Below are 53,054 nucleotides of genomic sequence, written 5' to 3'. Positions count from 1 at the left end.
GCACCTTCGGTGCTCACGCTCCTGCCGGGACGGCAGTCGCGCTCCGAACCGTCGCACTCCCCGTCAGCCCCTCAAAGAACTTCGTTCTTCTCATGCTCCTGCCCTTCGGCCAGTCGCACTCCCCAATTGCGATATCCGATGGAAAGCCGTGGAAGGGCAAGTGATAGACAGAATATTCCAGGTTCTAGACAGTTGAAGGAGTTCGAAGCGTGATAGAGGGAAGTCTTCAGCAGCCTACACCGTCAACAGCACGAGCAAACACCCAGCAACCCGAGCGACCGCACCACAAAAAAAAGAGATTTACAGGTAGTCCGCCAGGACGTCCTTCAGGTCGAACTTGAACGGCCCGAGGCTGCCGCCGAAGTTCCCGGCGCTGATGAACTTCACGCCCGGCACCTTGGTCGCCGCCCGGATGCCCTCGGCCATCGCGGTCTTGATCGAGTCCTCGTCGACGCCGTCGATGACGATCTCGTAGACCGCCTTGACGCCCTCGGGAACCTTGCTGCCCTCGACCTTCTCGCGGAGGGTCGGGCAGTAGGCCTCGTTCGTGCTTGCACCCATGAACTTGTACTTCTTGCTCCCGACCTTCGAACCGCTCGCGACGATGCCGCCGGGGAAGGGCGTGATGACGCCGCAGACGCCGCTGATGGCGTCGACCGCCGCCTGGGCGGCCGTCAGAGCGGCCATCTGGTTCTCGCCCATGATGAAGAAGTTACCGCCTGCAACACCCTTGACGGCGCCGAACTCCTCCTCGCCGATGTACTCGCCCTCCATGATCGGGATTGCCCAGACCGTCCTGCCGCCGACCTTGCGCTCCTCCTCGTAGCCGTCGCCGAAGAAGTGCAGCTTGACCGGGAGTTTCTCCGGAACCTCGGCGACGACGTCTGAGAGGCCGTCGAAGACCGCCGTCGTCGGGGCGGTGAGGATGCACTCGGCGAGACGCTCCACGACCTGCTCTTTCAGTTTCTTCTTGCTCGCGCAGATCATGATCGCGTAGCCGGGGCGGCCGTCCGGGGTCTCGTCGGGGGAGACGAAGCAGTCGATACCCGCCTCCGCAGGACACCCGATGGTCGAGGTGGCAAACCCTACGGCCTCCACTGCTGCCTTGTATGCCCACTCCTCGGTGACGGCGGTGATAATCGGCCGTGCCACCCAGGTCGGGAACGCCTCTGCATAGGTATCATCGATAGTAACGCCATTCAGTTCCATGGATAGAATACACCTCGTTTGCTACAATGTTATGATATGGACAGAATAAGGTTTCTTTTTTTCCCGGGCGGGCGCACCCGGCCGGCACCGGGCTTCATGCGGAGAGACGTGCGCGACACCCGCCGCCCCGGCAGCGCCCGCAGGGCTATCCCGGATACGGCGCGAAGACTGCGGGCACAGAACCGGAACCGATTTTCGGATGCGAGCGTAGGGTTCAGGACGAAGAGTGAAGAGTCGCCGGATACAGAAATGGTTACCGCTCAAACCGCGCAACGTGCCTCGGGTCCTCTCGATCAAACGGATGACCGGCCCCACCGTTCCGGAGAGCGATCCTGCTCACACTCAACGCTGCCGGGCCGCATCGACCACCGATTTTCACCAGAACCCCGGATTTCAGATTTAAGTCTTTTGATTTGCCCTCACCCCCTGAACTCCACATAGCAATGAGATTTCAGGCATCGAGTTAACATAACAACCGTTTTAATTTATAAAATTTGACGGATAATCATAGTTCTGAAATATAAGGCTGCCGGATTTCAGAAAGTTTATGTATATTCTTTGACAATTCTTTTTATATCGATTTTTAATCGATCAGATCTGGTGCGTGATACCATGGCATTTGCATTGCACATCAATATGGAACGATGTACAGGCTGCAACAACTGCGTGGTGGCATGTCCGGTCGACGCTCTCGAGCTCTACACTGAAGATCCAGCAACCAAGGAGAAGATCTACAAGGTCCGGGACGGTAAAGCCGTCATCCTTGATTTCAACTCCGAGCTCTGCGCCGGCTGCGGCGTATGCGTCCAGGCATGCCCCTATGGAGTCATCAAACTTGCAGGACCGTGGGAGAGCCGGGCTAAGGCCCGAAAAGCGGAAGCCTAGGAGTGATACTAGAATATGGCACTGTTTCCAAAGTATTCAAAAACGCGGGAAGGCCAGAACGTCATCATGGAGCAGAGGCTCCTGAAGGCGGTCAACAACCTGGTCCTGAACGCCGAGACCTGTACGGGCTGCGGCATCTGTGTCGACGCCTGCCCGGAAGAGGCGATCGTGCTCGGACCCGTCGGCGCGACACGCCGCGGGGCCATCGACTACGCTGAACCTGTCGACGTCAACCCCGAGAAGTGTTCGTACTGTGGCGTCTGTGTCGTCATGTGCCCCTTCAACGCGATGACACTCAAGATCGACGGCGAGGAGCGCCTCCCGATCCTTGAGCAGGAGGGATTCCCCACCTACGACATGGTCACCGTAATCGACGAGGAAAAATGCGACCGATGCACCATCTGTGAGGAAGTCTGCCCGAGGGACGCCATCAACCGCGACGTCCCCGCATTCGAGGGCGGCGACGAGGCCGGCAAGCCGCGCCAGTCTGCACTGCAGACCAAGACGACGTTCACCGTCGATACCGAGAAGTGCGACGTCTGCGGCATCTGCGGCGAACTCTGTCCGAGCATCACCGTCGTTCGCAAGCCCGCGAACCCCGAGACCGGCAAGGTCGAAGGGGATGTCCAGTGGGAAGAGACCACCTGCGACGGCTGCACGATCTGTGTCGAGGCCTGCCCACAGGATGCAATCACCCTCGAACGCGAGATCGTCAGCAGCAAGCTGCCCGGCAAGGTCGACATCGAGCAGGACAACTGCTGCACCTGCACATGGTGCGTCCAGTCCTGCCCACAGGAGGCAATCACCGTCGAGAAGATCTTCGAGGGAGATATCGAGATCCACCCCGAGAAATGCCCCGGCGGCTGCTCGACCTGTGTCGAGGTCTGCCCCTGCAACGCGCTCTACCTGCCCACCCCCGTCCCTGCAAAGGAGATGAAGGGAGAGATTGAGGCCAACATCGCCATCAACAAGGACTTCTGTATCCTCTGCGGTGCCTGCGTCAACGCCTGCCCGAGCGAGGATGCGATCGTTCTCCGGCGGACGGGTATCCGGATGCAGGATAAAGAAACAGATCTCTTCAAGCAGATCAAGGCGAAACTCCTCGCTCCGAGGACATCGCGGGTCAAGGAGACCGCTCCCGGAGAGGTCGAGGTCAAAGTTCTGAGAGAAGCAGAAGAGGCATGAGGGATAGCCAATGGCAGTGAAGAAAGACTATAAGGATCAGAAACTCGCCGAGAAACTTCGGGACAGGAAGTTCTACGCTCCTGACAGTAACCCCGAGTTCCTCAAAGAAGTTGAGAAGATCGGGCAGACGGCCGCCCATATGTGCTACCAGTGCGGCACCTGCACCGGTTCGTGCCCCTCGGCACCGCGGAGCTCGTACCGTATCCGGCTGTTCATGAGGAAGGCCGTCCTCGGTCTCGAGGAAGAAGCCCTCACCGACCCGGACCTCTGGCTCTGCACGACCTGTTACAGCTGCACCGACCGGTGCCCCCGTGACCTCGCGCCGACCGACGCGATCATGGCGATGCGGAACCTCGCATTCAAGCGCGACATCATTCCGCGCAACTTCCTCCAGACCGTCCAGCTCATCTACAAGAGCGGCCACGGCGTCCCGAACAACGACGCAAACCGTGCCGCCCGGAAGAAGCTCGGACTCGAGGAGGAGCCTGAAACGACGCACAAGTACCCCGAGTACCTGCCCGGGATTCGGAAGATCCTCGACCACTACAGACTGAAAGAGAACGCGGACAGGATTCTCGCGGAGGGAGAGTGAAACCATGAGCGCAAACAATCACCAGTATGCATTCTTCCTCGGGTGCATCGCCCCGAACCGGTACCCCGGCATCGAGGCTGCGGCCATCCAGACCAGCAAGAACGTCGGCATCGACCTTCTGCCCCTGAAGGGCGCGAGCTGCTGCCCGGCACCGGGTGCGTTCGGTTCGATCGACTTAAACGTCTGGTACGCGATGGCGGCCCGGAACGTCGTGCTCGCCGAGCAGATGAAGATGGATATCGCTCTGGTCTGCAACGGCTGCTACAAGTCCATCTGGGAAGTCAACCACAAGTTGAAGCACAACGACGAACTCCGCGACGGAGTCAACGAGGTGCTCAAAGAGATCGACATGGAGTTCAAGGGGACCGTCGACGTCTGGCACCTCGCCGAACTCTACTACGACCCCAAGATCGTAGGCGTCAAGAAGATTGCAGAGAGCGTCAAGCGCCCCCTGTCCGGCGCGAAGGTCGCCGTCCACTACGGCTGCCACCTGATGAAGCCCGGCAAGGAGCGGCACTTCGGCGACACCGAGAACCCGATGTGGATCGAAGAACTCGTCGCCGCACTCGGAGCCGAGCCCGTCCAGTACCGCAATAAGATGCAGTGCTGCGGTGCCGGCGGCGGTGTCCGTGGATACGACCTGACACACGCTCTCGACATCACGAACGAAAAACTGATCAACCTGCAGGAAGTGGGCGCGGATGCGCTGACCGAGGTCTGTCCGTTCTGCCAGCTCCAGTATGACAGAGGACAGGTCGAGATCCAGGACAAGTTCGGCATCAGCTGGGGACTCCCGGTCCTGCACTACAACGAACTCCTGGGACTGGCTCAGGGCATGAGCCCGGACGAGCTTGCACTCGACCTGCATGCCGTCGATGTTGAGCCGTTCCTGAAGAAGATCCTGTGAGGTGCAAATACATGGCAGAAGTCAAGAATAAAGAGGCAAGGATTGGCGTTTTTCTGTGCCACTGTGGTACCAATATCGCAGGTACCATTGACATCGAGGCAGTAAAGGAATACGCCAAGACAATCCCGAACGTCGTCGTTGCCGACAACTACGCGTATATGTGCTCGACCCCCGGTCAGAACAAGATCGCGGATGCTATCAAGGAGCACGACCTGACCGGAGTCGTCGTCGCGGCCTGTACGCCCCGTCTGCACGAACCCACGTTCCGTAACGCAACCGCAGCAGGCGGCCTGAACCCCTTCCGGTTCGAGATGGCGAACATCCGCGACCAGAACTCGTGGGTGCACATGCACCAGCCCGAAGAGGCTACCGACAAGGCAAAGGACGCAGTCCGGATCGCCGTAGCAAAGGCGTCCCTGCTCGAAGACCTCGTCCCGAAGAGCGTCCCCGTCGAGAAGACCGCAATGGTCGTCGGCGGCGGTGTCGGCGGTATGCAGGCAGCGCTCGACCTTGCGAACGCAGGCATCAAGACCTACCTCATCGAGAAGAGCCCGACCATCGGCGGCAGGATGTCCCAGCTCGACAAGACCTTCCCGACGCTGGACTGCTCGCAGTGTATCCTTACCCCGAAGATGGTGGATGTCTACCGGAACGAGAACATCGAACTCCTCACCTACACCGAGGTCGAGGCGGTCGAGGGATACATCGGCAACTTCGACGTGACCCTCCGGAAGAAGGCACGCGGTATCCTCACCCCCGCAGAGGCGGAAGCCCGCGGCATCGTCGGCGGCGGCTGTACCGGTTGCGGCGACTGTGCAACGGTCTGCCCGGTCATCAAGCCGAACCCGTTCGAGCTCGGCATGGCGCCGAGGAAGGCAGTCTACATCTACCACCCGCAGGTCTCCCCGCTGATCTACACCATCGACTTCGACGCCTGCGTCAAGTGCGGTCTCTGTGTCGAGGCGTGCGGTGAGAAGAAGGCGGTCGACCTTGAATCCAAGGACGAGTTCATGACCGTCAAGATCGGTACCGTCATCCTCGCCCTGGGATACGACATCTACCCCATCGAGAAGAAGTTCGAGTGGGGTTACAAGAACTACGACAACGTCATCACGTCGCTCGAGTTCGAGCGGCTGATCTGTGCGTCCGGCCCGACCGGCGGTCACCTCATTCGCCCGAGCGACGGCGAGACCCCGAAGAAGATCGCGTTCGTGCTCTGTGCAGGCTCCCGTGACAACACCAGTACCGGCAAGCCGTACTGCTCGCGGTTCTGCTGCATGTACTCTTTGAAGCACGCCCACCAGATCATCGAGAAGATCCCCGGTGCGGTGCCCTACATCTTCTACATGGACATCCGGTCCTTCGGAAAGATGTACGAGGAGTTCTACTACCGGATCCAGAACGAGGGTGCGAAGTTCATCCGCGGCAGGGTAGCGAACATCACCGAAGACCCGGTTACGAAGAACCTCCACGTCAACGCAGAGGACACGCTCCTCGGCCGGCCGGTCGACATGGAAGTCGACATGGTCGTGCTCGCGGCAGCCACCCAGCCCTCCGCCGAGACCGAGAAGACCCGCAGACTCTTCGGTGTCTCCTGCTCGCAGGACGGCTGGCTCCTTGAGGCCCACCCGAAGCTGAACCCGTGCGGCACTACCACTGCCGGCGTCTACCTCGCCGGTGTCTGCCAGGGACCAAAGGATATCCCGGACACGGTCGCTCAGGCAGAGGGTGCGGCATCCGCGGCATCCATCCCGATCCACAGGGGAGAGGTGGAGCTCGAGCCCTACTTCGCCCAGTGTATCGAAGAGAAGTGCGCCGGATGCGGACTGTGTGTCAACCAGTGCCCCTACAGCGCTCTCTCGCTCGTCGAGAAGGACGGACGCAAGGTCATGCAGGTCACCGAAGCCAAGTGTAAGGGCTGCGGCACCTGCGGCGGGTTCTGCCCCGGCGGCGCAATCTGGATGCAGCACTTCGCGACCCCGCAGATCGTCGCACAGATCGATGCATTCCTCCTCGGAGGTGAACAGTAAATGGCAGACGAGAACTGGAAACCCAAGATCATCGCCATCATCTGCAACTGGTGTTCCTACGCCGGTGCAGACCTTGCCGGCGGCGCCCGCATTCAGTATCCGCCCGACATCCGTGCAATCCGCGTGATGTGCACGGGCCGGATCGATCCTCTCTTCATCCTGAAGGCATTCCAGGATGGAGCGGACGGCGTGCTCGTCTCCGGCTGTCACTTCGGCGACTGCCACTACCTTGAGGGCAACTACAAGGCGGCCAAGAGGATGTTCCTCTTGAAGAGTGTCCTCAAGAACATCGGCCTTGACGATAAGCGTCTCAGAATGACGTTCGTCTCTGCATCCGAGGGTGCGAAGTGGGGAACGGTCATGACGGACGTCGTCAAGACCATCAACGAGCTCGGCCCGAGCCCGCTCAAAGAGTTTGCCAGATAATACACAATAGACAGGGGATGAATAAGAATGGCAATCAGAGTGAATTTAATCTCGGGTCGCACGATCCAGCAGGGGGTGGCGATGGAGGCGGGGAAGGAAAAACCCGCCTACACCACCGCCTGCGGGATCATCGAACTTGACCCGGCGGACTTTAAAAAGCTCGGAGCTTTCCGCAACACGAATGTACGCGTCACCAGCAGTTACGGCAGTGTCGTTGTCAAGGCGGTCGAGGCAACTCAGGGTCCTCACCCGGGTGTAGCATACATCCCGATGGGCCCCTGGGCAAACATGGTGGTCAATCCGAACACCTACTCGACCGGCATGCCGACGTTTAAAGGCACACCTGTTGAGGTGGAGACCGCCAAGAACGAACCCGTCCTCAGCTCACTGGAACTGGTGCGCAAGGGGTGCAGGGGTGAGCTGGCATGACCCGGACTGTAACCGACGTTATCTGCCCGTTCTGCGGAACCCTCTGCGACGACCTCGAGGTCGTCGTCAGCGATGACGGGAAAGAACTTCACGAAGTCTACAACGCGTGCGCCATCGGCGCCGAGAAGTTCCTCCATTCCCAGGCAAAGGACAGAATCACCCGCCCCCGCATGCGGCAGGAGGACGGATCCTGGAAGGAGATCTCGTACGACGAGGCGATTGAGTACACGGCAACGATGCTCGCCGAAGCAAAGAAGCCGCTGATGTACGGCTGGAGTTCCACGAACTGTGAAGCCCAGGCCGTCGGCTCGGAGATCGGTGAGGCCGTGGGAGCGGTCATGGACAACACGGCGACCGTCTGCCACGGAACATCCCTTATCGCGGTTCAGGATATCGGCATTCCGAGCTGCACGCTCGGCGAGGTCAAGAACCGTGCCGACCGGATCCTCTTCTGGGGCTGCAACCCGGCACACGCCCACCCGCGGCACATGTCCCGTTACTCGATCTTCCCCCGCGGATTCTTCACCGGCAAGGGCCACACCGGCCGCAAGATGATCGTCGTCGACCCGCGCCCCACCGATACCGCGAGCATGGCGGATATCCACCTGCAGATCGAGCAGGGACGCGACTACGAGCTCCTGAACGCGCTCCGTGTGGCGTTCAAGGGTGAGAAACTCCCCGACGTCGTTGCCGGCATCCCGAAGGAGAAGATCTACGAGGCCGCCGAGACGCTCAAGAGCGGTCGGTTCGCGATCATCTTCTTCGGCATGGGCGTGACCCAGTCGCTCGGGAAGAACCACAACATCGACGAGGCCATCGCGGTCACCCGTGACTTAAACGAGTACACGAAGGCAGCCATCATGCCGATGCGCGGGCACTACAACGTCACCGGCTCCGGCCAGGTCTGGGGCTGGCAGTTTGGGTTCCCCTATGCGGTGGACCTCTCCCGCGGATTTGCCCGCTACAACCCCGGCGAGACGACCTCCAACGACCTGCTCCGCAGGGACGAGGTGGACGCCGTCTTCGTCCTCGGCAGCGATCCAGGTGCGCACTTCCCGTTCAGCTCGGTCAAGAAGATCTACAACCTCCCGTCAGTCGTTATCGACCCCCATGAGACCCCGACCTCTGAGGTCTGCAAGGTCCATGTCCCGGTCGCCTTCGTCGGCGTCGAGGTGGGCGGGTGCGCCTACCGGATGGACAACGTACCGATTGAGACGAGAAAAGTCGTTGATGCCCCCGAGGGCATGATGACCGACGAAGAGTTCCTGAAACGCGTTCTTGGACGCGTCAAGGAGATCAAGGGGGTATAACCGATGGCAGAGTATCTTATCAAGAACGGACTCGTCTTCGACCCGGTTCTCGGGATCAAGGGCGATAAGGCCGACATCGCCATCAAGGACGGCAAGATCGTCGAGACGACGGCTCTCAGCAACCCGAAGGTCATCGATGCGACCGGCAAGACCGTCATGGCCGGCGGTGTCGATATCCACGCCCATGTTGCCGGCCCGAAGGTGAATGTAGGCAGGAACTTCCGCCCCGAAGACAAACTCTTCAACTGCACGGCCGGACACGGCATCGAGCGGATGCAGGGCGGGTTCTCAGTCCCGACGACGATCCGGACCGGCTACAACTACGCCCACATGGGCTACACGACCGTGATGGAAGCGGCCATGCCGCCGCTCTACGCCCGGCACACCCACGAGGAGATGCGTGACACGCCGATCCTCGACCAGGGTGCCTACCCGGTCTTCGGGAACAACTGGTTCGTCCTCGAGTACCTGAAGAACCACGAGATCGAGAACACCGCCGCTTACATCGCCTGGCTGCTTCGCGCCACGAAGGGCTACGCAGTCAAGGTCGTCAACCCCGGCGGCACGGAAGCCTGGGCCTGGGGCCTGAACTGCGAGAATGTTCACGACCCGGTTCCCTACTTCGACATCACCCCGGCCCAGATCATCAAGGGCCTCATCGAGGCGAACGAGTACCTCGGTCTCCCGCACTCGATGCACATGCACGCGAACAACCTCGGGAACCCCGGCAACTACACGACGACGCTCGACTCGTTCAAACTCTCCGAGGGTATCAAGCCGAACAGCAAGTTCGGCCGCGACCAGGTGATGCACCACACCCACGTCCAGTTCCATTCCTACGGAGGCGACTCCTGGGCGAACGTGGAGTCGAAGGCGACGGAGATCATGGACTACGTGAACTCGCACGACAACATCACCATCGACATGGGTCAGGTGACGCTCGACGAGACCACGACCATGACCGCCGACGGGCCGTTCGAGCACCACCTCACCGAGCTGAACCACCTGAAGTGGGCGAACGCCGATGTGGAACTCGAGACCGGCTCGGGTGTCGTGCCCTATGTCTACAGCCCGAACATCAAGGTCTGCGCCATCCAGTGGGCTATCGGCCTCGAACTCGGACTGCTTGCGAAGGACCCCATGCGGATCTTCATCACCACCGACCACCCGAACGCCGGACCGTTCATCCGCTACCCGCGGGTCATGAAGTGGCTGATGAGCCAGGAAGCACGGGAGCAGCAGTTCGACGCTTTCAAGCATAAGGACAAGGTCATCGACGCGACCAACCTCGCCGGCATCGACCGCGAACTCGACCTCTACGAGATCGCGCAGATGACCCGGGCAGGACCCGCGAAGTCGCTCGGTCTCTCACACATGTACGGCGGGCTTGCCCCCGGCCTCGAAGCAGATGTTGCGGTCTTCGACTTCAACCCGAACGAGCCTTACGCGCCCGACGATATCGAGAAGGCATTCCTGAACGCAGAGCACCTCTTCAAGGCCGGTGTCCAGGTCGTCCGCGACCACGAGATCGCCAGCAACGGCAACAAGCGGACGCTCTGGGTGAACGCAAAGGTCAACGAGAACCCGCAGGTGATGCGTGACGTCAAGGAGAAGTTCCTCCGCTACTACACCGTCACCCTGAACAACTACGAGGTTTCCGGGCACTACCTCCCGAACCCGTATGTCATCGAGGTTGATGCTACCGAGTGAGGAGAGATAAGGATGGAAACCGTTACAGTCACCATAAAGAACCAGCCCGATCTCTACCTCGAGGCCGACAGCATTGTCCCCGACGCGTTTGCCGGGAAGAAGGCCGAAGAGATCGCCGACCTCCCCGTCTACGTCGGCAGGGACGAGCACCGGCTCGGGGACTTCTTCGAGGTCTCCGGCAACGCCGGAGCAACGCCCGAGGAGACGAAGATCGTCGTCAACGGCGACCTGTCCCGGGTCAAGTACATCGGCATGAAGATGAACGGCGGCGAGATCGTCGTCAACAGCAACGCCGATATGTACGTCGGGGCATGGATGCAGGGCGGCAAGATCACGGTGAACGGGAACGTCGATGCCTTTGCCGGAACCGGCATGAAGGGCGGCGAGCTTGTCATCAACGGCAACGCCGGCAACTACCTCGGCGCCGCATACCGCGGCGACTGGCGTGGCATGCAGGGCGGCAAGATCACCGTCACCGGCAATGCCGGGAGCGACCTTGCCACCTTCATGAACGGCGGCGAGATCGTCATCGGCGGCGACGTCGACGTCCATGTCGCCACCCATGCCGAGGGTGGAAAGATCATCATCAAGGGCAATGCAAAGAGCCGTCTCGGCGGCCAGATGGTGGAAGGCGAGATCTATGTCCTCGGCAAGATCGATGTCATGATGCCCGGGTTTGCATACCGCGAGGATGTCGACGTCGATATGGACGGCATCAAAGGACGGTTCGCTCTCTACGAGGGCGATCTCGGAGAGCGCCACCGAAAGAGAAAGGGCCAGACAATTTACGCTAAACTCTACCAGCGGATCGAGGCCTGAAACCCTCTTTTTTTGCGACCACATATACGGTGTATCGATCGTCGGAGAGCGGATGCGATCGGTATGAAAAGCGTAGCACGAAATAACAACTTTTTACCATTTTCATGCTACGGCAGGCGAGGCGAGATACGTTTACAATTCCCCGCAATCGACAATTTTCCAGCAGATATTTAATATCGGACTCGCGATATATATTTGTTCATAGACATAAATAGCAATGCTTATATCATCAGAGAAGGTTACTATCATTTTGTCCCACGAGGACGTGCAGTAGTCACCATCAGCCACAGTCAGCGATGCTTTTAGCGTTCATTTCACACTCACGGATTGTATGCACTTAAAGAGGGTAATGGAGGAAAATTATGGCAAAATACAAGGAAACTATTGACCTGTACGATGATGCAGGCAAGCAGTTGAAGAGTGGTGTACCGCTCGAGAAGATCAGCCCGCTGGTCAACCCGGCGACCAGGAAACTCATCGACCTCACCAAGAGGACGATTGCAGTCAACCTGGGCGGAATTCAGGAAGGCCTGAAGACCGGAAAGGTAGCCAAGGGATATGTTCTCGGGCGTGAGATGAACCTCGACATCATCGGCAACAAGGATGCCATCATCGCCAAGATCAAGGAGATGGTCCAGGTCGAGGAGGGTGACGACACCAACATCCGCGAGTTCGGCGGTGGCAAGCTCATCCTCGTCGAGGCTCCCAAGGCCCGTCTCGAGGCTGCATCCACCTACGACGCCGCGATCACCGCGGTGGCATCCGCGACCACCTTCTCGCTCGTCGAGCAGTTCGACATCGGGGCGTTCGACGCAGCGATGGTCAAGGCGGCAGTCTGGGGTTCCTACCCGCACACGATGGACCTTACCGGTGCCAACGTCACGTCCATTCTGTCGATCCCCCAGAACAACGAAGGCCTCGGCTACGCGCTGCGGAACATCCCGGTCAACCACGCCGTGATGATCACCGGCAAGAACGCGATGCAGGGTGCCGCACTCTCGTCCACCTTCGAGCAGGCAGGAATGTTTGAGATGGGTAACGCTATCGGACCGTTCGAGCGTGCCCAGTTGCTCACTTACGCTTACCAGGGCTTGAACGCGAACAACCTGGTCTATGACCTCGTCAAGAAGAACGGTGCTTCCGGCACCATCGGTACGGTCGTCCAGAGCCTGGTCGAGCGCGCCATCGAGGACAAGGTCATCACGCCGGGCAAGAAGGGCGGGTACTTCCAGTTCTACGACACGAAGGACCCGATGCTCTGGAACGCCTACGCCGCTGCGGGAACCATGGCAGCCACCATGGTCAACTGCGGTGCCGGACGGTTCGCCCAGGCAGTCTCCTCGACGCTCCTGTACTTCAACGACCTGCTCGAGCACGAGACCGGCCTCCCCGGCTGTGACTACGGCCGTGTCATGGGTACCGCCGTCGGGTTCTCGTTCTTCAGCCACTCGATCTATGGTGGCGGCGGCCCCGGTATCTTCAACGGCAACCACGTCGTGACCAGGCACGCCGCAGGCGTGGCTATCCCGTGCGTGGTCGCTGCGGCGGCACTCGATGCCGGAACGCAGATGTTCTCGCCGGAGAGCACATCCAAGGTCTACGGCGACACCTTCGGCCAGGTTGACGTCTTCAACAAGCCGATACAGCAGATCGCAAAGGGTGTGTAATAACACAAGGATACCAATGACCGAAGCCATATACCCTCAGGTTCGAATCGTTTCTGCGCGATTCCTCAGACCCGATACGGTGGAACAACTTCTGAACAGACTTGTTCAGATCGGCGGGATTCTCCGGATGTCTCTTACCGGGCAGAATCTTCCCGCCACCGTTCCCTACGGCCCGGCACGGGGGAAACCCAACCCCCACCCGGACCGCAAGGTCATCCGTGTCGGAGACCAGGACGTCCAGCTCGAGGTACAGGTAGGAACTGTTATCCTGGAACTCGAGGACGAGTCGTACATCCCGGCCATCGAGGAAGCGGTCGACGAGGTCTTTGCCAACAAGGACTTCTCCTGCGCCGTCCAGAAGGGGCGGTTCATGAAGACCACACCGACGGTGTCCGACTACGCGAAATACGGACCTGACGCCGACAGAGAAATTCTCGGGCTCGTCGATCCAAGGAAGAAAGGCGGTCCCGTTATCATTCAGGGAAACAAGTGAGATGCCAATCGGAAGAGTAACTCAGGTTGTCGATTGCCGCGAGAGCATGGGAATGGGTAAAGGAGGCGGTCTTGCCCAGCGGGGCACCATCTCCGAGACCAGGTCTCCCGATGTGATCGTGATTGGAATGTCCCCCGGCCGCAGACACGTAACAAAACCGGTCTGCGACATCACCTCCGGTCTCCGGAGGGAGGGGGCGGAGTTCTCCGTGACCACGCTCGTCCTCAACGCAGGAAGCGGGGTTCCGGCGGATTCGCCCGTCGCGGGTCACGTGCTCGGAGCCTATTTCGGGCTGACGGAGAAAGAGATCGCCCAGATCGAGCAGCACAAGGTAGCCATCCTGCATCATGGGAACGTCCGCTCCCATGTCGTGCAGAAAGTCCGGTTCATCCTTGAGCACGCAGGCATCAAGGCCATCGTCGTATCCCAGGTACCGATCGACTTCGAGGATCTCGCAAAAGAGGGGATCAGGACCGCAGTGGTTATGCCGCCGCCCGACCGGACGAAGACGAAAGGCATCGTGATGGATATCGTCAGCGGCGTGACACGGGGTCAGACACCGGGCAGGGAAAAATTGGCAGAGGTCATTCGTGCCGTTATGAAAGTGCTAAAAAGCCCAACATGAATGAGGTGAAAGAAAACATGGCATACAAGCCCCAATACGGACCGGGTACATCCAATGTCGCCGCAAACCGGCGCAAGCAGATGGACCCCAACCAGAAGCTTGAGAAGATGCGTGACGTAACTGATGAGGACATCGTGCTGGTCCTCGGCCACAGGGCCCCGGGAGCCGCCTATCCGACGGCCCACCCGCCGCTCGCCGAGCAGCAGGAGCCCGACTGCCCCATCAGGAAGATCGTAACCCCGACGGAGGGTGCGAAGGCAGGCGACCGTGTCCGCTACATCCAGTTTGCGGACTCTATGTTCTTTGCCCCCTGCCACCCCTACCAGCGGACCTACACCGAGTGCTACCGCTTCCGCGGTATCGACCCCGGTACGCTCTCCGGCCGTCAGATCGTCGAGTGCCGCGAGCGCGACCTCGAGAAGTATTCCAAGGAACTCGTCGAGACCGAACTCCTCGACCCGGCCCGCACCGGCATCCGCGGCGCGACCGTGCACGGCCACTCGCTCCGTCTTGCCGAGAACGGCATGATGTTCGATATGCTCCAGAGGAGCGTCCTTGGCGAAGACGGCATCGTCCGCTACGTCAAGAACCAGATCGGCGAGCCTCTCGACCGTGCGGTTGCCATCGGCAAGCCGCTCGACGAGAAGTGGCTCAAGGCGCACACGACGATCTTCCACTCGCTCGGCGGCACTGCCTACCGTGACGACAAGGAGTACATCGAGTACGTCCAGCGGATCCACACGCTGAGAACAAAATACGGGTTCCTACCCAAGGAGGCCTGATTCCAATGGCAAAGATTGAGAGAACCCAGAAGCTCTTCCTGAAATCCCTCAAGGAGAAGTTCCAGGGCCAGGACGTCCAGTCCGAGACGACTGAATTCTACAAGTTCAACGGCTACCACCAGTCTCCCCGCAAGGAGGAGTTCGTCAAGGCCAGCCGTGCCGTCGAGATGGACCGCGGCATCTCCATGTACGACCCCGTACGCTGCCACCTGGGCGGTATCCCGCTCGGCCAGCGCCAGCTGATGACCTACGAGGTCTCCGGCACCGGCGTCTTCGTGGAGGGTGACGACCTGCACTTCGTCAACAACGCTGCGATGCAGCAGATGTGGGACGATATCAGGAGGACTGTCATCGTCAACATGGACCTCGCCCACCAGACGCTGCAGAAGCGTCTCGGCAAGGAAGTCACCCCCGAGACGATCAACGAGTACCTCCACGTGCTGAACCACGCGATGCCCGGTGCGGCCGTCGTTCAGGAGCACATGGTCGAGACTCACCCCGGCCTCGTCGACGACTGTTACGTCAAGGTCTTCACCGGCGACCAGGAACTCGCCGACGACCTCGAGCCGCAGTTCGTCCTCGATGTCGAGAAGCTCTTCCCCGGAAAGCAGGCCGAAGCGCTCTCCGCAGCCGTAGGGAAGTCCCTCTGGCAGGCGATCCACATCCCGACCACGGTCTCCCGGACCTGCGACGGTGGAACGACCTCCCGGTGGTCTGCGATGCAGATCGGTATGTCCTTCATCGGTGCCTACCGTATGTGCGCCGGTGAAGCGGCCGTCGCCGACCTCTCCTACGCCGCGAAGCACGCAGGCGTCATCCAGATGGCGTCCCACCTGCCCGCCCGGCGTGCCCGTGGCCCGAACGAGCCCGGTGGTATCGGATTCGGTCTCTTCTCGGATATCGTCCAGGCGAACCGGAAGTACCCGAACGACCCCGCGAAGGCCTCCCTTGAGGTCGTCGGCGCCGGAACCATGCTGTTCGACCAGATCTGGCTCGGCTCCTACATGTCCGGCGGTGTCGGATTCACCCAGTACGCAACCGCGGCCTACACCGACAACATCCTCGATGAGTTCACCTACTACGGTATGGACTACATCAAGGACAAGTACAAGGTCGACTGGAAGAACCCGAGCGCAGACGACAAGGTCAAGCCGACCTACGACATCGTCAACGACATCTCGACCGAGGTCGCCCTGAACGGCATGGAGCAGTACGAGCAGTACCCGACCATGATGGAGGACCACTTCGGCGGTTCCCAGCGTGCCGGTGTCCTTGCCGCTGCGTCCGGTCTCTCCGCCTCGATCGCAACCGGAAACTCCAACGCCGGCCTGAACGCCTGGTACCTCTGCATGCTCCTGCACAAGGACGGATGGTCGCGTCTCGGCTTCTTCGGCTACGACCTCCAGGACCAGTGCGGTTCCGCGAACTCCCTCTCCATCCGTGGAGACGAGGGCGCGATCGGCGAGGTCCGTGGCCCGAACTACCCGAACTACGCGATGAACGTCGGCCACCAGGGCGAGTACGCCGCGATCACCGGCGGTGCCCACTACGGCCGCGGCGACGCGTGGTGCTTCGACCCGCGGGTGAAGATCTGCTTCGCCGACCCCGCGCTGAAGTTCGACTTCGCCGAGCCCCGTCGCGAGTTCGCGAAGGGTGCCATCCGCGAATTCATGCCCGCCGGCGAGCGTTCGCTCATCATTCCGGCCCGGTAAACCCAAATCAACTTTTTTTTTCCTAGCGTAACTCCACATGCCTAAAAAAGACATTCCGGGCGATTTTTTACGTTTCGTTGCGATATCGGCGCAACTTTTCGAAACCTTTAATTAAGTCATAAACAACTGTTAAATGAACCAAAAAGGTTTTGAACTCATACTCTGGTGCCATGAGCACTGGAGGAGGATGCTGAATGGAAGAGATCGTATTTGGCATCGGCATTACCGCATTGGCAGGTGCTCTTGCAACCGTCGCCGGCGCTGCGGAAGACACTGAATCTGATATCGGATCACAGGGTGACCCGAACTCGCAGGTTCAGCTGGCTCCGCAGATGGGATATATTCACCGCATCTTTAACAAAGCAGTTGCTGGTGAACCCCCCGCGTACGGCTTATGGGTTGCTCTGGGTGCAGGCCTTGCCTGGGCATTCATGGCGATGCAGATAAACCCGATACTTGCAATCGTGCTTGGGAGCGCTCTCGCGGTCTTCGTGCAGGGCGTGTATGCGACAACCGCATACCTCGGCCGTACTGCAAGTCTCGCCAAGTTTGGACAGCCGGTCTACATCGATATTCTGAAATCGATGACGACCGTGACCATGGCACACGCGTTTGTAGCGATCTTCACCACCGTCGCGATGTGTCACCTGATCATCAGCGCACTCGGCCACCCCTTCCCGCTCCCGCTTCTCGGGCTCGTCTGGGGTATCGCACTCGGTGCGGCTGGGTCTGCAACCGGTAACCCGTTCTACGGAAAGGAGCGGCAGTACCAGGAACAGAAGTTCGGAGCAGGCGTTCCGATCTCTGCGTCCGGTAACATTGTCCGCTACGCCGAGGCCGGCCAGCGGAACTCGCTCGACAACGGTTTCTTCAGCGCCAAACTCGGCGGCCCCGCGTCGGGTATTTGCTTTGGCCTGATCGTCTTCTTCGAACTCTGGCGTACCGTGGTCTTCGAAGAACTCAACATCTGGGGACCGATCATCGTCGGTATCGTCGTTATCCTGATCTTTGCCATCATCGACCGCTACATCGAGGTCTGGGCAAGGAAGAACTTCGGCCCCTACACGGCTCCTGAGGAGGCATCATCATGAGCGCACTCGGCGGACCTAAACAGACGGGAGGCGTCCAGTCCCCGACGGCAATGGGTATCGTCCTCAGCATCGTTCTTATCATCGTCGCGCTCGGACTCGCCTACTACCTCGTACAGATGGCCGGAGTGCTTGCCCTCGTCGGCATCATCATCGGCGGCGTCCTGGTCGCATTCGGCGTCCACTTCGTCCCGGTCGGCGGTGCCCCCGCTGCAATGGGACAGTCGCCCGGTATCGCGACCGGTGTCGCGATGCTCGCGGCCGGTGCCGGCCTTGCCGGACTCTTCGGCGGCGCATGGGCCGCTCCGTTCGGACTCGCAGTCGCCCTCGCGGGCGGTGCGGTCGGCGGCGGTCTCCTGATGGCGATCACCTGTACGATGGTCAACGTCATCTACATCTTCGGCATGGGTATCCCGGCAGCGTCCGGTAAGGTCGCAAAAGACCCGATCACGGGCGACACCTTCCCCGAGTACAAGAGCCAGGGTACCGAGGGGCACGGCCTCCCGTTCATCTCCTGGATCGGCGGCGTCATCGGCGGCGCACTCGGTGGTCTTGGGGGAACGCTCATCTACCTCGAGCTCCTCGACGTCTACCAGGCACAGCTGCCCGTACTGCTGAACGCCACGGTCGAGCAGATCGCGCCCGTCGCAATCTCGCTTGCCGGCATCTTCGCGGTCGCTATGTTCCTCGTGAACGCCGTGCTTGCGGCATACAACATCACCGGTACGATCGAAGGGCCGCACGACCCCAAGTTCAAGCGGTTCCCGAGAGCGATCATCGCAGCCGCCGTGGCATCCGCCGTTACCGGCATCTTCGCGATTGCGCTGCTCGAACTGGTGGGGGTATTCTAAATGTCAGTGAAAATTGAAGTCGGAGCAGGCGGCATCCCGCACAACCAGGTCCTGATCTACGGACTTGTGGGATCGCTCGTCCTGATTTACCTGACATACCTGAACACGTACTTCCAGACCCAGTACTTCGCGTTCTTCGGCGGGCTTGCCGCCGTCGCCGCGCTCATCTGGGGTACCGACACGATCAAGCACCTCTGCAGTTACGGTCTCGGTACCGGTGTCCCGTCCGCGGGTATGATCGCCCTCGGGTCCGGTGTCGTCGCCGCGCTCTTCGGAGCCACGACCGGCATACTCGCGCCCATCGTGACGGTCATCATCGCCGCAATCATCGGCGCGGTCGCCGGACTGATGGCAAACCACGTTGTCCGGATGGACATCCCCGTCATGGTCGTCTCGCTCATCGAGCTCGCCATCGTCGGCGCAATGACCGTTCTCGGCCTCGCGGCCATGGCCTGCGGAACATTCGAGTTCCTCGGCATGATCACCGGCACGGTGTCCATTCTCGGGTTCACTATGCTGAGCTACGAGACCTCGGTCATCGGCGGCAGCATCATCGCCGTGATCTTCATGCTCGGCGCCATTGCCATCCAGCACTCCTTCAACGCCTGTCTCGGGCCGGGAGAGCAGCAGGACCGGACGCTCATGCTCGCCGCAGAGTGTGGATTCCTCTCGATGATCACCGTCGCGATCATCTCGTTCGCGTTCATCGGACTCCTTCCGGCTCTCGTTGCACTGCTGGTCTCGATCGTCGGGTGGCTCTACACCTACACGAAGTACATCGCGCTCTCGAAGCGTGACGCCTACGCATGGCTCGACGCCAAGCCCATTCTGGAGCCCAAGGGAGGTGCCTAAATGGCGTACGTTCAGGTACTGCCCGAGTTCGGCCTGGTCGTCGACCCGATGGTCGGCATTGTCACCACCTCCGGTGTCTCGTACACCCCCGTGCTCGAGCAGGTGACGGAACTTGAGAAGATTACCGACGACCTGGTCGGTATGCTCTCCGGAGAGGGCAACTTCCTGGCATCGTTCCCGAACAGGGAAGGTGTTCTCAATGTCGCCGGAGGCGTGACCGCATTCTGGTACGGCATGGCAATCGGCCTTCTGGTTGCCGGTGTCGTCGTATTAGGACTGCTGTGAGGTGAAGAAGAACATGGTTGAAAAGAAATCACCGGCCAGTGGATGGCCGATCGTTCAGGGCGACTTCCACACAGGAGATGCACAGAGCTGCGTCGGCGTCGTCACCATGGGATCCCACCTCGACGAGCAGGGCATCTGCGATGCCGGAGCGGCAATCGCCGGGTCCTGCAAGACCGAGAATCTCGGCCTTGAGAAGATCATCGCGAACGTCATCTCCAACCCCAACATCAGGTTCATCCTCTGCTGTGGTACGGAGGTCAAGGGACACCTGTCCGGGCAGAGCTTCATGGCCCTGCACGAAGGCGGAGTCTCCGGCGGAAAGATCGTCGGCGCTCAGGGAGCCATCCCGTTCATCGAGAACCTCACCGACGATGCGATCAAGCGCTTCCAGGAACAGGTCGAGATCGTCAACATCATGGAAAGCGAGGACATGGGTGCTATCAAGGCCAAGATGGACGAACTCAAGGCCAAAGACCCAGGTGCGTTCGGCGCGGAACCCATGATCGTCGAGGTCAAGGAAGCGGGCGGTGCGGCAGAGGAAGCGACCGGTGAAGTACAGCCGCTCTCCGGCGAACTGGCACTGGTACACGCACGGATGAAAGTCATCGAGCGGATGGTCACCGACATAGGCTATCGCAACAAGTTTGCCGCCGGTGTCTACTCGGGCAAGATCGAAGGTCTCATGATCGGCCTGATCGTCTCGTTCGTGATTCTGGGGTTCATCTTGCTGGGGTGAGATAAATGGCAGAAGAAGTTACACAGGCAGGCCCCATCCGGATGACCTCGATCAACAGAATGATGGATTCCATCCGGTACAAGGCACAGATCCTTGCCCGCACGACCAAACTTGAGTCGGGCATCATGGGCATGGGGATCCTCGGATTCGCAATCGGGCTCTTAGTAGCCGTACTTCTGATTGTGATTCCGGCACTGATGCTGGGGGCGATCTAACATGGTTGAGAAGAAATCACCGGCCAGTGGATGGCCGATCGTTCAGGGCGACTTCCACACAGGAGATGCACAGAGCTGCGTCGGCGTCGTCACCATGGGATCCCACCTCGACGAGCAGGGCATCTGCGATGCCGGAGCGGCAATCGCCGGGTCCTGCAAGACCGAGAATCTCGGCCTCGAGAAGATCATCGCGAACGTCATCTCCAACCCCAACATCAGGTTCATCCTCTGCTGTGGTACGGAGGTCAAGGGACACCTGTCCGGGCAGAGCTTCATGGCCCTGCACGAAGGCGGAGTCTCCGGCGGAAAGATCGTCGGCGCTCAGGGAGCCATCCCGTTCATCGAGAACCTCTCCGACGAAGCGATCAAGCGCTTCCAGGAACAGGTCGAGATCGTCAACATCATGGAAAGCGAAGACATGGGTGCTATCAAGGCCAAGATGGACGAACTCAAGGCCAGAGACCCCGGTGCCTTCGGCGCGGAACCCATGATCGTCGAGGTCAAGGAAGCAGGCGGTGCGGCGGAAGTTGCCGTTGCAGGTGCAAACCCGCAGTTCCTTGAGATCGAGGAGAGGCTTAACGCCATCGAGGGAAGGATCGAGTTCGTCGATGCCGAGATCGCCCAGCGCGTCGGAAGGAAGATCGGGCGCGATATCGGCATCCTGTACGGACTGGTCGCAGGTTTGATTGTATTCATGATGTTGTTGGTATTACTGCCCAAATTGATTGGGTACCTGTAAAGGAGGATTGGCGAATATGTTCAAGTTCGAAAAAGAGCAGACGGTACACGACTTCAACGGTACCAAGATCGGCGGGCAGCCTGGAGAGTACCCGACCGTGCTCGGTGCATCCATCTTCTACAACAAGCACGAAGTTGTACTGGATGACCACACTGGAAAGATTGACAAACCAAAGGCAGAGGCGCTCTGGAACCGCTGTCAGGAACTCTCGGATATCACCGGCATTCCCCACTTCATCCAGATCATCGGGGAGTTCGGCGAGGCCTTCGAGAGTTACATCGACTGGTTCTGCAGCATCGATGACAAGACCGCGTTCCTGATGGACTCGTCCGTCCCGGCGGCGCTCGCCCACGCGTGCGAGTACGTCACCCAGGCCGGCATTGCGGACCGTGCGATCTACAACTCGATCAACGGTTCGATCCTGCCCGAGAACATCGAAGCGCTCGCTAAGAGCGATGTAAACGCAGCAATCGTCCTTGCCTTCAACCCCGGCGACCCGTCGGTTGCCGGCCGCGAGAAGGTCCTGACCGAGGGCGGCGTCGCGGGACAGGAGATGGGTATGCTCGAGATCGCGGAGAAGTGCGGCATCACCCGCCCGATCCTCGACACCGCGGCAACCCCGCTCGGTCTCGGCTCCGGCGGTTCGTACCGTGAGATTCTCGCCTGCAAGGCGATCCACGGCCTCCCCACCGGTGGCGCTTACCACAACATGACCGTCTCCTGGACCTGGCTGAAACGCTGGAAGGGAACGAAGAAGACTCCCTCGCAGCAGCTTGCCGGACTCGAGGGCAAAGAAGGACTCATCGAGCAGCTCACGCACCACTACCTCGGTGGTACGGACGGCATGCGCCAGGCGGCCTGGTCTGCGCCCGATATCGGCTGCAACATGGTTGCAAGCACCCTCGGTGCCGACCTCATCATGTACGGCCCGATCGAGAACGTCGAGGCGATGATCACCGCGCAGGCCTACGTCGACATCGTCGTGCTGGAAGCGGCACGCGACTTCGGCATCGAGCCCCAGGTGGACACCCACCCGTTCTTCAGGCTCATCTAAACCTACTTTTTTTTTACGCCGTCCTTACATCCGGTCTCTCCCGGAACGTCGCATCCTTTCAGCGGAGACCGCAGATCTCCTGGCTCGCGAACCCGGGAGCGGCGTCGGAGATGTTTACCGAAAACGCCCAAAAAAAGAGTGTGCCTGCCGGAAGGCGAAGGGTTCCCCGCACCGGCCGCTCACGCGAGTTCGATATGCCCGGCGATCCGGAGTTTCCCGCCCTCGAGGTAGTGGAGCACCGCCGCATCCCCCGGGAGGTAGACGAGATCTCGTTCGAGCACGAGCGTGAGCGTCGGCCGCCGCCAGTCGCCGTCGTCCTGCACCGCCTCCACCCGCGCCGGGATGAACTGCATCCAGTGGCCGAGGTGGAGCACCGTTCCTGCCGTGAGCGGCGCCGGCCAGTACTTCACCAGGGTCGCCCGTGCCTCGATCTTCGCACCCAGCCGGATTGCGGGGTCGTCGGAGAGGGCGAACCCGCGATCGAGGTCGTCCGACTCGATGTTCTTGAGCGCAAGCCCCACGCGGTCGCCTTCGGCGGCCCAGTCGAAGTCGTCGTCGTGCTTCTGGATCGACCGCACCGTGATCGCCCGCCCCCCGGGGTAGACCTTCAGGGCGCTGTGCTTCCGGATACCGCCCCGCACCACGCCGCCAAGGATGACCGTCCCGATGCCGCGGACGTTGAAGTGGTGATCGATGGGGATGGTTCCCACCGCACCGGCAGCAGGCGGGAGAGAGGTGCGGGCATGCGCCTCGCCAAGCAGGAGATCGCGCAGCGCGATCGGGTCGACGTCTACGAACTCGTAGCGCTCGAGCACCGTCCCCCGGAAGAGCGGCGCGACGTCTTCCGGCGTCAGGTAATTCTGGAGGACGATGTAGCCTCGCTCCACCCGCGCTTCGTCAAGCATCAACACCCACTCCCCGAGCGTCGGCGTGATCTCGCCGACAACGACGAGAGCCGCATCCGCCATCGACGCGGCGTAGAAGAGCGGAGCCAGCCGTTCGGGATACCGGGTAGGCTCGATGATGGTGACGGTGTCCTCGCCCTTCTTCAGGTTATAAAAGGTGATATCGGATTCCGTGCCTTTCTTCCCGAGGTCTTTTGCGTAACCGGCGGGCCCCAGCACGGCAACATTCAGATTGCCCATATGCCTGATCTCTTGGTTATCCAGGGCAATGAGGTTTGCTCCATGCAGTTAGAAGAAACCAACTCGTGCATGCACCGGGCCAGGAGCGGGAACCCCCGCGGGCAATCCAAATAGATTTTAACAAAGTAAACTTAATTTTATGACACACGTATGCGGAGAACGGCACCGATCATCATCGCAACACTCATCTGCGCGCTTCTCATCAGCATGGCCTCCGCGGTCGCTCTCGGACCGAGCGGGTTTGCCCTGGGGTCGCTCTTCACCTCGGATAATGCATGGTTGATTCTCTGGGAGATCCGGGCGCCGAGGGTGATCGCCGCGGCGCTGGTCGGGTGCGGGCTGGCTGTCGCAGGCACGGCCATGCAGGGGCTCTTCCGAAACCCCATGGCCGACCCCTACATCATCGGCACGTCGTCGGGCGGAGCGCTCGGGGCTACCCTCGCAATCGTCCTCTTTGCCGGTACGGGACGCACTGTGCTTGCATTCGCCGGGGCGATGATCGCAACGTTTACCGTCTACTTCATCGCCCGGAGAGGAGGCAAGATCCCGGTCGAGACGCTCCTGCTCTCCGGTGTCGCCCTCGCAACGTTCCTATCGGCACTCCTCTCCTTCCTGATGTATACCGCAGGCCGGAGCCTGCACCAGATCATGTTCTGGCTGATGGGAGGGTTCTGGAACATATCGTGGAACGACGTCGCCGTCGCTCTTCTCATCCTGATCGGAGCCGCAGGGATCTATCTCTTCGCACGCGACCTCAATATTCTCGCCCTGAACGAAGAGGACGCGACCCACCTCGGGGTGAACGTCGAGCGGGCGAAACAGATCCTCCTCGCACTGAGCGCGTTCGTGACGGGAATAGCCGTTGCGGTAGCCGGCTCAATCGGGTTCATCGGCCTCATTACCCCGCACGTGATGCGGCTGATCGTCGGGCCCGACCACCGTTTCCTCTTTCCCGCGGCCGCACTTGCCGGCGCCATCCTCCTCGTATGGGCGGACGCGCTCACGCGAACCTTCACGAGCGACATGCCGGTCGGCATCCTGACCGCCTGTTTCGGCGCACCGTTCTTCATATACCTCCTCCGGAGCCGGATGAAAGCATGAAACCGATTGAGATCATCGATATCGACGTCTCCTACGGCGCAAAGAAGATCCTCGAAGCAATCACGTTCCACGCAGAAGCAGGCGAGATCCTCGGTATCGTCGGGCCGAACGGATCGGGGAAGACGACGCTCTTGAAAGCGATGAGCAGGGTCGTCGCCCGGGATAACGGGGAGATCCGGCTCGACGACCGGGATCTGGACTCGCTCGGACACCGCGAACTTGCTCGCCGGGTTGCGGTCGTCCCGCAGGAGATCTCCATCGGCTTCGAGTATTCGGTGCGCGACGTCGTCATGATGGGGAGGCACCCCTACATCGGAAGGTTTGCCTCCGAGACGGCCCGGGACGTGGAGATCTGCGAGCATGCCATGCATCTTGCAAACGTCGCAGATCTCGCCGGGATGTCGGTGCACGAGATCAGCGGCGGGGAACGCCAGCGCGTGCTCATAGCACGGGCGCTCGCACAGGAACCGACGATCCTGCTGCTCGACGAAGCAACCTCGAACCTCGACGTCAGCCACCAGGTCGAGATCCTCAACATCATCAAGGATCTCGCGGGTGGGATCACGGTCGTGAGCGTCTTTCACGACCTGAACCTGGCCGCATACTACTGTGACCGGCTCCTGCTCCTCAAAGACCGGAAGGTCTACGCCCTGGGAGCGCCGGGGGAGGTTCTGACCCGTGAGAAGATCCGCGAGATCTTCGGGATGGAGATGCTCGTCAGACCGCACCCCCTGACGGGGAGACCATACGTCCTGCCGGTCTATATGCACCAGTCGAGTGCGGGAGCGAACCGGCGGGTGCACGTCGTCTGCGGCGGGGGAACGGGCTCCGATATCCTCCACCTCCTCCACGCCGCGGGCTTCACGGTCACCTGCGGCGTCTTGAACCTCCTCGACACGGACTACGGGACGGCGATGCACCTCGGCCTCCCCTGCATCGCAGAGCCCCCGTTCCACGGCATCACCCCTGATTCGCTCTCGCGCCTCAGGGAGTGCCTTGAGAGCGCAGATGCCGTCGTCGTCACAGCAATGCCAATCGGCAGGGGGAACCTCGACAACCTCAGGGCGCTGCTCGACTACCCGGCAAAACCCGTCCTCCTCCACGCAAGAGACAGCACCGCCCGGATGGAAGACTACACCGGCGGCGAGGCCGAGGAGGTGCTCGCGAACCTGGAGGCGCGCGGGGCGCTCCGGGTCGAGGGGGCGGAGGAACTCCTTGCCCGCCTCTCGCGGGGCGATCCTGATCGCGACTGAGCCCCGGCCCGCATCCGGCGGCCGTCAAACCCGCCGGTATCCGCCGGATCGTTCCGGGCAGGAAGAACGGGAATCCTGCGGGACGGTAAGCGTCGTTGTGCCGCACCGCGATCCCGATTTGTAAATAATTATTACCTCAACGCAAGTGTACCTATAGTAATGCGAACCACGCGCCTGATACTCTCTGTTGCATCACTTTTCATGCTACTCCTGCTCGCCGGGACGGCCGGTGCGGCACCCATGGACGGGAGCGAACGATCCGTGACGGTGACCGACGACTCCAAAAAGACCGTCCTCATCCGGGGAGAACCGCAGAGAATCGTCTCGCTCGCGCCCTCGAACACCGAGATCCTCTATGCCCTCGGGCTTGACGACCGCATCGTCGCCGTCACCGAACGCTGCGACTACCCGCCGGCAACAGCCGATAAACCGAAGGTAGGCGGTTTCAGCACCGTCAATATCGAGAAGGTGATCGCTATGGAGCCCGACCTGATCTTCGCCGCACCCGCCAACACCGATGAGGTCATCGACCGCCTGCGATCGCTCGGGATGACCGTCGTCATCCTCGACCCGCAGACGATCGACGGTGTCCTGCACGACATCGAACTTACCGGAAGGGCGACCGGGCAGGAGGAACAGGCGTCAACGCTCATCGAAGAACTCCGGACGCGCATCGGAACTGTTGCCGAAACGGCGGCCGGGAGCCCGGCCGATCGCCCGTCCGTCGCGCACATCATCTGGCACGACCCGCTCTGGGTCTGCGGGCAGGGGACGTTCCAGAACGAGGTGATCACGATTGCCGGCGGAACCAATGCGTTCGGCCCGGTCGACGGCTGGAGCATCGTCAGCCTCGAGGAGTTCATCACCACGAATCCCGACTACATCCTGGTCAGTTCAGGCAGCGGCATGGACCGGGACGGATACGACGCCATCTACAACTACATCATAACCGAGCCTCGCCTGCAGAGGCTCGACGCAGTCAGGAACGAACGCGTATACGTCATCGACGCAGATATCGTCAGCCGCGGGAGCCCGCGGATCGTGGATGCGCTGGAAGAAGTGGCTGGCTACCTCCATCCGGGCACCTCCGGCACGGTTACGCCGGAGGCCGCCGGGACGGTTCAGTCGCCGGGATTCGGTGCGATCACGCTCATCTTCGCACTATCCGCAGCCGTCCTGCTCCTGCAAAAGAGGTAGGGCGGAACGTGAACGATATCGGCTGCTCCACCTGCTGCCTGATGGACAGGACGCTTGAAGAGGCGCTCGGCCTTATCTCCTGCTGTACAGGCCGTGCAGAGATCCTCTCCGACGGCCCCCACTGTCTCTTCCGGTTCGAGGAGGTCTGTCGTTCGTTCGATCTTCGCTATACGGTACACGCACCGGTCGCCGATATCAACATCGCGTCCGAGAATGAGTGTCTCCGGAGCGCGGCCGTCAGGGTTCTTTGCGATCTCGCGGAGGTCTGCGACCGGATCGGCGCCGAACGGCTGGTCGTCCACCCGGGGTATGTCTGGGGAGAAGAGATGCGGGTGGTTGCGCAGACCGCTCTCGACCGGTCGCTCGACGACCTCGCCGCGGTCCAGCAGGAGGTGAACGTCCGGTTCGCCGTCGAGAACATGGGCGCGTGGGATATCTGTTTCTTCAGGTCGCCGGAGTTCCTCGACCGCCTTGCCGACCGGAACCTCGGCTTCGCCCTCGACGTGGGGCATGCCCACACAAACGGCAACCTGGCATCTTTTCTGAAACCGGGAGGGGCGATCCACGTCCACCTGCACGACAACCGCGGCAGCCGCGACGACCACCTGGCCTGCGGCGACGGGGATATCGACTTTCGCCGCCTGATGGCGGCCCTCCCGCCGGGCGTCATGAAGGTCGTCGAGCCGAACTCATTTCAGGACTACGAACGAAGCCTCGATCACCTGAGAGGACTTCTCTGAGCGATCACGGCTCGCGGCCGATCAGGCGCTTCACCGCCGCGAGGAACTCCCGGAACCGCTTCGAGACCTCCGGGCCATCCGAACCCGGGTAGGCGTTTGCGCCCCGGACGACGGTGCTCCACCCGTCCATCTCCATCCGCAGGTGCCAGTAGGTGACGTCGCAGCAGGAGTGGGCGGAGACGTACTCCGGCTCCCACTCGCGGACGCCGAGCCGGTCGACGGCTTGCCGGAACCGCGCCCACTCCCCCGGAGCCGGCGACGCCTCCGTCACCACCCCGGAGTAACCGCCGGCACTCGCCCACTCGTAGAGGAGCCGGCCGTCCGCGAGCCTGACATAGAGGGACGGCCCGACACTCCCGCCGATGTAGAACTCGAACGCCGCCGGAAGGGTATCGTCGCGCATACCAGGCTATACGAGCAGCGCGGCCAAATACCCTGCGACCACAACGCCCATGCAGCAGATCCCGGCGACGTCCGCCCGGCCCGGGGAGAGGTCGCGCATCGGCGTCCGCCTGCCGGAACGGTATCCGCGGAGATCGATCGTCAGCCCGAGGATCGTGGCCTTCCCGAGCGAGTTCGAGACCAGGGGGATGATGATGGGAAAGAGCCCCCGTATCTTCCCGGCAAGACCGTTCCCGGGATTGTAGGCACGGGCAAGCTGTGCTTCGTGAATCCGCTTCCCCTCAAGCTGCAGGCTCGGGATGAACCGGAGCGCAATCAGGAACATGAGGGTGTAGTCGACCGGCATCCTGAGGCGGTCCATGACGTGGACGAGGTCGCGCGGCTGGGTGGATATGACCAGGAGCTGAAACGCAAAGAGCATCGCGGCGAACCGGAGCGACATCGCGAGCGCAAGGTCGATCGCCCCCGCCGTGACGGGGAGCGCCCCGCCGATGACCGGAACCGACTGCGGAACCAGGTAACAGACGATCTCCCCGCTCCTGATGGTGAGGATGGTGAGGGCGAGCAGGCTCACCGCAAGCGAGAGCAGCAGCGGAACCTGACGGAGGAGATCGCGGGCAAGCCCGCTCGCTATCGCAACCGCCACGACCGCCCCGGCAAGCGCCGCAAGCATCACCGTATCGCTCGTCAGCACCGCAAGGGCCACGACGACGACCGCAAAGATCAGTTTGGTGAGCGGGTGGAGGCGGTGAAAGGCGCTCTCCCGGGTGACATACTGCATGATTTCAGACATGGTTCCTCCTCGTAAGTTCTGCTGTCGCGGATGACTCTTCCCTGCTCCATCCTGACGATACGATCTGCATACATCTCTCCAAGACGCATATCGTGCGTCACCATGACGATCGTGTGCCCGTCCTGCCGCAGGCGGCCGAGGATCTCCATGACCCTCCCGGATTCGCGGGCATCGAGCCCGGTCGTGGGCTCGTCGAGCACGATGACCTTCGGTTTCATGGCGATGACGCAGGCGATCGCCAGGCGTTGCCGCTCGCCCCGCGAGAGCGAGCGCGGGTAGGCCGTCTTCCGGTGGAGAAGGCCCACCTCAAGGAGGGCCGCGTCGACAGGCTCCCCCGAAGCCCCGGGGTCGATGTTCTTGAGGCCGAACGCCACCTCGTCCGCCACGGTCTCGGCAAAGAGCATGGTGTCCGGGTTCTGGAAGACGAGGCCCACGTGACGCGCGAGTTCCGCTATCGGGACGGTTGCGGCGTCGAGCCCGTCGACAGTGACGCTGCCTTCGGTCGGGCGGAGCAGCCCGTTGAAATGCTTGACGAGCGTCGTCTTCCCGGACCCGTTCTCCCCGGCCACGGCCACGATCTCTCCGGAAGCGACCTCGAGGTCGAGGCCCCGTATGGCCTCGACCCCATCGTAGTGATGGACGAGCCCCCGGATGGATATGACGGGGACGCCCTCTCCAGGGAGAACTGCCGCCGGTGCCGGGGGCCGGGCATCGCCGCCCGCCGGCTGCTCCCGGACGGACTCCTGCATCATCTCCGCGGGGGACCCGACCCGTGCGATCGCTCCGTCCTCGACGACGACCATCCTGTCCGCGATGGCGGCAAGCTCCCCGATCTTCTGCTCGACGATGAGCACGGCGGTGCCCTTCCCCGAGAGCCTCCGGAGGAGGGCGGATACCGCGGCGGTCGCCTCCGCGTCCAGTTCCGCGGTGGGTTCGTCGAGGATCAGGATCTTCGTGCCGAGCGCGATTGTTGCGGCGATGGCGACCCGCTGCTTCTGCCCCCCCGAGAGGGTGTGCGGGGCACGATCCGCGAGATCGGCGATCCCGGTCGCCTCCATCACCTCGCGGAGCCTCTGCCGCATCTCCTCACGGGGGATTCCGAGGTTCTCAAGCCCGGACGCAACCTCCTCCTCGACGGTCGTGAAGATGAGCTGGGCGTCGGCGTCATCGAAGACCACGCCGACGTCCCTCCCGATCTCGCCCATGTTCCGGTAGTCCCGGACGCTTTTGCCGAGAATGGTGATCGCACCCTCGAGCGTGCCGCCGTACTCGTGGTGGAGGATGCCCGACGCCGCAAGGCAGAGCGTCGTCTTGCCCGCCCCGGTCGGGCCGGTGACGAAGACGATCTCGCCCTTCCGGAGTTCGAGGCTGATCCCGTTGAGCGCCGGCGTCTCCGATCCGGGGTAGGTGTAGGAGACACCCCGGAGGGAGAGGGCGGTCTCCCGCCCGGTCTCAGGACTCATCGACCGGCCTCGCATCCCGTCCCGGGGCCTTCTCTCGGGCCCCCCGCATCAGTGCCCGCGACGCGGGCATCTCGAGCGCCTGAGCGACGGCGGCGTTGACCCCCGCCGTGATCAGGACGATCGGGACGGTGACCGCAAGGAACGCCTCGAGGGTTCCGAATTTGTCAAGAACGGTCGGGGCAACGGCGAGGATGGAGATGAGGATGAACGAGAACCCGCTCGCGAAGGTGGCGAGAAGCGTCGTCACCGCCGGGGCAAGGACGAACCGGTCTCTCAGCACCAGGTAGACCCCGAGACAGGCGACCGCACCGATGGGTTCGCTGATGAGGTTTGCGGGCGGGAAGATCGAGTGGCTGAGGAGCGCACAGACGACGCCGGCCACGACGCCGATCCCGAGCGCCTCACGGAACGTGGGCGCGATGAGGATGATGGCGAGGCAGTAGAAAGCGATCACGAGGTTCGATACGATGGGGCCGGGGATCAGGAGGGACATGTACCTGATGATGGCCCCTATGGCAAGGAGTATGCCGACGATTGCAATATCTCTCGATTTCATGGTATCAATCTCATACTACTAGGGTTCGACGAGCGACTTGACAGGGCAGGTGTAGCGGGACGGAGACCTGCTGGCCCGACCACATCAAACATTGTTGTACAGAATAGTACATTTGTGAATATATATTTTTGGGAGAGGAGACCCTCTCCCGTGCCGATCAGCGCCGCAGGATCGCCGCAGCAACCGCCGCACCGGCCGTCATGAGGGCGGCAAGGGGAGGCGCCGCTGTCGTCGGCTCAGGCGAGGGTGTGGCCGTCGACGTTGTCGCCGTCGGGATCCCCGTCTCCACGGGCGGGGTGGTGGGCACGGCGGTTCCCGCAACCGTGGTTCCCGGTGGAGATCCGAGGGTAACGGGGATGGTCGTGTAGCCGTGGCCGGCGAGGTTCCGGCGGTCGACAGGCGCTTCCACGGCGTAAACAGTGTACGTCCCGGGGTCGAGTCCGGCCTCACCCGTCCTCCAGCGGTAGGTCCAGCGGTCGTCGCTACCGACCGTCACCCTCGTGAAACTCCCCGGATCTCCCGAGCGGACGACCGTATGAGGATTGTCAAGCCGCCCGCCGGCGGGCGGGAGGTTCGGACCGGTCACGAAGAGGTAGACGGTATCGCTCCCCGTACTCGTCCCCGTGAGCGCTAACTCGCTTCCCGGGTACACCGAAACGGCGGAGACCGCCGGTGCGGCGACAAGGGCGATGAGGAGAAGAGCACCCGTTACAATCAGGATATGATCGGCGATGCGGTTCATAGTCATCCGATCGACCCGAAAGGAGATGAACCTGATCGACGTCAGAGCGGGACGGCATGCCGGCGGTCGGCATACGCCTCCACGAGGTGCCGGGTGCTCGCCTTCGCCGCGCCGCCGGCGGGCTCGAAGCGGGCTCCGTTAAGGGCGGCAAGGATCGCACCGACCGCCCCTGCATGCGACCGGCCGTAACCGCCTTCGAGCACGAGGGCGAGCGCCGCAGGACTCGCGTCCACGAGCATCCCGGCCAGTGCCCCGAAGTCTTCGGGTCGGAGTCGTATCGAACCGAGCGGGTCGTCGAAGAGCGCGTCCTGGCCTGCCGAGACCACCACGACGTCCGGGTCGAACCGCCGGAGCACCGGGACGAAGACCTCGCGAAAGACCAGGGCATAGTCGGCGCCGGTCGAACCGGCCTCGATAGGTGCATTGACCGTATAGCCTGCACCCGGCCCGGCACCCCGCTCATCCGGCCACCCGGTGCCGGGGAAGATCCCCGCCTGGTGAACCGAACAGTAGAGCACCCGATCCGAGGTGTAGAACGCTGCTTGTGTCCCGTTCCCGTGGTGCAGGTCCCAGTCCACGACCGCCACCCGGTCGACCGATAACAGCGCCTTCGCCGCCGCGACGGCAACGTTGTTGAAGAGGCAGAACCCCATCGCCCGGTCGGGTGTGGCATGGTGCCCCGGCGGGCGGACGAGAGCAAAACAGTGCTTGCCCGAAAGTGCCTGTCCCACCGCCTGCCATGCGGCTCCGGCCGCATAGAGCGCCGCGTCGAAGGAACGGGAGGTGACGTAGGTGTCCGGGTCAAGGTAACGGACCCTGCCCGGGGGGCACTCCCGGCAGAACGAGCGGATCAGATCGATATGCCGGCCTGTATGCACCAGCGCCAGGTCTTTTAGCGTCGCCCGCTCCGGGGCGATGCGACGGACGTCGGCCGGCACCCCCGCGAGAGCGGCATCGAGGCGTGCCTGCGACTCGGGGTGACCGGGCGCGTCGTGGCCGGCAAAGAGATCCCCCGTCACGACCGAGCAGGGCATGGCGATCGATGGCGGGTTGGCGGCACGGAATATGAATCTTATCTGCAGGGGGCAAAGAGCGGCCCGACGGCAGAAAGTATTTGAAGAGCGAGATGGAATCATCGACTGAGAAGAGAGCCCCGGCCGCTTACAGGGTCAACAAGGCGCGCCGGGAGAATTGGAGGAACAAGATGCCGAGAATATCGAACATTGAACTGTTACAGAAGAGAGAACAACCTACCTTATCGATCCGCACCCGGGCAAAGGTCGAAGATCTGCCGATGCTGATTGGCGGGGGATACGGCAGAATGGCCGCCTACATGAAAGAACTCGGAGAACTTCTCTCGGACGTCCCGTATGTGGCATACCACAACATGGACATGCAAAACCTCGATGTGGAGATGGGATTCCCCGTATCGAAGGTGCTGCCGGAGAAAGGGGATATGCAACCGGGCTCCATCCCGGGAGGCAGAGTCGTCTTCTGCATGTACCGCGGCGCATATCGAGATATGGCGCCGACGTACGAGGAGATGGCGGGCTGGATAGAGAAGAACGGGCTCAAGCCCGTCGGCACCGCTTACGAACACTATTACAACGGGCCCGAGTATCCCGAGAGCGAACTCCTGACGATGATCGTCATGCCGGTGCTGTAAGCCTCCCGGGAACCCGCCTCTCGTCCGGCTACACCGTCGCCGGTAGATTTCGGCCCTCCCTGCCGGACCCGGGTGCGCATTTATACGGGGGAACGGTAATGGGAATATATGCCGCCGCTGGGCGTGACCTCCCCCTCGTGCATCTACGCCTGCACCCGGTTCCGGGTAAGGAGGACGGCGCTCCTTCCCCGTGAAGACTACCTGCGGCTCATGCAGATGAGCATACCGGGGGTGCTCGGCTACCTCAGCCGACGGGAGGAGTATAAACACCATGTCCTGGATCTCGCGCACGACTTCTCCGGCGCCCAGCTCATCGAGGAGGCGGTAAACCGCAACCTGGCGCAGTCGTTCCGGCACGCCATGGCGACCGCTCCCGGCGATCTGCATACCCTGACCGGAGAGTACCTCAACCGGTGGGACATCGCAAACGTCATGGCGATCATGCGGGGCACGGTTCACGAGATACCCCGCCGCCAGATCCGCGACCTCCTCGTCCCGGCGGGGGAACTCGACGCCACGCTTCTCGACCGTCTTCTTAACTTCACGAACTGCGGAGAGGCTATCGAGGCGCTCCAGGACTGGCGGCTCTACCCGGTTCTTGCGGAGTACTACCGGGTCTGCGGTGAAAAGGGTGCCTTTGCCCGGATCGAGAACGACCTTTACCGGCAATATTACGCCGACCTGCTCGGTCTTGCCACGACCGGGTGCAGCGGGTGCCGGGAACTGATCGCCTACCTCCGGTTCGAGATCGACATTACCAACATGAGAAACCTCCTCCGCCTCCACTGCACGGAAGAAGCATGCGACCTCGCGACCATCGACCGGACGATGATCCCCGGCGGCCGTATCCCCGTCGAGATCTTCCGGAGGCTCTACGGCATCGAGACAGAAGGAGAGTTCGTCAGCGTCTTCCTCGATACCGGCATCGTCCCGGTTCTCGCCCAGGCGGTGCGCGAACTCCGGCAGGACCCGGATTTTTCGAGCGTTGACGCCGCGGAACTGGTCTGGCAACGGTGGCACCGGCGCAGGCGGCCCGTTCACGAGATCGAGATGGCGGTCACCCGCGTCAGGCTCCACCACCTGGAGGCCCTCTCCCGGCGGCACCCGTTCTCGGTTCTCCCGGTGCTCGCCTACCTCGAGCGGAAGAAGTACGAGGTCGCGAACCTGCGGGCAATCGCACGGGGAAAAGCATTCGATCTCGCGCCCGAGCGGATATGGCAGTACATCGTCCTGTAGGAGAGCATCATGCCGGTCGACGAGATCAAACCCACCAGGGCCGGCCTCCTGATCGTCAGGCGGCGGCTGGCGCTCGCGGAGAGGGTGCACCGGCTGTTATCGATGAAACTCGACGGCATGATGCTGGAACTGGTCAGGCTCACCGATGAGGCTGCAGAAGAGCGCCGGGCACTCGAGGAGAAGTACGCCGGTGCACGGGAGATGGCGGCGGTCGCCGCCATGATGGAAGGGGCGACGGGCGTCCTCCTTGCAGCACTCTCGGTGGAGGCCGAACCGTCCTATACAGCCGGGCACAGGAACATATTCGGGGTGCGGCTCCCGGCTCTCGAGCCGGTGATGGTGAGAAAGACGCTCGACCAGCGGGGTTACGGCATCCTCGGAACATCGTCGGTCATCGACGATGCGGCCGATGCCTACGAGGATCTCCTCGAGGCGATCATCGTGACCGCCGAACGTGAAGGAGGCGTCAAACACCTGCTCGACGATATCGAGAAGACGCGGCGGCGGGTGAACGCGCTGGAGTTCAAGATCATCCCGGAACTCACGGATACCCGCCGGCTCATCGAGGACCGGCGCGACGAGATGGAGCGGCAGGAATGGACGCGGCTCCGGCGCATCAAAAAGATAAAAGCAAAGAGGGGTTCCGGGCTCTAGAGAGCGCCTTCCCGTTGCCGGGCAAGGCACGCGATCGCGGCGTCCACGATCGTGCCGAGGGCGTCCACGCCGAAGGTCTCGGACGAGAGGACGACGTCGTACGGCGAAAGGTCGTCGATCTCGATGCCGTAGTAGTTCCGGTAGCGAGTCGATTCCGAACGCTGCCGGTTCTCGGTATAGACGCGAGCTCCCTCTTCGTCCATCTCGTCACGCCCTGCAATCCGTTTTGCCCGGCAGGAGATCGATGCCGAAAGCCAGATGCGGAGATCGGCGTTCTCGACCATCCTGCCCGAGAGCCTGCCCTCGATGACGATGTCGTCGGAGGCTTCGCCGATCTCCTTCTGCCGGGCGTCGATCATCCGGTCGACCGAGGGATCGCTCTCCGCAAACTTTCCGAACTCAGCGAGTTCCATGCCGTGCTCCTTCGCGAGCTGGCGGAAGACCTCTCCCGCGGAGATGAGGTCGAGCCCGTGCTTCCCGGCAAGGTAGCGGGCGAGCGACGTGGTGCCGCTCCCCGGCGGGCCGCTGATGGTGATCCGCATCAGAGCCCTCCGATGTTGAGGGACTTCCGGATCACCTGGCTGACGGTCAGCGAGCAGAGCATGTACCAGAGAATCCAGGCCGGGACGATCCAGAACGCAAAGCTCGAGAGGCTGACCGCTCCGAAGAACGGCATCACGATACCGGTCTCAATGGCGACCGGTGTGCCGATCTCGGGGAGCCGCAGGAGAAGCCAGAAGAAGATCGGCACGGAGAGCACCAGGATGATCGCCATCGGCGTGAACTGCTGCCGGGAGATCTCAAGTTGATCCTGCATCATCCGCTCCTGTCTTCCCTGGAGTTTCTTGACTCTCTTCTCGTCCCCGGAGAGCTGGGCCTCCCGGAACTCCTTCTGGAAGACCTTCATCTTCGCCTGCGTCTCCTGCATCTTCTCGTAGTCGATGGTGTACTTCTGGACGAGCGAAGAGTAGAGACCCGTGATGCTCGAGAGGATCAGGATCATGACGAAGAACGGCACCCCGAGGGTGTCGATAAAGGGGCCGAGCACTACATCCATTGCGTGACCGACCGTCACCCGTATCCACTCGATGCTGTACGAGAGCATCACGAGCATGGTAAAGACGAGGGCGATCGTCGGGCCGTGCTTCTTCAGGTCGACCATATCAGGTTACCTCAGCACACTCACCAGGTCGTCGATGCCCTGTTCGAGCAGGAAGTTTTCGTTCCGGACGATCTTGATGGTGCAGCCGGTGTACATCGCGTATGCCGCGCTGACCGCGCGGTTGAACTCCTGGTGTTCGGCGATCGAGCGGTATCCTTCCATGTCGCGGGCTCTCGAGGCGTCGCCGAGCCGGCGCATCAGGATCTGGTCGGGGTCGGTCTCCACCAGCACGACGATATCGGGCATCAGTTCACGGAGCACCCATTCGGGCAGCCCCGCAAGGAACCCCGTAGGGGTCTTGACGCTGCTGTGGGTGTCGATGATGATGTTCGCATCCCCGCTCATGGCGGCGATTCCCGAGGCAGCAGCCTGCTGAAGGCGTTTCTGGACGTCTTTCTCGAGCTTGCGCATCTCGTCGCGGTCCGAGGCCAGGTTCTCCTTTTTGGCCACCTCAAACATGAACGTGCCGAAGTTGACGGCCTTATACTCAACGCCTTCGGCCGCCAGCCTCTCCATCGCACCATTGATGACGGTGGTCTTTCCGACACCGGGAACCCCCGTCACGACAACTTTCTTTCCCAACTTTTATCACTCCCGTTAGGGTATCATTCGCTGTTAAGATAAATCCGTGCCTGAAAGAGTAATGCCTTTCGGAATTGCTTCGAGCCCGGGTGATCCCGGGTAGAAAATGGGTTCTGTGCGGTTTTGGGGGGAAGAAAGAGAACCGGGAGGTGTTGTTCCCAGTCGAAAAAGGTGCTGATGCACCTTTTTCTCCAAGAATGACTCCTCCGGCCCCGCTGAGAGCGGGGCCTTCGGACTCATTCTTTCCCAAAGAACGACCGCATGAACGGGTACATCTCCATGATCTGCTGGCTTGCGACCTCCTCGTAGAGGCGGTAGGTGATACTCACCGCAAGCAGCAGACCCGTTCCCCCGACCGCGCCAATCACACCGAAGAGGTTCGCGACGACCGAGAGAAGGCCGATGAAGACACCGCCGATGACGGTGATCCGCGGGATGTAGCGGTCGAGATACTTCTCGAGCACCTGGGCGTTCCGCCGGTAGCCGGGGATCTGCATCCCGCTTCTCTGGATCTGCCGGGCCACGTCCTTCGAGTCGAGGCCGGCGGTCTTGACCCAGAAGAGCGCGAAGATTGCGCCCCCGACCACCATAACGCTGATATCGATGCCCATACGCAGCATGATCTCCCATGGGGCGTGCCCGAGATCGGAGAGCCACCACATCCAGTCCTGCGGGGCGTTGATCGGCGCGATATACCACATCAGGCCGTTTACCGGCGTCTGCCCCTGGAACTCGCCGAAGATGTTTATCCCGGCGTTCGAGAGGAACATCCCGATCATCTGGATGTTTGCCTGCAGCACCCGGACGAGAATCATCGGCAGAACGCTCGCATAGATGAGTTTCACCGGGAACCGCGCACGAGCGCCGCGGACGGCCGTATGCGCAAGCGGGATCTCGATACGGGTCGACTCCACGTAGACGATGATCATGAAGATGACTATCGTCGTCACGAGGGCCAGGATATCCGTGCCGAAATACTCGAGGAAGTTCGCTCCCGAGGTACCTATGGCGAACAGCCGCGGGAAGAACCCGATCGGGAAGGGATCGGTGCCCGTCTGCCAGTTCAGGAACCCGTTCACGAGACCCTGCGAGACTCCCGCAACGATGAAGAGTCCCACGCCCGAACCGACGCCCCACTTCGTGACGACCTCATCCATCAGCACCACCAGAAGCCCGCCGAGGCAGACCTGGAGGAAGATCAGGAGCGAGACCGTGAGCATATTTCCGCCGAAGAACTCCGCAGCCACCGTCGGGTCGGGCATCATCATCCCGCTCGCGACCATGGGGAACGCTTCGACGATGATCATCACGAAGATGAGCATCTTCTGCAGGCCCATGTACATGACCTGTCCGCGTGCTTCGCTGGTATCGATCTGCAGGAGTCCGGCACCCTTGAGCAGCTGCAGCACGATCGACGCGGTGACGATCGGCCCGATACCGAGATGCAGAAGCGAACCGCTCGCACCGGCAAGCAGGGCACGGTACATTCCGAAAATATCCTGTGACTCAGCAGAGAGCCCGAAGATATCGATATTAGTCAATGAGAAGTAGAGAAGCAGGATAGCAAGCGTCCACATGAGTTTATTCTTGAAGTGGACGTGCCCTTCCGGCCCCCTGACTGCAGGCATCGCTGCAAGGATGGGTTCAAATCTATCCAGCAGATCTCCCATGGTTTCACCTTAAAAGAAGATCAGACGGTCGTTGCCTGACCGCCCATCTCCTCGATTTTAGCCCGGGCACGTTCCGAGAACTCCCGGGCTGAGATACTCATTTTGTGGGTGACTCTCCCACCGCCGAGCACCTTCTCGATGCCGAGTTCGGCGGCGTCGAGGGCGATGATATCGCCCTCTTGAGTGGCAAGCCCTTCGCGAAGCAGCGCTTCGGCCATCTGGTCGATCTCACCGACATCGAGAGCAGATACCGGCACGGAAGTCTTGTTGATAAAACCGTGCTTACCGTTGGATATCTCGCCCTTCAGGTAGAAGTGAGAGAAGCGGTGATCGCGCTGCCCGGCTCTACCCCGTCCACCCCTGTTGCCAGCGCCACGCCGGTTTTTGTGCGTACCGCCGCCGCAGGTTCGTGAACCCCTGTATTTGGATCTCTTGTTTACGGGCATTTATCTCACCTCATCTTGTAGAGGAGATCGTTGATCTGGGGGCCATAGTAGCCGAGAGCTCCACCCTGCTGAAAGGTTCGCTTGATGGTTTTATAGCCCTTTCGAGGTGGGTGCAGTCTCAGCACCGGTTTGATCTCCACCAGATCACGGAAGGTCGTCTCGCCGTTGCAGAGCGCTGCCGCGAACTCGTCGATATCGGCATACGGGGTATGCGCGCGGACGTATTCGTCGGTCAGCTTCTCGTCCCCGGTCAGTCTGCCCCGGGTACGCAGGAGGGTGGCCAGAGTTCCGGCGTCAACCTCACCGTACGCCACGAAGTCCTTCACCTTGCGGATCATGCCCAGATACGCAGGCGTATCGGGCACGAGGACGCAGTGGTTCACGTGGTGCAGGCGGAGCATCTTCAAGGTGTCCTTGATCTCGTGGTTGGTCTTGACCACGCCGCGCACCTGTACTACCGCGTACATCACTCCGTCCCTCCGATCCGAACCATGTTCGTCTGCTTGAGCGCCTCAAACGTCGCCTTCGCATAGTTGATGGTCGTCCGGGTCTGTCCCCGGTTGAACGCCCAGATATCCTTGATACCTGCAAGCGTCAGGACTTTCTTCGGGATATCCCCGGTCACGAGACCGATACCCTGCGGTGCAGGCTTCAGCGTCACCTTGACGCTGCCCGCCTTGCCGGTCACCTCGATCGGGATCGAGTGGGCGGCCTCGCAACCGCATTCCCAGCTGCCGCAGCCGCGGGAGACCTTGATCAGATTCAGTTTTGCGTTTACGATTGCCTTCTGGATCGCGTTGCCGACCTGGACGTCCTTGCCCTGGCCGAACCCAACGTAGCCGTTCCTGTTGCCGACCACCACGACGGTGCGGAACTTCACACGGCGACCCGAGTCCGTCATACGCTGAACCATGTTGATGTCCAGCACCTCGTCCTCCAGGTCTGGCAGGAGGAGATCGACGATCTGGGGCTCCTTTATCGGCCTGCCGCTCGCGAGCACCTCATCGATACTGGTGATCTCGCCTGCGGCGACCATGCGCCCGAGACCGGTGAGCGGAATCCATTCTTCCTGTACGTATGCCATGTCACACCAGCTCCTTCTTGATGGCCAGAGCCACAGCCTCTACATTCGCTACCAGGTTGCCCGCCTGCTCGGGAGCATACTCCACGATGTGGGCACCTTTGAGCCGTTCTTCATCGGGGAGGATCGACTCGCCGTAGGGGACATCGAGACCCGCATCCACCGCTCCCTTGAGAGCGGCAAAGACACGCGCCCCGGGTTTTGCCCGGGCAAGCCCGATATCGAGGATTGCCTCGCCATACCCCTCGTTCAGCGCCTTGACCGCGAAGAGCATCCCGGTCAGGTAGGCGGCCGGGGTGTTCGCAGTCGATCCCTCGTAGCCGTAGCCGGCGAGTTCGGCCGAGTATGCAGCCACCAGGGTGCGATCTCCTTCGACCTCGGGAACGACCAGCTGTACGATGATCTGCCGGTTCGTCTTCCGGACGACCATCCTCGCGGTTCCCGACGACAGGAGCGACATCCGCTTGTAGTAGTCGGTCTTGCCCTCGTGCCTTCTCCGGAAGGGCACGAAGTATCTTGGGCCGGTTGCCATTATTTCATCCTCCCTGCCGTTATGTCAATCTGAGTCGCAAGGTGCGCCACGCTCCGGAACTGACCTCCGGAAGCCCGCCGATACATCAGGCGGTAGAGACTCCGGTCGATTGTACCTTCCTCACGCATCTCGCGCAGAGTGCGGCGCTGTGCCCGGATCTTCCTTATCCATACCCGCTTGCTGGCGTTCCGGGCACCGGCGGCACCCTTTCTCCGGCCCGGACCTTTCCGGTGGCCGTAGGAACGCTTTGCTATCCGAGCGCGGGTTCTGCCGCGGCTGTTCCCTTTCACGGGGTGCGCCTTGATCACGCCTTCCCCGATGAGTTCGCGCAGGTCGTTTCTGGAGATCGCTGCCTCGATATCGGCCTGACGCTCGGGATCGAACCAGACACGGTTGACCCCGCACTTGAGAATGGCGGCCGCCATTCGCTTCTGGTTGGCGAGATCACTCATTCTCGTTCACCTCTTCTTCTGCTGCGGCCGGTACCTCCGCCGCAGGGGTGAGGTCTTTTGCGTTCAGGACCTTGAGCCCGAGTTCCAGCGCTCGCTCCTGAATAACTCCACGCTTCCTGTTGCCCACGGATCCAGCGATCCTGACAGCCTGGGTCTCCGGATTCAGATCCACAAGATCCGCCGGTGTAAAGACCCGTACCTCCGCATAGCCGCTCGGGTGCATACCGCGAACTGCTGCAGGGCTGCCGTATCCCGGCCGGGGGAGGGCGCCCTTCGCTTTGAACTGCGCCCTCTGCTTGTTCTGTAGACCACGCGGGCGCCGCCAGACATCTGCCAGCCTCGATTTTCGGTGAAGGCCCCGCCTCTTGAAGGCAGGCTTGTTGTGCCGGGTGCGGACGCGGATCAGTCTTCTTGTCTCGTCCATTGTTTTCACGCCCTCTCGGTGATGTAGATGCCGTCCTGGAACACCCGGGGATCACGCTTCGTGATCCGGGTCGCGTGCTCGATGTTTGCGGCCGTGTTGCCCACCTTCTCCTTGTCGATACCGGTGAGAGTCACCTCGTCGTTTCCGATCTTGACGGTGACGCCCTCGAGGATCTTTGCGACCCGGGCCTGTTTCTCGCCGAGGAAGTTGTTGATCTCGAGACGGTTGCCCTGCTGCTTGAGCTGGATCGGGAAGTGGCTGTAGACCACCTTCATCCGGTACTCGTAGCCGCCGACGACACCCCGGACCATGTTCTTCGCATGGGCCTCGAGCGTGCCGGTCATGGCAAGGATCCGCTTCTTTTCGGATGCCGTGGAGACGACGACTTCGCCGCCTTCGACCGTGAGGTCGATCTGCGGGAAGCGCATGTCGCGGACCAGTGTGCCCTTCGGTCCGGAGACCGTGAGCACGCCGCCGTCGAGCGTGACGTCAACGCCGGGAGGGATCTCGACCTGTCGTGTTATTGCCATACTCATCTCCCTCCTTTAGTAGACGTAGCCCAGCAGCTGCCCGCCGATCCCTTCGTTCCGTGCCTCTGCGTGGGAGATGACTCCCTTCGAGGTGGAGACGATCAGGATGCCGAAGTTCTTCGCGGGGAGGTACTGCGACTCCCAGTATTCCATATCATCCATCGCCACCGGGAACCGGGGGCTGATGGCGCCACACTTATTGATCGTTCCGGAAAGTTGAACCCGGAACTGGCCGCCGCGGCCGTCGTCGATGAACTCGAAGCCGCTGATAAAGCCGTTTTCCTGCATGACGCGGAGCATTGCGCCGAGAAGCTTGCTGGCGGGTTCTACAATAACCTCGCCCTTGCCAGCGTCTCCGGCATTCTTGATCGTGGTCATCGCGTCAGCGATTGGATTCAGTCGTGCCATGTTCTCTACCCCTAGTTCATCTTCTTGAAGCCCATCTTGCTCGCCCACTCGCGGAAGCACTGGCGGCAGAAGTAGATGCCGTACTTCCGTACAAGGCCCTGCTTCCGGCCGCAGATGCGGCACTCATTCGCGCCGCGGCCGAACTTCCGTACGTTCTCGCCCGTTGCAGGCGCTCCTGACTCTTCCGCCATTCCTTACACCTCCACCTGGTAGTGCTCGCGCATGAACGCGATGGCTTCCTCTTTGTTCACCTTCTGGTCGGCCGGCAGTTTCCTGCGCTCGACGCTTCTGCGTGCGATCCGGGCGCCCTTGTACTCGAGCACCACGTTGACGTCCATGCCGTAGATACCGATCGTCGGGTCGTAAGACATGCCCGGGAAATCGGTGTGCTCTTCGATACCGAAGGAAACGTTTCCCGTGCGGTCGAACTGCGAGGATGCAAGCCGCCGCTCGACGATGTTGAGAGCGGTCGAGATGAACTTCTCGGCGTTCTCCCGGCGCAGGGTGACCTTGCACCCGATGGGTGCGCCCTTCCGGATACCGAACGCCGGCTGGGTTCGCTTCGCGATGGTGCGGACGGGCTTCTGGCCGGTGATCTGTCTTACGAGATCCTCCGCCTTGACCAGCCGCTCGCCGCTCTCCCCGACGCCCATGTGCACGACGACCTTGTCGATGTAGATATCCTTCATCGCGGTCATGCCGAGGCCTCCAGTTCAGGTGCTATCGCGGAGCGGCCGACCATGAAGACGTACTCCTCGATGGTCTCGAACCGCTCGCCGGCCGCATCGTCCGCGAGGATGACGCGGTTCGGGACGGAACTTGCCGTCTTGATGATCTCGACGATCTTCGCGACCTTGCCGGAGTGCTTACCCCCGACGATCATGGCCACGTTGCCTTCCGCGAACGGGAAGTGGTCGACGATCCTGAACCGGTCTTCGCCGTCCGTCCCGAGGGTCACGACGATCGAGTCCTTGGCCTTGTAGGTGTTGTCGGCGAGGATGTTTGCACCGAACGCGAGGTTCAGCTGCACCTTGCCGCCCTTGACCGTGGTCTTGTTCCGGATCTTGCAGAGCCGGGTCTTTGCGGACTCCGCCGAGATCTCGACGGCAACCAGGTTGCCCTTGACGTCGAGCTGGATGCGGTAGTGCTTCCCGAGCTTCGGGATCGAGACGATGTCGAAGACACCAAGGCCGATCTGCGGGTTCCTGCAGGCCTTTCCGTTGACGAGCACGTCCCGCTGGTGCAGGATCTTCCTGACCTCGCTCGCGTTCTGTGCAAGCCCGATGTGCTCACGGAGCCAGACCCCGACCGGCAGAGCGCCGGCGTTGTGGGGGCCGGGGGCGGTCTTCATGACGAACTTCTGTACTTTCTTCGGGATGTGCCAGGAACCTGGCGCTACCAACCGCTTGAGATACTTGGACATTATGCTCCGCCTCCGAGCCGCTCCTCACGTAATTTGTCTTTCAGGTTGAGCTTCGTGATCAGCACGTTCGAGGGATCGACCGGTCGGGGAACCTCGGTTCCGTCCGCCTTCGTCACCATCACACCGTGCACGACCAGCCGGCACATCTTCATGTCCACCGCGTCGACGACGCCTTCGTCGCCGGAAAAGTCTCCACGGAGCACTTTCACGGTGTCGCCCTTGACCACACGGGTTCTCCGGATGTTGTACTTCCCGCGAAGCTCAGGGGAGAGCGGTGCGGAGAGGAAACGGCCCCGGGTGTGGTTCGGTGCGTTGTAACGCGCCTTGCGCTGTTTTCTCGGCTGTTTGCTAACTATGCGTACCATTCTTACCACACCTTACACGATTGTCGTCGCCATAGAGGCGATCTTCGGGAAACGCTCCGCGATCTCACGGGGAACAGCCCCTTTGATCTCGGTTCCCTTCGGCTCGCCGCGATCGTTGATGAGCACCATGGCGTTGTCCTCGAACGAGAGACGGATGCCGTTCGGGCGGCGGATCTCCTTCTTCTGCCGGATGACCACTGCCTTCTCGAGTTTCCGCCGCATGTCGGGGGTGCCTTTCTTGACGCTCACGGTCGCGATGTCGCCGACGCCCAGGCAGGGCTGCCGCCGCCGGACGCCGTGGTAACGGTCGACCGAGACGACCTCCACGACCCGTGCGCCGGTGTTGTCGGAGCAGACCATCCTGGAGCCGGTGGCGAGGGCACGCGGAATCTTTGCCTGCATCGCCTTCATTCCGTCATCACCTCGACCACAACGAAGTTCGTTGTCTTTGAGAGCGGACGACACTCCGCGATCCGAACCACATCACCCACGCCGGCATTGATGCAGGGCGTGCTGTGGGCATGGTATCGGGATCTGCGTTTCTCGTACCGCTTGTATTTCTTGACGTAGTGGAGGAACTCACGCTCCACGACGACAGTACCGTTCATACGGTCGCTCACGACTTTGCCGGTAATCACCTGGCCGCGTACCGGCAAAGTGCCGTGAAACGGACAATTTGCGTCCTCACATTCCTTTTCCGGAATGGGAACGTCTAACCCAATGTTTCGTGCCATTATTCATCCTCGTTTATCTGATGCGCATGCCGACCCGCCGTTCCGGCTGTGTCTCCAGGCTCGACCCGTCGACTTCGACGGCCGTGCCGTCGGGAAGCCGGAAGCGGAACACGCTGAACCGTTTCGGTATCTGCTTTTCTCCCCGCCCGGTCAGGATGACCAGGGTATTCCTGGTCTCGTCAGTGACGCGACCGGATACCCCGGCATGACCCGGGTTGCTCGCACGAACCACCAGAACGTCCAGCCCGATCAACTCGTGCCGAAGGACGTTCTGGGGAGAGATCATGCGTTCCTCCGCGCGTTCTGCTCGGTGCGGATGCGTGCAATCGTCCTTCTGACCTCGCGGATCCGTCCGGGGTTCTCGGTGGCACCACCGGCGCTGACCTTGCCGCGCTCCTGGATCAGTTCGAGGGAGAATTTCTGCTCCTGCTCGAGGAGCTCGGTATCGGAGAGCTGTTTCACTTCACGTGCCCGAAAGATTGCCATCTATACCTCCTCCTCGAACTCCTCACCGGAGGTCTCCTCTAACTCTTCTTCGAACTCGTCGCCAACCTCTTCAGGCTCGGGGATCTCGACCGGAGCCTTCTTCGGTTCGGGTTCAAGGACGTCGAAGGTGTCGGGCAGCCGTGCATCCGGCGGAACGATCATGACCTGGACACCGATGGTGCCGAGTTTCTTGATCGCAAGTGCGTAGCCACGCTCGACGATCGTCTCGCTCGGTTCGCCGCAGTGCTTGATGTAACCCTCGGTGAACTTCTGTGTCCGCGACCGCGCACCGGTCAGTTTCCCGGCGACGATGACCTCGCAGCCGAGCGCACCGGACTCCATGATCCGGCGGATCGTGCTCGATCCGGCCTTCCGGAAGTACCAGCCGCGCTCGAGAGCGTTCGCAAGCCTCTCCGCCATGATCTGGGCGTTGAAGTTGGGGTTCTGGACCTGCTGGACTTCCACCTGCGGAGACTCGATGTCGTAGTCGGTGGCGAGGTCCTGCGTCAACTGGCGAACCTGCTTGCCGCCTTTCCCGATCACGATACCGGGCTTCTCCGCAAAGATCGTCACCTGGGTGCCGAGCGGCGTCCGGGTGATATCCATGCCGCCGTATCCTGCGCGCTTGAGTTCCTTCGTGAGGAACTTCTCGACGCGGACATTGCGCACGCCTTCAGTGATAAACTTCTTCTCGATTGCCATTACGCCACCTCGGTCACGACGATCTCGATGTTCACGGTCTCTCTGCGCTTCGGAGTCGCGCGACCCATCGCACGCGGGAAGAATGCCTTAAGGCCACGGCCGGTGTTGGCGGCGACGTGGCTGATCAGGAGTTTCTCGGTGTCAAGACCGATGTACTCGGCGTTCTTCTCGACGGACCCAAGCAGCTTGATGTAGGCTTCTGCAGCCTTGACCGGATACCGGCCGGCGGGCCACTTCGAGAGCCCCCGCTTGTGGGCGACGTTCCGGTTGAACCGCTTGAAGGGGATGGCCTTCTTCAGCGCCACCACGTCGGCAAGGTATGCCTTTGCGTCGGTGGTGGTCATGTTCCGGATGAACCTGGCAATCTCGATCGAGTGCTTGGGAGAGACGGGAAGTTCGTTCGCTTTTGCGCGAGCGACGTTCTCGCCCTCAATTTTTGCTGAGTATTCTGTTCTTGCCATGTCCATCACTTCAGCGGTACGTACTTACTCGACCGGGTCGCACCGATACCGGCGCTGCCGTGAGCGACTCTCCTGCGAGTCAGTGCAAACTCCCCAAGGTAGTGGAAGACCGCCTCGGGCTGGATCTCCACCTTCTGGAACTCCTTGCCGTTGTGGATCTCGATGGATCTCCCCACCATCTCGGGCATGATGATCATGTCGCGCAGGTGAGTGCGGATGCTTTCATCCCCGGACCTGAGATCGGCGAGGAGTTTCTCGTGCTCCCGGGAGAGGCCCCGGTCGAACTTCCTGCGTGCCCTGGCCGGCATGAGCGGCAGCAGCTCGGAGAGAGCCATCTGCTGCAGGTCCGCAACGGAGTAACCGCGGTAGGTGAACTCCTCGCGGCGCCGCGGCATTCTCTTCTGTGTCTTCTTTGCCATGCTTCACCCCTCACTTCTTCCACTTGCCGGTTCTCCGGGCGGCAACATGCCCGACCTTTCTTCCCGGGGACGTGCCACGGGCGACGGTCTTCGGCCGTCCGCAGTGCTGGTGTCCACCGCCACCGAACGGGTGGTCGATGACGTTCATGCAGACACCCTTGACGCGAGGCCACCGTTCAGACGAGGACCTGACGTGGAAGTGCTTCTTTCCTGCCTTGACGAACGGTTTTTCGCCCCGTCCGCCGCCGGCAACGATACCGACGGTTGCCATGCAGGCACCGTTGAACCACTTGTTCTTGCCGCTCGGCATCCGAACGCCGACCCTGCCGTCATCGGCCTTGCCGATGACGAGAGCCTGGACACCGCTCGAACGGACGAACTTGCCGCCGTCGTTGGGCCTGGCCTCGATGTTGCAGACGTATGCGCCGACCGGGATCTCCCCAAGCGGCAGGGTGTTGCCGTTCTTCACGGCGCCCCCCGTGCCCCAGGAGATCGCATCCCCGACACCGAGTCCTTCGGTGGCGAGGACGTAGATCTTCTCACCGCCCTCAAGTCTGGCGAGGGCGATCGGCGCGTGGCGGGCCGGATCGTGCTCAATGTCGACGACGTTCCCGGAGACCAGGACATCGTTCTTTCCTGCGTGCCGCAGCGCCGCCTTATACCGGTGCGACGGTGCACGGTAGGATGGGCCGCCTTTTCCACGGCTCTGTGCTATAATTCTGTGTGCCATCGTCACTCACCTTACATGATTCCCAGTCGGCTGAGAATCTCTTCAGCCGCCTTTGCGTCCGCAAACGTTACAATGGCCTTCTTTTCGCCTTTCATGGTCATCATCGTGCGGACGTTGGCCACTTCCTGTTCGAAAGCCGATTCCAGCTCGCGCTTGATATCCGACTTCGTGGCATCTCTCTCGACGATAAACTGGAGTTTGCTCTCGCCTTCGAGCATCATCGTTGCTTTTTCAGTAACGAACGGGTATTTCAGTATCATGAGGACTCCTCCAGTCTCCTGATTGCAGATTCCGTCCAGACCGTCAGGCGTCCTGCCTGCGTGCCGGGTGCCAGAAGTTCGGTGTTGAGCTGGTCGACCGCCACGGCATCGACGCCCGCGAGGTTCCGGGCTGCCCGGAGCGGTTCGCCGCCGGTAACGATGAGAACGCTCTTGCGCTGCTTGTAGCGGCGGCCACGCATGGTGCCCCGCCCTGCACGGACCTTTCTGCTGCCCTTCGCCCGTTCGACGTCGCCATAGACACCGAGCGCAGTGAGCGCGGCGATGACGTCGCCCGTACGGGTGATCTCTTCAAACCGGTCCTCGAAGACCAGCGGGAGGTCGCCCGCGAAGAGGTGCCCGCGTCCCCGAACAAGGTCGGGATATGTGCTGGCGGCGACGGCGGACCTGAACGCTTTGCGCTTCTCTTTTCTGTTGATCTCTTTGACGAGGATCTTCTCGACCTTCGGGGGGTGCGCTGCACGCCCACCGGTTGCCTGCGGAACCCTGGCTACCCTGTTCCCGTTCTTAATCCGGGGAACCTGGGCGACACCACGGCCGCTGCCCCAGGACTCTGCGGAGGTGCGCATGCCCGCATAGGGGTTTGTCCCATGCGGCTGGAACCGGGTGCTCTGGAGCGCGAGGACTGCCCGCTTAATTAGGTCGGGCCTGTATTCTTCTCTAAAGATCTCCGGGAGATCGATCTCGTGGGCGATCTCGCCTGTCAGTGTTCGAACCTGTGCCTTCATCGCTGCTCACCCCTGCTGGCTCTGCACGCTGACGAAGTTGATCGTCGGCATGCGGACGGTGTGTTCACCCTGCCGTATCGCGGACCGTATCCGAACCAGCCGCTTGTTCGGTCCCGGGACAGAACCCTTGATCAGCACGTAGGGGCCGCGCACGAGACCGTAGTGCAGGAATCCGCCTACCGGTGTTATCTCATCGCCTTCGGTGCCGATCTTCAAGATCCGCTTGTTGAACTCGGTGCGCTGCTGGTAACCCATCTGACCCATCTGGGGCACCTGCCACCTGACGTGGTGCGGATGCCACGGACCAAGGTTGCCGATGTGGCGCTTCTTGCCGCCGCGGGAGTGTTTCCGCTTCCGGACCTGGACACCCCACCGCTTGACGGGGCCTTGCGTGCCCTTACCGGTGGTGACGGCGGTGACATCGACGTACTCGCCGACCTCGAGGTTCCCGGAGATCGTGATCTCTTTCCCGAGAATCTCGGTCGCGTAGGCGATCTGCTCTTCGAGGCTTCCGCCGGCGATCCGCATCTCCATCAGGTCGGGGACCTTCTTCGGGACGCCGGTGAGTTCCATCGGCCGGGTGTAGGCGAGAGCATAGAGTTCCACGACCTTGCCTTCGCCGATGGCGGCCTTGACGGCGTCGAGGGCGGCGGCGGTGTCGTGGTTCGTCGGGACGTTGATCCGGCGGGACAACTCCACGTCGAGATCGGTCGTCCACGCTTCGGTCAGCGCGTGCTTTCCGTAGGTGTCTTCACCGTATGCGCGCACGCCGGCCACCCGCATGGGCGGAACCTCAACCACGGTCACCGGCACCATCACGTCCTTGCCTTCGGTGGGGCTGCTCTTGTGGTCATCGACCATGATGACGTGGGTCATTCCCACCTTGTAACCTGCAAACCCCTGCACGGCCGGGGTTCCCGTGTACTCCGGCCATGAGCCGTAGCGGGGAACCGGGCTTTTTGCCCGCTTTCTCGGGCTGTACGCGAGGGATCCTCTGCGTGGTCTGTTTATCTTCGGCATTTTTCAATCAACCCTTCATGCGTTGTAGCGTGAAGCATCACCTGCAGGCTCACTGCAGTGCGATGCGTGCGCCGGGCAGCCGTGCCGGACGGACCGGCACGGTAGACCCTCTGGCGAACCCGGATGGGGCGGGATATCGAACGCCACGCCATTTTGCCATAGCGTAAGGGAAACAGTTGATGGAGGCAGCGGGAACGTGAAGTCACGAGACATTCGTCTCCGTGCGCCTCGATCGCTCTCTCTGCTGCCGTCCCGGTGTGCACCGGGTGCATTCCAGTCGTCGCCAATAGATCCTGACTCTTCGACGCTCCCGGGAACACTCTTCCCGGAACCGGGCGCGCTGCACTGGCGTTGGCCCAGCGTCTCGATCAGATCCAGCTCCTGTCATCCCGTTGTGACGAGCACAACTCCATATCGACATCGGCCCTCCGTGAGGAGGGTTCGACCTTGTCTCTTACCTCCTGCACACTCCGCCGCGAGTCCTCAATCTGCATATATGCAATATGAGAACCCATCCCGGGAATCAGAGGCACATACGGTGCCGGATGACTCCAGGATCCGGGCGGAACCGTGCAGAGCGGTTTCTTAAACATTACTTAAAATGAGATATAAACCTTGTTATGGGATCTTGCAGGATTTTGCGCAAAACACTTCGATGCCACAGGCGCGGCACCAGTTCGCCGAATTGAGCGGTCGGGGTGATGAATGAAGGGCTGCGATGACTGCATTCCGGGTACATGGGCGCGAGGTATGCTCTCGCGGGGCTCCCGCTCCCGCACGGAACCCGTGTGCGCGCCCACGAGACCCTATCACCCGAAGTAGAGATCGCCGTCTTTGTTGATATAGATCTCAACATCCTCGCGGACCTGCCTCCCGCTGAACCGCTCGGGGTTTGCGTCCCGAAGCCGGTTTATGAGTGAGATCGTGTCGTATTTGACCTTCAGTCCCTGCTTCTCCGCTTCGGCATAGATGTACTCCGGTGCTTTGAGCAGGTCGAGACCGCTTTTGAGGGTACAGAGGTGTATGGCATCGAGGGTGTAGAGGAATTCGAGCGTCTCGCGTGCGCGCGCGATGTTCTCGAGAGCAGCTTTCTCGATGGTGCAGACGTTGGCTTTTGAAGTATGGATGATCTCCGCAATCTGCTGCTGCGTCAACCCTTTCTTCCGGTAGCGCAACACTTCCTTCTGGCGATCGGTGAGCAGACCTTGTTTCATCAAATATATATGGACTGTGCAAATTTAAACACTTTCCCTTAACCCCCTCCGTCATCGGACGGGATTTTCAGGGCATTTCAAAACGTTTATATGAGAACTTGGTGATACTATCGTGTTCTCAAATTTTGAGAGGTGTTAAAGTGGTTGTAAAAGTTGGAATTGCAAAACTAGGAAATATCGCCAGTGGTGTAATGGGCGAACTTCTTCTCGATGAGCGCGCCGACCGTGAGGACATGATCACCTTCATGGCGACCTCCGGGACGAAGCTGCAGCCCGAGGATATCGAGCGTGTGGTCAGCAATATGAAGGCATGGGGCCCGGACTTCTGTATCGTCGTTTCCCCGAACGGCGTTCTCCCCGGACCCACCCAGGCCCGTGAAGACCTTGCGGCGGCTGGAATCCCCTGCATCGTCATCACCGACGATGTCACCACCAAGAAGGAGCAGTTCGAAGCGCTCAAGGCGAGCAACTTCGGCTACATCATCATGAAGGCCGACGCCATGATCGGCGCCCGCCGTGAGTTCCTCGACCCCATCGAGATGGCGGACTACAACGGGAACCTCGTCAAGGTGCTCGCCCTCACCGGCGCGTTCCGCAAGATGCAGATGGAGCTCGACAAGGTCATCGACCAGGTGAAGGCAGGCAAGAAGGGCGCGGACCTCGCGCTCCCGAAGGTCGTCATGACCTCCGACAAGGCGGTCGACGGCGAGTTCAGCAACCCCTACGCGCTCGCGAAGGCCCGTGCGGCCTACGAGATCGCGCAGTCGGTCGCGGGCGTCAACGTCAAGGGCTGCTTCATGACGAAGGAGTGGGAGAAGTACATCCCGATCGTCGCGAGCGCCCACGAGATGATGCGCCAGGCCATGCTCCTCTGCGAGGAAGCACGCACCCTCGAGAAGGGTGTCGACGCGGTTATCAGGAAGCCCCACAAGAAGACCGGCGAGATCGTCTCGAAGACCGCCCTCATCAGCAAGCCCGAGTAACCTCGGCACCACATCTTTTTTTCGAGTTTGTAGCGCGTTTTACCCGGTAGAGGGTACGCCGTCTGTCTTCGTTGACAACGGGACAAGATTCGGGTTTCCAGAAGCCATCTCCACACTAGTGCAACGAATCTCAATTACCGGCACTCTCAACGGAGGAGAGTATCGATCTTTTTTCACACTCTCCGGGGTCTGCATCTCAGTATCCCCACGTACTGCCCCCCTCCGGGAGCAGGGGCTTTGAAGAGGAATGCACGGGTACCCGCCTGCGGAGAGAGGGGTTACAGGCGTACGGCAATCTGTAGGTGTTGAGTCTGGACGCTGAAGACACGAGGCAGAGACAGGGGAGGGGGCGAGCCCCCTCCCCACCTGACGGTGGTCGAGCTCCGGGCGTTCCGCCCATCGCACTCCCCGTCAGCCCCACAGCGAAACCCTTCGGGTTTCTCGAACTCCTGTCCTGTGGACAGTCGTTCCCCCAATGGCAATAAACGACGCGTGCACCGGAGGTGCAGGCGGAGTTCGAGCACCGAAGAACGACGTTCCTTCAGGAACGGAGTTCGAGCACCGAAGAACGACGTTCCTTCAGGAACGGAGTTCGAGCACCGAAGAACGACGTTCCTTCAGGAACGGAGTTCGAGCACCGAAGAACGACGTTCCTTCAGGAACGGAGTTCGAGCA

67 protein-coding genes and 1 pseudogene are annotated in these 53,054 nt (G+C 61.3%); 32 read left to right on the top strand and 36 right to left on the bottom strand.

All coding sequences use genetic code 11. The annotated features are described in order from the left end of the window. Positions 1-300: 300 nt before the first annotated feature. On the bottom strand, positions 301-1,209 hold the full coding sequence (gene fhcD / locus MCUHO_RS05385; protein ID WP_067074798.1) for a formylmethanofuran--tetrahydromethanopterin N-formyltransferase: 909 nt from the start codon (positions 1,207-1,209) through the stop codon (positions 301-303). Between the two features lie 612 nt (positions 1,210-1,821). On the opposite strand from fhcD, the gene MCUHO_RS05380 reads away from it, so the two are divergent. The 23 genes from MCUHO_RS05380 (at position 1,822) to mtrH (ending at position 22,601) form a co-directional block, all read left to right on the top strand. Continuing rightward, positions 1,822-2,094: an indolepyruvate ferredoxin oxidoreductase subunit alpha gene (locus MCUHO_RS05380; protein WP_067074794.1), complete on the top strand. Its 273-nt coding sequence runs from the start codon at positions 1,822-1,824 to the stop codon at positions 2,092-2,094. A gap of 15 nt (positions 2,095-2,109) precedes the next feature. Then, complete coding sequence (locus tag MCUHO_RS05375; protein WP_067074791.1) at positions 2,110-3,279, top strand: 4Fe-4S binding protein; 1,170 nt, start codon at positions 2,110-2,112, stop codon at positions 3,277-3,279. Between the two features lie 10 nt (positions 3,280-3,289). Beyond that, positions 3,290-3,871 carry a CoB--CoM heterodisulfide reductase subunit C gene (gene hdrC, locus MCUHO_RS05370; protein WP_067074775.1) on the top strand — a complete coding sequence of 194 codons (582 nt, stop codon included), beginning with the start codon at positions 3,290-3,292 and terminating at the stop codon, positions 3,869-3,871. Positions 3,872-3,875: 4 nt separating this feature from the next. Then, the gene (gene hdrB / locus MCUHO_RS05365; RefSeq protein WP_067074770.1) at positions 3,876-4,778 is read left to right on the top strand and encodes a CoB--CoM heterodisulfide reductase subunit B; all 903 of its coding nucleotides are present in this window, start codon (positions 3,876-3,878) and stop codon (positions 4,776-4,778) included. An 11-nt stretch (positions 4,779-4,789) separates the two neighbouring features. Then, positions 4,790-6,808: a CoB--CoM heterodisulfide reductase iron-sulfur subunit A family protein gene (locus MCUHO_RS05360; protein WP_067074767.1), complete on the top strand. Its 2,019-nt coding sequence runs from the start codon at positions 4,790-4,792 to the stop codon at positions 6,806-6,808. Beyond that, a complete protein-coding gene (locus MCUHO_RS05355) occupies positions 6,809-7,234 on the top strand; it encodes a hydrogenase iron-sulfur subunit (RefSeq protein ID WP_067074763.1) in 426 nt (141 codons plus the stop codon). 27 nt (positions 7,235-7,261) lie between these two features. After that, positions 7,262-7,663: a molybdopterin dinucleotide binding domain-containing protein gene (locus MCUHO_RS05350; RefSeq protein WP_067074759.1), complete on the top strand. Its 402-nt coding sequence runs from the start codon at positions 7,262-7,264 to the stop codon at positions 7,661-7,663. Continuing rightward, the gene (locus MCUHO_RS05345; protein ID WP_067074754.1) at positions 7,660-8,973 is read left to right on the top strand and encodes a formylmethanofuran dehydrogenase subunit B; all 1,314 of its coding nucleotides are present in this window, start codon (positions 7,660-7,662) and stop codon (positions 8,971-8,973) included. Before MCUHO_RS05350 ends, MCUHO_RS05345 begins: the two co-directional genes overlap by 4 nt. A 3-nt stretch (positions 8,974-8,976) precedes the next feature. Then, positions 8,977-10,683 (top strand): formylmethanofuran dehydrogenase subunit A, encoded by a 1,707-nt coding sequence (locus tag MCUHO_RS05340; protein ID WP_067074751.1) that lies wholly within the window; start codon positions 8,977-8,979, stop codon positions 10,681-10,683. 12 nt (positions 10,684-10,695) lie between these two features. After that, complete coding sequence (locus tag MCUHO_RS05335) at positions 10,696-11,502, top strand: formylmethanofuran dehydrogenase subunit C (RefSeq protein WP_067074747.1); 807 nt, start codon at positions 10,696-10,698, stop codon at positions 11,500-11,502. Between the two features lie 362 nt (positions 11,503-11,864). Continuing rightward, on the top strand, positions 11,865-13,169 hold the full coding sequence (mcrB, locus tag MCUHO_RS05330; RefSeq protein WP_067074744.1) for a coenzyme-B sulfoethylthiotransferase subunit beta: 1,305 nt from the start codon (positions 11,865-11,867) through the stop codon (positions 13,167-13,169). Between the two features lie 16 nt (positions 13,170-13,185). Further along, on the top strand, positions 13,186-13,662 hold the full coding sequence (gene mcrD, locus MCUHO_RS05325; RefSeq protein WP_067074741.1) for a methyl-coenzyme M reductase operon protein D: 477 nt from the start codon (positions 13,186-13,188) through the stop codon (positions 13,660-13,662). A 1-nt stretch (position 13,663) separates the two neighbouring features. Continuing rightward, the gene (mcrC, locus tag MCUHO_RS05320) at positions 13,664-14,287 is read left to right on the top strand and encodes a methyl-coenzyme M reductase I operon protein C (RefSeq protein WP_067074738.1); all 624 of its coding nucleotides are present in this window, start codon (positions 13,664-13,666) and stop codon (positions 14,285-14,287) included. A 17-nt stretch (positions 14,288-14,304) separates the two neighbouring features. Next, complete coding sequence (gene mcrG / locus MCUHO_RS05315; RefSeq protein WP_067076127.1) at positions 14,305-15,069, top strand: coenzyme-B sulfoethylthiotransferase subunit gamma; 765 nt, start codon at positions 14,305-14,307, stop codon at positions 15,067-15,069. 5 nt (positions 15,070-15,074) lie between these two features. Next, entirely contained in the window at positions 15,075-16,781 is a 1,707-nt protein-coding gene (mcrA, locus tag MCUHO_RS05310; protein WP_067074736.1) for a coenzyme-B sulfoethylthiotransferase subunit alpha, read from the top strand. A 194-nt stretch (positions 16,782-16,975) separates the two neighbouring features. Beyond that, positions 16,976-17,872: a tetrahydromethanopterin S-methyltransferase subunit E gene (gene mtrE / locus MCUHO_RS05305; RefSeq protein WP_067074734.1), complete on the top strand. Its 897-nt coding sequence runs from the start codon at positions 16,976-16,978 to the stop codon at positions 17,870-17,872. Continuing rightward, positions 17,869-18,720 carry a tetrahydromethanopterin S-methyltransferase subunit D gene (gene mtrD, locus MCUHO_RS05300; RefSeq protein WP_067074730.1) on the top strand — a complete coding sequence of 284 codons (852 nt, stop codon included), beginning with the start codon at positions 17,869-17,871 and terminating at the stop codon, positions 18,718-18,720. Before mtrE ends, mtrD begins: the two co-directional genes overlap by 4 nt. Then, positions 18,721-19,572, top strand: coding sequence for a tetrahydromethanopterin S-methyltransferase subunit MtrC (gene mtrC, locus MCUHO_RS05295; RefSeq protein ID WP_067074726.1), 852 nt, complete (start codon positions 18,721-18,723; stop codon positions 19,570-19,572). After that, positions 19,573-19,857 carry a tetrahydromethanopterin S-methyltransferase subunit MtrB gene (mtrB, locus tag MCUHO_RS05290; protein ID WP_067074721.1) on the top strand — a complete coding sequence of 95 codons (285 nt, stop codon included), beginning with the start codon at positions 19,573-19,575 and terminating at the stop codon, positions 19,855-19,857. Positions 19,858-19,870: 13 nt separating this feature from the next. Next, positions 19,871-20,593 carry a tetrahydromethanopterin S-methyltransferase subunit A gene (gene mtrA / locus MCUHO_RS05285; protein WP_067076125.1) on the top strand — a complete coding sequence of 241 codons (723 nt, stop codon included), beginning with the start codon at positions 19,871-19,873 and terminating at the stop codon, positions 20,591-20,593. Between the two features lie 5 nt (positions 20,594-20,598). Further along, positions 20,599-20,808: a tetrahydromethanopterin S-methyltransferase subunit F gene (locus MCUHO_RS05280; protein WP_067074717.1), complete on the top strand. Its 210-nt coding sequence runs from the start codon at positions 20,599-20,601 to the stop codon at positions 20,806-20,808. A 1-nt stretch (position 20,809) separates the two neighbouring features. Further along, the gene (gene mtrA / locus MCUHO_RS05275) at positions 20,810-21,547 is read left to right on the top strand and encodes a tetrahydromethanopterin S-methyltransferase subunit A (RefSeq protein WP_067074713.1); all 738 of its coding nucleotides are present in this window, start codon (positions 20,810-20,812) and stop codon (positions 21,545-21,547) included. A 16-nt stretch (positions 21,548-21,563) separates the two neighbouring features. Then, a complete protein-coding gene (gene mtrH, locus MCUHO_RS05270) occupies positions 21,564-22,601 on the top strand; it encodes a tetrahydromethanopterin S-methyltransferase subunit H (RefSeq protein ID WP_067074708.1) in 1,038 nt (345 codons plus the stop codon). 179 nt (positions 22,602-22,780) lie between these two features. Here mtrH and MCUHO_RS05265 read toward each other — a convergent pair whose 3' ends face one another. Beyond that, on the bottom strand, positions 22,781-23,746 hold the full coding sequence (locus MCUHO_RS05265; protein ID WP_067074703.1) for an EF-Tu/IF-2/RF-3 family GTPase: 966 nt from the start codon (positions 23,744-23,746) through the stop codon (positions 22,781-22,783). A gap of 150 nt (positions 23,747-23,896) precedes the next feature. Here MCUHO_RS05265 and MCUHO_RS05260 point away from each other — a divergent pair, with 150 nt between their 5' ends. The 4 genes from MCUHO_RS05260 (at position 23,897) to MCUHO_RS05245 (ending at position 28,037) form a co-directional block, all read left to right on the top strand. Beyond that, the gene (locus tag MCUHO_RS05260; protein WP_067074699.1) at positions 23,897-24,847 is read left to right on the top strand and encodes a FecCD family ABC transporter permease; all 951 of its coding nucleotides are present in this window, start codon (positions 23,897-23,899) and stop codon (positions 24,845-24,847) included. After that, the gene (locus MCUHO_RS05255) at positions 24,844-26,100 is read left to right on the top strand and encodes an ABC transporter ATP-binding protein (protein ID WP_067074695.1); all 1,257 of its coding nucleotides are present in this window, start codon (positions 24,844-24,846) and stop codon (positions 26,098-26,100) included. Before MCUHO_RS05260 ends, MCUHO_RS05255 begins: the two co-directional genes overlap by 4 nt. 159 nt (positions 26,101-26,259) lie before the next feature. After that, on the top strand, positions 26,260-27,297 hold the full coding sequence (locus MCUHO_RS05250; protein WP_084385939.1) for an ABC transporter substrate-binding protein: 1,038 nt from the start codon (positions 26,260-26,262) through the stop codon (positions 27,295-27,297). A gap of 8 nt (positions 27,298-27,305) precedes the next feature. Then, positions 27,306-28,037, top strand: a complete 732-nt coding sequence (locus tag MCUHO_RS05245; RefSeq protein ID WP_084385938.1) for a sugar phosphate isomerase/epimerase family protein — start codon at positions 27,306-27,308, stop codon at positions 28,035-28,037. A 4-nt stretch (positions 28,038-28,041) separates the two neighbouring features. Here the strand turns inward: MCUHO_RS05245 and MCUHO_RS05240 are convergent, their stop codons facing one another. The 6 genes from MCUHO_RS05240 to MCUHO_RS05215 all read right to left on the bottom strand — a co-directional run bounded on the left by MCUHO_RS05240 (position 28,042) and on the right by MCUHO_RS05215 (position 33,027). After that, the gene (locus tag MCUHO_RS05240) at positions 28,042-28,440 is read right to left on the bottom strand and encodes a hypothetical protein (protein WP_067074687.1); all 399 of its coding nucleotides are present in this window, start codon (positions 28,438-28,440) and stop codon (positions 28,042-28,044) included. A gap of 6 nt (positions 28,441-28,446) precedes the next feature. Continuing rightward, positions 28,447-29,232 carry an energy-coupling factor transporter transmembrane component T family protein gene (locus MCUHO_RS05235; RefSeq protein WP_067076120.1) on the bottom strand — a complete coding sequence of 262 codons (786 nt, stop codon included), beginning with the start codon at positions 29,230-29,232 and terminating at the stop codon, positions 28,447-28,449. Continuing rightward, entirely contained in the window at positions 29,163-30,695 is a 1,533-nt protein-coding gene (locus MCUHO_RS05230) for an ABC transporter ATP-binding protein (RefSeq protein ID WP_067074683.1), read from the bottom strand. The genes MCUHO_RS05235 and MCUHO_RS05230 overlap by 70 nt, the downstream gene beginning before the upstream one ends. Further along, on the bottom strand, positions 30,685-31,251 hold the full coding sequence (locus tag MCUHO_RS12605; RefSeq protein ID WP_067074679.1) for a hypothetical protein: 567 nt from the start codon (positions 31,249-31,251) through the stop codon (positions 30,685-30,687). Before MCUHO_RS12605 ends, MCUHO_RS05230 begins: the two co-directional genes overlap by 11 nt. A gap of 157 nt (positions 31,252-31,408) precedes the next feature. Then, on the bottom strand, positions 31,409-31,993 hold the full coding sequence (locus MCUHO_RS05220; RefSeq protein WP_235808177.1) for a hypothetical protein: 585 nt from the start codon (positions 31,991-31,993) through the stop codon (positions 31,409-31,411). A 41-nt stretch (positions 31,994-32,034) separates the two neighbouring features. Continuing rightward, entirely contained in the window at positions 32,035-33,027 is a 993-nt protein-coding gene (locus tag MCUHO_RS05215) for a histone deacetylase family protein (protein WP_067074671.1), read from the bottom strand. Between the two features lie 92 nt (positions 33,028-33,119). Between MCUHO_RS05215 and MCUHO_RS05210 the strand changes: the two genes are divergently transcribed. The 3 genes from MCUHO_RS05210 to MCUHO_RS05200 all read left to right on the top strand — a co-directional run bounded on the left by MCUHO_RS05210 (position 33,120) and on the right by MCUHO_RS05200 (position 35,549). Beyond that, positions 33,120-33,659 (top strand): GyrI-like domain-containing protein, encoded by a 540-nt coding sequence (locus MCUHO_RS05210; protein WP_235808176.1) that lies wholly within the window; start codon positions 33,120-33,122, stop codon positions 33,657-33,659. A gap of 108 nt (positions 33,660-33,767) precedes the next feature. After that, positions 33,768-34,895 carry a V-type ATP synthase subunit C gene (locus MCUHO_RS05205; RefSeq protein ID WP_067074666.1) on the top strand — a complete coding sequence of 376 codons (1,128 nt, stop codon included), beginning with the start codon at positions 33,768-33,770 and terminating at the stop codon, positions 34,893-34,895. Positions 34,896-34,904: 9 nt separating this feature from the next. Further along, entirely contained in the window at positions 34,905-35,549 is a 645-nt protein-coding gene (locus MCUHO_RS05200) for a V-type ATP synthase subunit D (RefSeq protein WP_067074662.1), read from the top strand. On the opposite strand, the gene cmk is transcribed toward MCUHO_RS05200, so the two are convergent. The 28 genes from cmk to MCUHO_RS05060 form a co-directional block, all read right to left on the bottom strand. After that, positions 35,546-36,091 (bottom strand): (d)CMP kinase, encoded by a 546-nt coding sequence (cmk, locus tag MCUHO_RS05195; RefSeq protein WP_067074657.1) that lies wholly within the window; start codon positions 36,089-36,091, stop codon positions 35,546-35,548. The genes MCUHO_RS05200 and cmk overlap by 4 nt on opposite strands. Further along, the gene (locus tag MCUHO_RS05190; protein ID WP_067074654.1) at positions 36,091-36,711 is read right to left on the bottom strand and encodes a DUF106 domain-containing protein; all 621 of its coding nucleotides are present in this window, start codon (positions 36,709-36,711) and stop codon (positions 36,091-36,093) included. Before MCUHO_RS05190 ends, cmk begins: the two co-directional genes overlap by 1 nt. Before the next feature lie 6 nt (positions 36,712-36,717). Beyond that, positions 36,718-37,293, bottom strand: a complete 576-nt coding sequence (locus tag MCUHO_RS05185) for an adenylate kinase (RefSeq protein WP_067074649.1) — start codon at positions 37,291-37,293, stop codon at positions 36,718-36,720. A 236-nt stretch (positions 37,294-37,529) separates the two neighbouring features. Continuing rightward, a complete protein-coding gene (gene secY, locus MCUHO_RS05180) occupies positions 37,530-38,963 on the bottom strand; it encodes a preprotein translocase subunit SecY (RefSeq protein WP_067074646.1) in 1,434 nt (477 codons plus the stop codon). A 20-nt stretch (positions 38,964-38,983) separates the two neighbouring features. Further along, positions 38,984-39,409, bottom strand: a complete 426-nt coding sequence (locus MCUHO_RS05175; protein WP_067074643.1) for an uL15m family ribosomal protein — start codon at positions 39,407-39,409, stop codon at positions 38,984-38,986. Positions 39,410-39,414: 5 nt separating this feature from the next. Next, positions 39,415-39,876, bottom strand: a complete 462-nt coding sequence (locus MCUHO_RS05170) for a 50S ribosomal protein L30 (protein WP_067074638.1) — start codon at positions 39,874-39,876, stop codon at positions 39,415-39,417. Next, entirely contained in the window at positions 39,876-40,493 is a 618-nt protein-coding gene (locus tag MCUHO_RS05165) for a 30S ribosomal protein S5 (RefSeq protein WP_067074633.1), read from the bottom strand. Before MCUHO_RS05165 ends, MCUHO_RS05170 begins: the two co-directional genes overlap by 1 nt. A 1-nt stretch (position 40,494) precedes the next feature. Continuing rightward, positions 40,495-41,022, bottom strand: coding sequence for a 50S ribosomal protein L18 (locus MCUHO_RS05160; protein WP_067074629.1), 528 nt, complete (start codon positions 41,020-41,022; stop codon positions 40,495-40,497). Further along, positions 41,022-41,474, bottom strand: coding sequence for a 50S ribosomal protein L19e (locus MCUHO_RS05155; protein ID WP_067074625.1), 453 nt, complete (start codon positions 41,472-41,474; stop codon positions 41,022-41,024). Before MCUHO_RS05155 ends, MCUHO_RS05160 begins: the two co-directional genes overlap by 1 nt. After that, the gene (locus MCUHO_RS05150) at positions 41,467-41,898 is read right to left on the bottom strand and encodes a 50S ribosomal protein L32e (RefSeq protein ID WP_067074622.1); all 432 of its coding nucleotides are present in this window, start codon (positions 41,896-41,898) and stop codon (positions 41,467-41,469) included. The genes MCUHO_RS05155 and MCUHO_RS05150 overlap by 8 nt, the downstream gene beginning before the upstream one ends. Positions 41,899-41,903: 5 nt before the next feature. Next, entirely contained in the window at positions 41,904-42,428 is a 525-nt protein-coding gene (locus MCUHO_RS05145) for a 50S ribosomal protein L6 (RefSeq protein ID WP_084385937.1), read from the bottom strand. 15 nt (positions 42,429-42,443) lie between these two features. Beyond that, on the bottom strand, positions 42,444-42,836 hold the full coding sequence (locus MCUHO_RS05140; protein WP_067074612.1) for a 30S ribosomal protein S8: 393 nt from the start codon (positions 42,834-42,836) through the stop codon (positions 42,444-42,446). 11 nt (positions 42,837-42,847) lie between these two features. Beyond that, entirely contained in the window at positions 42,848-43,027 is a 180-nt protein-coding gene (locus tag MCUHO_RS05135; RefSeq protein WP_048180222.1) for a 30S ribosomal protein S14, read from the bottom strand. Positions 43,028-43,030: 3 nt separating this feature from the next. Continuing rightward, positions 43,031-43,534, bottom strand: coding sequence for a 50S ribosomal protein L5 (locus tag MCUHO_RS05130; RefSeq protein WP_067074609.1), 504 nt, complete (start codon positions 43,532-43,534; stop codon positions 43,031-43,033). Next, positions 43,531-44,259, bottom strand: coding sequence for a 30S ribosomal protein S4e (locus MCUHO_RS05125; RefSeq protein WP_067074606.1), 729 nt, complete (start codon positions 44,257-44,259; stop codon positions 43,531-43,533). The genes MCUHO_RS05130 and MCUHO_RS05125 overlap by 4 nt, the downstream gene beginning before the upstream one ends. After that, positions 44,259-44,624, bottom strand: coding sequence for a 50S ribosomal protein L24 (gene rplX / locus MCUHO_RS05120; protein WP_067074603.1), 366 nt, complete (start codon positions 44,622-44,624; stop codon positions 44,259-44,261). The genes MCUHO_RS05125 and rplX overlap by 1 nt, the downstream gene beginning before the upstream one ends. Before the next feature lie 12 nt (positions 44,625-44,636). After that, positions 44,637-45,035, bottom strand: coding sequence for a 50S ribosomal protein L14 (rpl14p, locus tag MCUHO_RS05115; protein ID WP_067074599.1), 399 nt, complete (start codon positions 45,033-45,035; stop codon positions 44,637-44,639). Beyond that, positions 45,032-45,358: a 30S ribosomal protein S17 gene (locus MCUHO_RS05110; protein WP_067074595.1), complete on the bottom strand. Its 327-nt coding sequence runs from the start codon at positions 45,356-45,358 to the stop codon at positions 45,032-45,034. Before MCUHO_RS05110 ends, rpl14p begins: the two co-directional genes overlap by 4 nt. A 13-nt stretch (positions 45,359-45,371) precedes the next feature. Then, on the bottom strand, positions 45,372-45,644 hold the full coding sequence (gene rnp1 / locus MCUHO_RS05105; RefSeq protein ID WP_067074592.1) for a ribonuclease P protein component 1: 273 nt from the start codon (positions 45,642-45,644) through the stop codon (positions 45,372-45,374). Further along, on the bottom strand, positions 45,641-45,844 hold the full coding sequence (gene rpmC, locus MCUHO_RS05100) for a 50S ribosomal protein L29 (RefSeq protein WP_067074588.1): 204 nt from the start codon (positions 45,842-45,844) through the stop codon (positions 45,641-45,643). Before rpmC ends, rnp1 begins: the two co-directional genes overlap by 4 nt. Next, positions 45,845-46,546: a 30S ribosomal protein S3 gene (locus MCUHO_RS05095; RefSeq protein WP_067074584.1), complete on the bottom strand. Its 702-nt coding sequence runs from the start codon at positions 46,544-46,546 to the stop codon at positions 45,845-45,847. After that, positions 46,546-47,007 (bottom strand): 50S ribosomal protein L22, encoded by a 462-nt coding sequence (locus MCUHO_RS05090; protein WP_067076112.1) that lies wholly within the window; start codon positions 47,005-47,007, stop codon positions 46,546-46,548. Before MCUHO_RS05090 ends, MCUHO_RS05095 begins: the two co-directional genes overlap by 1 nt. A gap of 5 nt (positions 47,008-47,012) precedes the next feature. Further along, positions 47,013-47,426: a 30S ribosomal protein S19 gene (locus tag MCUHO_RS05085; RefSeq protein ID WP_067074581.1), complete on the bottom strand. Its 414-nt coding sequence runs from the start codon at positions 47,424-47,426 to the stop codon at positions 47,013-47,015. A gap of 10 nt (positions 47,427-47,436) precedes the next feature. Then, entirely contained in the window at positions 47,437-48,156 is a 720-nt protein-coding gene (locus tag MCUHO_RS05080) for a 50S ribosomal protein L2 (protein WP_067074577.1), read from the bottom strand. A gap of 11 nt (positions 48,157-48,167) precedes the next feature. Next, a complete protein-coding gene (locus tag MCUHO_RS05075) occupies positions 48,168-48,416 on the bottom strand; it encodes a 50S ribosomal protein L23 (protein WP_067074573.1) in 249 nt (82 codons plus the stop codon). Next, on the bottom strand, positions 48,413-49,162 hold the full coding sequence (gene rpl4p / locus MCUHO_RS05070; protein ID WP_067074571.1) for a 50S ribosomal protein L4: 750 nt from the start codon (positions 49,160-49,162) through the stop codon (positions 48,413-48,415). The genes MCUHO_RS05075 and rpl4p overlap by 4 nt, the downstream gene beginning before the upstream one ends. A gap of 6 nt (positions 49,163-49,168) precedes the next feature. Then, on the bottom strand, positions 49,169-50,182 hold the full coding sequence (locus tag MCUHO_RS05065; protein WP_067074568.1) for a 50S ribosomal protein L3: 1,014 nt from the start codon (positions 50,180-50,182) through the stop codon (positions 49,169-49,171). A gap of 809 nt (positions 50,183-50,991) precedes the next feature. Next, positions 50,992-51,396, bottom strand: coding sequence for a Tfx family DNA-binding protein (locus MCUHO_RS05060; RefSeq protein WP_067074565.1), 405 nt, complete (start codon positions 51,394-51,396; stop codon positions 50,992-50,994). Positions 51,397-51,536: 140 nt separating this feature from the next. Between MCUHO_RS05060 and MCUHO_RS05055 the strand changes: the two genes are divergently transcribed. Both MCUHO_RS05055 and MCUHO_RS12970 read left to right on the top strand, forming a co-directional pair. Next, the gene (locus MCUHO_RS05055; protein ID WP_011843405.1) at positions 51,537-52,379 is read left to right on the top strand and encodes a F420-dependent methylenetetrahydromethanopterin dehydrogenase; all 843 of its coding nucleotides are present in this window, start codon (positions 51,537-51,539) and stop codon (positions 52,377-52,379) included. 475 nt (positions 52,380-52,854) lie between these two features. Further along, positions 52,855-53,054, top strand: a pseudogene (locus tag MCUHO_RS12970) (hypothetical protein); the annotation flags it as partial.

Source organism: Methanoculleus horonobensis, from assembly GCF_001602375.1.
GTDB lineage: Archaea > Halobacteriota > Methanomicrobia > Methanomicrobiales > Methanoculleaceae > Methanoculleus > Methanoculleus horonobensis.
The sequence above is the reverse complement of the archived record's forward strand: the minus strand, read 5'-3'. Positions and strand labels throughout refer to the sequence as shown.

Excerpts from the sequence above, each read along its gene's own strand:
- fhcD (WP_067074798.1), bottom strand. The coding sequence starts at position 1,209 with ATGGAACTGAATGGCGTTACTATCGATGATACCTATGCAGAGGCGTTC.
- MCUHO_RS05380 (WP_067074794.1), top strand. The coding sequence starts at position 1,822 with ATGGCATTTGCATTGCACATCAATATGGAACGATGTACAGGCTGCAAC.
- MCUHO_RS05375 (WP_067074791.1), top strand. The coding sequence starts at position 2,110 with ATGGCACTGTTTCCAAAGTATTCAAAAACGCGGGAAGGCCAGAACGTC.
- hdrC (WP_067074775.1), top strand. The coding sequence starts at position 3,290 with ATGGCAGTGAAGAAAGACTATAAGGATCAGAAACTCGCCGAGAAACTT.
- hdrB (WP_067074770.1), top strand. The coding sequence starts at position 3,876 with ATGAGCGCAAACAATCACCAGTATGCATTCTTCCTCGGGTGCATCGCC.
- MCUHO_RS05360 (WP_067074767.1), top strand. The coding sequence starts at position 4,790 with ATGGCAGAAGTCAAGAATAAAGAGGCAAGGATTGGCGTTTTTCTGTGC.
- MCUHO_RS05355 (WP_067074763.1), top strand. The coding sequence starts at position 6,809 with ATGGCAGACGAGAACTGGAAACCCAAGATCATCGCCATCATCTGCAAC.
- MCUHO_RS05350 (WP_067074759.1), top strand. The coding sequence starts at position 7,262 with ATGGCAATCAGAGTGAATTTAATCTCGGGTCGCACGATCCAGCAGGGG.
- MCUHO_RS05345 (WP_067074754.1), top strand. The coding sequence starts at position 7,660 with ATGACCCGGACTGTAACCGACGTTATCTGCCCGTTCTGCGGAACCCTC.
- MCUHO_RS05340 (WP_067074751.1), top strand. The coding sequence starts at position 8,977 with ATGGCAGAGTATCTTATCAAGAACGGACTCGTCTTCGACCCGGTTCTC.
- MCUHO_RS05335 (WP_067074747.1), top strand. The coding sequence starts at position 10,696 with ATGGAAACCGTTACAGTCACCATAAAGAACCAGCCCGATCTCTACCTC.
- mcrB (WP_067074744.1), top strand. The coding sequence starts at position 11,865 with ATGGCAAAATACAAGGAAACTATTGACCTGTACGATGATGCAGGCAAG.
- mcrD (WP_067074741.1), top strand. The coding sequence starts at position 13,186 with ATGACCGAAGCCATATACCCTCAGGTTCGAATCGTTTCTGCGCGATTC.
- mcrC (WP_067074738.1), top strand. The coding sequence starts at position 13,664 with ATGCCAATCGGAAGAGTAACTCAGGTTGTCGATTGCCGCGAGAGCATG.
- mcrG (WP_067076127.1), top strand. The coding sequence starts at position 14,305 with ATGGCATACAAGCCCCAATACGGACCGGGTACATCCAATGTCGCCGCA.
- mcrA (WP_067074736.1), top strand. The coding sequence starts at position 15,075 with ATGGCAAAGATTGAGAGAACCCAGAAGCTCTTCCTGAAATCCCTCAAG.
- mtrE (WP_067074734.1), top strand. The coding sequence starts at position 16,976 with ATGGAAGAGATCGTATTTGGCATCGGCATTACCGCATTGGCAGGTGCT.
- mtrD (WP_067074730.1), top strand. The coding sequence starts at position 17,869 with ATGAGCGCACTCGGCGGACCTAAACAGACGGGAGGCGTCCAGTCCCCG.
- mtrC (WP_067074726.1), top strand. The coding sequence starts at position 18,721 with ATGTCAGTGAAAATTGAAGTCGGAGCAGGCGGCATCCCGCACAACCAG.
- mtrB (WP_067074721.1), top strand. The coding sequence starts at position 19,573 with ATGGCGTACGTTCAGGTACTGCCCGAGTTCGGCCTGGTCGTCGACCCG.
- mtrA (WP_067076125.1), top strand. The coding sequence starts at position 19,871 with ATGGTTGAAAAGAAATCACCGGCCAGTGGATGGCCGATCGTTCAGGGC.
- MCUHO_RS05280 (WP_067074717.1), top strand. The coding sequence starts at position 20,599 with ATGGCAGAAGAAGTTACACAGGCAGGCCCCATCCGGATGACCTCGATC.
- mtrA (WP_067074713.1), top strand. The coding sequence starts at position 20,810 with ATGGTTGAGAAGAAATCACCGGCCAGTGGATGGCCGATCGTTCAGGGC.
- mtrH (WP_067074708.1), top strand. The coding sequence starts at position 21,564 with ATGTTCAAGTTCGAAAAAGAGCAGACGGTACACGACTTCAACGGTACC.
- MCUHO_RS05265 (WP_067074703.1), bottom strand. The coding sequence starts at position 23,746 with ATGGGCAATCTGAATGTTGCCGTGCTGGGGCCCGCCGGTTACGCAAAA.
- MCUHO_RS05260 (WP_067074699.1), top strand. The coding sequence starts at position 23,897 with ATGCGGAGAACGGCACCGATCATCATCGCAACACTCATCTGCGCGCTT.
- MCUHO_RS05255 (WP_067074695.1), top strand. The coding sequence starts at position 24,844 with ATGAAACCGATTGAGATCATCGATATCGACGTCTCCTACGGCGCAAAG.
- MCUHO_RS05250 (WP_084385939.1), top strand. The coding sequence starts at position 26,260 with ATGCGAACCACGCGCCTGATACTCTCTGTTGCATCACTTTTCATGCTA.
- MCUHO_RS05240 (WP_067074687.1), bottom strand. The coding sequence starts at position 28,440 with ATGCGCGACGATACCCTTCCGGCGGCGTTCGAGTTCTACATCGGCGGG.
- MCUHO_RS05235 (WP_067076120.1), bottom strand. The coding sequence starts at position 29,232 with ATGTCTGAAATCATGCAGTATGTCACCCGGGAGAGCGCCTTTCACCGC.
- MCUHO_RS05230 (WP_067074683.1), bottom strand. The coding sequence starts at position 30,695 with ATGAGTCCTGAGACCGGGCGGGAGACCGCCCTCTCCCTCCGGGGTGTC.
- MCUHO_RS12605 (WP_067074679.1), bottom strand. The coding sequence starts at position 31,251 with ATGAAATCGAGAGATATTGCAATCGTCGGCATACTCCTTGCCATAGGG.
- MCUHO_RS05220 (WP_235808177.1), bottom strand. The coding sequence starts at position 31,993 with ATGAACCGCATCGCCGATCATATCCTGATTGTAACGGGTGCTCTTCTC.
- MCUHO_RS05215 (WP_067074671.1), bottom strand. The coding sequence starts at position 33,027 with ATGCCCTGCTCGGTCGTGACGGGGGATCTCTTTGCCGGCCACGACGCG.
- MCUHO_RS05210 (WP_235808176.1), top strand. The coding sequence starts at position 33,120 with ATGGAATCATCGACTGAGAAGAGAGCCCCGGCCGCTTACAGGGTCAAC.
- MCUHO_RS05205 (WP_067074666.1), top strand. The coding sequence starts at position 33,768 with ATGCCGCCGCTGGGCGTGACCTCCCCCTCGTGCATCTACGCCTGCACC.
- MCUHO_RS05200 (WP_067074662.1), top strand. The coding sequence starts at position 34,905 with ATGCCGGTCGACGAGATCAAACCCACCAGGGCCGGCCTCCTGATCGTC.
- cmk (WP_067074657.1), bottom strand. The coding sequence starts at position 36,091 with ATGCGGATCACCATCAGCGGCCCGCCGGGGAGCGGCACCACGTCGCTC.
- MCUHO_RS05190 (WP_067074654.1), bottom strand. The coding sequence starts at position 36,711 with ATGGTCGACCTGAAGAAGCACGGCCCGACGATCGCCCTCGTCTTTACC.
- secY (WP_067074646.1), bottom strand. The coding sequence starts at position 38,963 with ATGGGAGATCTGCTGGATAGATTTGAACCCATCCTTGCAGCGATGCCT.
- MCUHO_RS05175 (WP_067074643.1), bottom strand. The coding sequence starts at position 39,409 with ATGCCCGTAAACAAGAGATCCAAATACAGGGGTTCACGAACCTGCGGC.
- MCUHO_RS05170 (WP_067074638.1), bottom strand. The coding sequence starts at position 39,876 with ATGTACGCGGTAGTACAGGTGCGCGGCGTGGTCAAGACCAACCACGAG.
- MCUHO_RS05165 (WP_067074633.1), bottom strand. The coding sequence starts at position 40,493 with ATGGCATACGTACAGGAAGAATGGATTCCGCTCACCGGTCTCGGGCGC.
- MCUHO_RS05160 (WP_067074629.1), bottom strand. The coding sequence starts at position 41,022 with ATGGCAACCGGCCCAAGATACTTCGTGCCCTTCCGGAGAAGGCACGAG.
- MCUHO_RS05155 (WP_067074625.1), bottom strand. The coding sequence starts at position 41,474 with ATGAGTGATCTCGCCAACCAGAAGCGAATGGCGGCCGCCATTCTCAAG.
- MCUHO_RS05150 (WP_067074622.1), bottom strand. The coding sequence starts at position 41,898 with ATGGACGAGACAAGAAGACTGATCCGCGTCCGCACCCGGCACAACAAG.
- MCUHO_RS05145 (WP_084385937.1), bottom strand. The coding sequence starts at position 42,428 with ATGGCAATAACACGACAGGTCGAGATCCCTCCCGGCGTTGACGTCACG.
- MCUHO_RS05140 (WP_067074612.1), bottom strand. The coding sequence starts at position 42,836 with ATGGCACGACTGAATCCAATCGCTGACGCGATGACCACGATCAAGAAT.
- MCUHO_RS05135 (WP_048180222.1), bottom strand. The coding sequence starts at position 43,027 with ATGGCGGAAGAGTCAGGAGCGCCTGCAACGGGCGAGAACGTACGGAAG.
- MCUHO_RS05130 (WP_067074609.1), bottom strand. The coding sequence starts at position 43,534 with ATGACCGCGATGAAGGATATCTACATCGACAAGGTCGTCGTGCACATG.
- MCUHO_RS05125 (WP_067074606.1), bottom strand. The coding sequence starts at position 44,259 with ATGTCCAAGTATCTCAAGCGGTTGGTAGCGCCAGGTTCCTGGCACATC.
- rplX (WP_067074603.1), bottom strand. The coding sequence starts at position 44,624 with ATGGTACGCATAGTTAGCAAACAGCCGAGAAAACAGCGCAAGGCGCGT.
- rpl14p (WP_067074599.1), bottom strand. The coding sequence starts at position 45,035 with ATGAAGGCGATGCAGGCAAAGATTCCGCGTGCCCTCGCCACCGGCTCC.
- MCUHO_RS05110 (WP_067074595.1), bottom strand. The coding sequence starts at position 45,358 with ATGGCACGAAACATTGGGTTAGACGTTCCCATTCCGGAAAAGGAATGT.
- rnp1 (WP_067074592.1), bottom strand. The coding sequence starts at position 45,644 with ATGATCTCTCCCCAGAACGTCCTTCGGCACGAGTTGATCGGGCTGGAC.
- rpmC (WP_067074588.1), bottom strand. The coding sequence starts at position 45,844 with ATGGCAATCTTTCGGGCACGTGAAGTGAAACAGCTCTCCGATACCGAG.
- MCUHO_RS05095 (WP_067074584.1), bottom strand. The coding sequence starts at position 46,546 with ATGGCAATCGAGAAGAAGTTTATCACTGAAGGCGTGCGCAATGTCCGC.
- MCUHO_RS05090 (WP_067076112.1), bottom strand. The coding sequence starts at position 47,007 with ATGGCAAGAACAGAATACTCAGCAAAAATTGAGGGCGAGAACGTCGCT.
- MCUHO_RS05085 (WP_067074581.1), bottom strand. The coding sequence starts at position 47,426 with ATGGCAAAGAAGACACAGAAGAGAATGCCGCGGCGCCGCGAGGAGTTC.
- MCUHO_RS05080 (WP_067074577.1), bottom strand. The coding sequence starts at position 48,156 with ATGGCACACAGAATTATAGCACAGAGCCGTGGAAAAGGCGGCCCATCC.
- MCUHO_RS05075 (WP_067074573.1), bottom strand. The coding sequence starts at position 48,416 with ATGATACTGAAATACCCGTTCGTTACTGAAAAAGCAACGATGATGCTC.
- rpl4p (WP_067074571.1), bottom strand. The coding sequence starts at position 49,162 with ATGAAGGCACAGGTTCGAACACTGACAGGCGAGATCGCCCACGAGATC.
- MCUHO_RS05065 (WP_067074568.1), bottom strand. The coding sequence starts at position 50,182 with ATGCCGAAGATAAACAGACCACGCAGAGGATCCCTCGCGTACAGCCCG.
- MCUHO_RS05060 (WP_067074565.1), bottom strand. The coding sequence starts at position 51,396 with ATGAAACAAGGTCTGCTCACCGATCGCCAGAAGGAAGTGTTGCGCTAC.